Below are 57,671 nucleotides of genomic sequence, written 5' to 3' on the forward strand. Positions count from 1 at the left end.
CCGTGCTGTGGTCACGTCAGCGCAGACAACCGCAAGACCCAGGCACAGTTCCTGTGCGTGCAGTGCGGCTATGCGAACAACGCTGACGTGGTGGGCGCAATCAACGTGCTTCGCCGTGGTGAGGCACGCCTAAGCAACGAAGGGCTGGACGTAGCCCGGTTAGCCTGTGAAGTGAACGGCGCTGTAAAGCCGTCAGCAGCAGGAACCTGTTAGCCGAGCAAACGGCTAACGCCTGTAAAGGAATCCCCCTCCTGAGCGGACACCGCGAAGGTGGGGGAGGATGTCAAAAGACATTGAATACAGAGGCAAAAGAGGCTGACGAGGAATTGGTTGAGGATGACGAATTCCAGCTCGATAAGCGTCGCATCTACGAGGCTGAAAAGATGTGCGCTGGGGCTGCTGCGTATCTGTTGAAGGCTGGCAGGCCAACGATAGGAATGCGCTACGCGATGATTACCGGAAGTGTTTCCCCGGATCACTGGAGCGAGGCAGAAAGCCTTGTGATTGACCCCGCAGGCTGATGGCGACTCAGCCTGCGAGGATAGATGGCAGACATTCAACTCACTGCTGAGCGCCCTTCTCTCCACCCAGCAGCTTGCTTTCAACTTGCTGCACTACATCGTGATGCACGGTCGGAATGCCGGTGTCTTGCTGTTCGATGTGGTAGCGGTTGTAGAGCAATAGAGCAGGTTGCTCCACGCACCCCTTAGATGAGTCGCACTTCGAGGGCTGCTTTTGTCGCACGGGCTCTTTCTGTATGCACTCAATAGTAGAGAGGCGTGCATTGCATTCGAACCCGTCCAGGCGCAGATCATTAACCAGATTTCGTGTTGCCGGGCTCGGATCGGCAATCCAGCTGCTTGTGCAGCCGGCGATGAGAGCGCACAGCGCGATAGCGTAGAAGTTGCGGTGCAAGGCCATTTCTCCAAGAGCAGATTCGCTTTCACGCTAATATCTGTGCCCCCGAATTTCCACCCAAGGCAATGCAGTTGCTCCCTATCCCATGAGAAAATCGGGGCAGATCAATACATCAAGCTTTCTGAGATTACCAAGGCAGTCTCGGACAACCCAGGCGTGTTCCGACAGCTTCGTGAACTGCTTGATAGTGATCGGTCGGTGTCCGATTGCCAGTTTCGCGTTCTTCAAGCGGCAACTGGCATCTACTGAGTGAAAAATGGCGCTGGTATTATCCGCGCATGCGCGGATTGATCTGGCGGATCGATAAGTCATGCCCAATAGCTAATCCGCTATTCATGTTGCAATAGCTTTACCGGCTCACGCGCTTCTATGTGAAATCTTGCAGGGCTACCTCCTGTGGAAATCTCAGATTTCACGTAGGAGCGTGGCTATGCAGCCATTATTAGGCGCATTCAAGGCTGAATATTCATGAATTTCAAAGAGTTGCGAGCTGTCGCGCCTATTCAGCCGTCCTCGCGACTGGCTGCGCTTTATTGGGCGAAGATAGGTCGAAAACCTATCGATTTCCCGCGCATGCGCGGATATATCAGCGATGCTAATCAATCGCTTGCTCTGAAATAAAAACATAAATCAGGCATTGGCGATGACACTGCATTTGCTGTTGTGGAATGCCAGCTCCTAGAAGCAGCCTGAGAAATTTCTATGTGTGATGACAGCCCAACATATACCGAACGAGTCAGGGCTTGGCTGAAAGAGCATGAGCCTACCGCTGATCAAATTCAGGAGGCCTACACCAAAATGCTCACCTTGCTGGCCAAAAACCCGAGCCAACAAGGGCCTGACGCGGATACATGCTTGGAAACCCTGGTGAACGCCTATGGGCGGGCAGGAGGTGAAGTCGATGATCTTCTGTCTGTCGATGGACAATTGAAGGCTGAGCAGTCGCTAAGTCAACCTGAGCATTGCGCGCTCGACCCGAGCCCTCTCTATGAGGTCAGCGACGGACCAGCGGAAGCGCTCCCGGCTCCGCAGAAAATGGAGCTATTCAAGCAGCTCAAGCGGCAGTTTGGTGCCAAGGCGATGACAGCCTGATCATTCCGGCCTGCGCCCTCTCAGCTGTTCTACTGGCAGTGAGGGCGCATGCTCAGCCTCAACAAAAATATCCGCGTCGAAGAACTCCACTAGGTCTTGCAAGGCCTGCTCTTTGAGCAGTGCGGCTAACGGCGGGTTGTTCGAGCGAATTTCACGCCATGCCTTTTGTTTGAGTTCTTGCGGAAGGCTAGTCAGCCGTACCAACTTCTCCGCGCCCTCAAAGACTTTTACAGGGACTGGCCAGCTGTCCAGGCCAGACTGTGAGTTCAAATCTTCCATACCCCTCCCGTTCACTCCTGTATTTGAGGGGATATTCCTCTGGTGTGCATGCCAACTCGACGGACTTACTCGTTATGCTCAGGCCGGCGCCTTCGCCTGGAGGCGATAAAGGAGTTGGGTATGATCGCTGTAATTGCTACTCGGGAGGCCAAGTCAGCATTCCACTACACGTTGTTGTTGAATCAGTCTGGCTATCAGACCCTTGCGGTGAGAGAAACTGCCCCCCTATTGAGTTGCATCCAGCACCCCATGTCATGTCTGCTGTTGTTGGAAGACGGGTTCATGGAGAACACGTCAGCTCACGCTCTAATCAACCTCATACGCAGCATTCCAGGTCCGAAGTCATCTATCCCGATTTTGCGGGTTTGGAAGGGTCCAATCCTCGCGAACGGGAGTGAAAGCGGTGCGCTTGCAACCATAAGTGCCCCGGTCACTGGCGCGGCCATGGAGAGCGCACTGCGGAGCCTGGGGTTGAGCAGGGCAGGATAGGCACGACCACATGCAAAAAATCACCTTCACCGCTCTCGCTGCGGCTCTGCTGGGAGGCTGCGCCTCTGCGCCGCCTGAGCCGAATATTTCCTCGTATACCTACGACTCCAAAGCCCACTCTGGGACTGTTGTCGTTACCGAAAAGCACTACTCCAGCGATGCGCTCGCGTGCGAGCCGAAATGGCGAGAAGGGGAGGTGTATCAACCGACTGGTCTTCCCCCGATGGGCCGTGACACATTCAAGGTCAGCATTGAAATCGAGGCTGATCGTGAGGGCGATGAAGGGTACAACTTCAATCGCTATTCCATTGATGTGCCACAAGGCCTGGGCTCTCGCGTTTTGGCGAGAGACTTCCAGCGTCAGAAGACCTTTATGCTTGGCGCCGAGTCGAACGGTCTGGTCCAACAGGGGGAGCTTTTCGAGTTCCCCGAGGGTTTCTATCTCCGCGTCTCTCGAACCGCAGTTCAAGGGTCTGAATTTGTAGCCTGTATCGGGATTGATCACATGTACGTGCTCGACTCCGAGCTACAGTCGTCGGTCAACCCGCCCGTTTACCTCGACCGCGTTGTGATTCCGTTTGCCATGGAGCTGGAAAATCAGCCGGTTAAAGTCTCGTTCGGCAACAAAATCCAGCACAACGCCGAAATCCGAGTCCTTCCCAAATGAATGCCAGCGTGATCAAGCTCAACCAGCAACGCCTCTATATCGAGCTTCCAGCGCCCATGGTTCATGATCTGCTGGCCGATATGGTCACTCGCTACGAGAGCTTTTTCACGTTTGCTGAACCGTCATACCCAGAAGGGCAGCCGGCTCTTCTTTTCAAGGCCCTGTCGGAAGGCTTTGGACTCCCAGCCTGCGGTGAGTCTTTAGGCCTTGAGGTTATCGACCTAGCCGCCTTGAAGGTCCAATCGAAGGGGGCTCCTGATCCGCGCTGGAAAGACCTCCATGTCGGGCGGATTCTTGCCGCTGCCTTCGCAAGCACTATAAATCGAGCACAGGAGCAGTAATGCGCTTACAAGCACTTATTCTGAGCTTCGTGGCAGGTACGGCTAACGCCGCCAGCCTGGAAGTTGCCGTATCGGAGGGGGGCAACGAACCCCTGAAATTCAGCTATCCGCTGACGGATGATCGCCAGACACTCGATCTTCGAGACGCTGGCCGTTACACAGTCGCGATCAAGGACAAGGCCCGTGGCAAAGAGATTTGCCGCGAGGCTGAGTACCGCACCGGCATGGTGATGACTCTGCGCCGTGTAGAAAGCGAAGACCCCGACAGCTACAAGGTTGAGGTCGTGGGGCAGGTTTCGAACCTCAAGGGTATCGAGCGAAAGGAGCAGCTGGGATGCGGCGTGAACATGCAGCCTGTCATCGAGAATGCAGCCTTTTCTGACACATCGGTACTTGTTGCGGGTAAGCCCAAAGTGCTGGTCGTGGACGGGAAAACTACGTTGTTACTTACCGTGAAGGAGTAGTCGCATGAGCAAGTGGACCTACGCCAGGATTGATCGAAATGAACTAGGCCAAGTCCACTGTGTTTTTTGCAACAGACCCCTCCGAAGTGGACGCCTGATCGTCCTGCGTGACGATTCAGGCGTCGAGGCATTTGCTGGCCCGTCCTGCGCCAAGACTCATGTTGGTGCGCCCTCTGAGCCTGTCCTCGATCTTTCCAGAATGGCGATGCTATTGGTCGTTCGAGGTGAGGCGCCTGTGCGTGGTGGGGCCGGCAACGACCCTGACGATGAAACGCTGCGCCCAGAGCCTGCTCGCCCGCGCCCTGGCGGTAAGACCGAGCCTGATGAGGTTGCTGATTACCTTCGTCTAAGGGTTGAGCACATGCAGGGTTTCACCGGGAATGCCACCCATACGCTACGCGAATTTCACAGGCAGTTGTCTTCGGAGGCTGGCCTAGGGCGCGACGCCAGACTCTACGTTGAGCGGTTGTTGGCGAAGTCGAAGAAGTCGAACACCATCTTCTCCTACAGGAATGTGGAGCGCTGTATTGGGGCGGCCTACTGGCTGCGGGTCGCAATCGAGAACACAAAGCCGGAGCGCAGAGAGTTCCTGGAGCGATTGCTGGGCAGCCTACAAGAATACTGGCGCCTGACCTCAAAGCAGATCGAAGCTCTCAATCGCTGGGGGGAGGGCGTGCGCAAAACCATCAAGGATTACCCGATTCTCGATGTTGGCGCATTTAACGGAGTTCAGGCCCCGCGCCAAGCGCAATCTCAGAACAGCAGCAGCTGATTTTGATGCCGCCGCTCGGCGTTAGGCTTTTGGGTATAGAACTGCCGATAGCCCATGAGGTTGAACCGAGCTTCGCAGCCTTTGCAGATGATGAAGTTCTGGATATTGCCGAGGTCCGCAGGGTCAACTGGTGCGCGAGGCGCACTGATAATCACCTCTCGGCAAAGAGCTTGAACCGGCGATTTGCGAGAGCGACGAGTATCCAGGCATAAATGGACGACCCCGCTGTGGAGCGCAAAGGCAACATGGGTGTCGTTGTTCATAAGGCTGTTGGCCGGGCTTTCTGTCCACTCAATTCTAACGACCAGCACCAGGGTAGTAACCCGAACTAGCTACCTTTGCTTGCATGTTGGGTGGCGGCGTATAGGGGTGTTGCTGGATAGTGTTGGTTCGTTGTAACGACTGAGCCTATTGGCATGCAACCCATCATCCACTTCTATGACGCCCAGTACATTGGTACGCCTGCGCTTGGTCAGCTGGTAGCGTTTGACTCGCTGGTCTGTACAGAGTCCGATATTCGTCGCTACTCAACCCGTATCAGGTTGAGGCAAGACGTGTCATTCAGCCCTCAAGCGATAGAGCAACTGGACTGTTACGATCAGGACCTGGGGGCAGGGGAGACTGAATACGAATGGTCGAGAAAGGCCCAATCGTTATTCGGAAGCCCTGCCACCCTTCATGTCGGCCTAGGCAATACGTCTTCGCTCGACAACTACATACGCTTTGCTCTGTACAGGTGCCTCAGCACGCTGCCCAACACGGAACTCCCATCGGGCGCTTACTACCTAGATTTGCTGACCGTAAGTCGTGCCTTGTCTCTACTCCGGCCCGAAACTGACCCCCATAAACTGCCGGCGCAGTGGAATGATCAACGTCGCCGCAATTACGTCCTCGGCAAGTATGGGGATTTTTCGGGTGCAGAATGCGTGAAAGAGTTCGCCGGCTCATTAGCTGGCGCTAATCCGGGGATGTTCGCGCACGCTATCGCGCATTCATCCCCTGGACAGATTGCCTCGCTTTGCGGGCTTATTGACGGTCAGGTCGAAAGCCTTTCGACATTGAAGCCTGTATTCATATGCCACGAACAGCTGATGGCGCCAAACCAGTTCGGTGTATTCCTTGCTCTGGGGACTGACCCTCAGTATCGAAACATCGTGTACATGATTGACCTTCAATGCGATCTTTCCGAGCTGATCGAGGACGCTGGCGAGTCAGTAGCAAGGTTCATCAGGTCAGAGGCCGGCGAGATTCACAAGCCAGTTGTCCGTGTGAATTTCAATAGAATCCCTTTCGTAAGCCCCCTCGGAGTAGTTGATCGATCAACCGCAGCCCGATTGGGCATCGATCCGACTTTGATTAAGTCACGGGTTGCTCAGCTGCAAAACCAGCCCGAACTCTGCTTGGCTTTACTCGAAGTGTCTGGAGCATCAGGTGCAAGCTTGGTTGCGGACCCGGACTTCCAGCTTTACGGAGCAGAATACCTCGCGCCCGACAAAGCTCTCTTGAGCAATCTGCATCAGGCGTCCCCGGACGAATGGGGAAGTCTGCTGATACACGCGCATGATGCTCGTATCACTGCTCTCGGCGAGCGTCTGATCAGGCGCTGTAAGCCTGCACTATTAAGTAAGAGCGAAATGCAGGCATGGGGTGCGCATTGCGCTAGCCGGCTTCTTGGTAGAGGGGAGCCGTCCCGTTTGCAAGCCACCAAAGACTACTGCTCGAATGTGGCTGGCTGCCCAGCCAACCCACTTGGGATGCGTACTGCTGCAAAGCACTGGTTACATACGACAGGTTTGGAATGAGCCCAGCTATCACGTTTGATCCGTTTGCGACGATGCCCTTCACCGGGTACATCGATGACGCCACAGGAAGACAAGAACGCTATCTGTCGCTGGCGCACTTTGTCCACTCTGAGAGGCTGTCCGGCGTGGATGAGCGCTATCGGAAGTACCTTCTCAACCTGGATGATCCCGAGCTGTTCCGACTGGAGGTGGATGGGGTTGGCTTCACTGGTGGCGACCGACCTGATTGGGAAGCCCTCCGCCCGCGCCTTATGTATGCAGGCATCTACATGCAGGCGCTTTCCAACCGCGAACACTATGGACAGCTGATCACTAATGCGGCCCAGCTATCAATTGCGCATTGCTCATTCAGCTCAGATGCGGCCCTTGCCATGGGGCAGTTCATTGACGACTTGCAGGCCCCCCAGGACAAGCTCAAGGTCGTGTTTCTTGGTGGGTGCGTTGATCAGGATTATGTATCCAGTTGCCTGGAGGTTATCTTCGCTAAGCGCGCCCCCCAGTGCCTGCTCGCTTTGGAGGATGACGGGTGTGCGTCAGGCATTTCGACTTTTGCGCGACGCCAGGGCAGCCCGTTCTCAATGCTCAGCTCATCGCTGAGTGAGCAGGCGCTAGCAGAGAGCATCAGGCTGCGCTGTACGCATGTTTTCCACTTTGTCGGGCAGAATGATTCCGCCCTCAATAGCGGCGTGATCGCATTGCTTCGAAATTCTGGCGTAACCGTGAGCCCCATAGCGCCTAAGCCATGAAGATGCTTCTGCGGGCCGCTATCGCGCCGCTGGTGCCGCTTTCGGCGGCAATCCTAGGCGGATGTTCCTCTCCAAGCCCTCAATGGCTCATTGAGCCCGTTGGAGCCTTCTGCGCTGCTGGCATCGATCAACCGTGTTTGCAGGCTTTTGCGGCGCATGCCTATGCCGATGTTGCTAGTGACTTTGTAGTGCCATCAGCGCCGAAGGATGTGAGCCCGCCGAGCGACCCAGCACAGCCGCACGATGAAGCGGGCCAAGCGACAGTAAGCGACCAGAGTGGTCACTGGAGTTGTCCAGTTCCGAGCGTAGTGGAGAGCGCTCCTCAGCAGCCAACAGTCCCTACTGAACTGGCTGAGAAGGAGGCGACCGTTGAAGGGGAGGGCGCTTCACCCGCTGATGCAGCAACGGCACTACCCGCCGATGACGGCGCCAACGATAGTAGTGCCTTATCGCCCCAGGTTGATCAGGGGGCAATTCCGGCCCTTGAGTTTGGTTCGGCTGCCATTGCTGCAAATCTTGTTGAGCCGAAGGGATACGTTCCGAGTGATCTGGCTCTCCAGTACCGAGAGGCTGGTTCACTGCTTAACCTAGAATCCGAACCAATCTCGAAGGAGCATATCGGTAGGGTCTACGACATTCCTGATGCCGACCTTCGCGCCAAAACACTCTCGACCTTCCTGGTGCTGTACTCCAAGGGCATGTCCGATTCCCAGGTGGATGAAATTCTCAATGTGCTATACGAGTTGGATCAGAGGCGATATGAGGAAGCGCTGATTATCAAGCTTCCTGCGCTGCTGAAAAATGGCGACCTGGAGAGAGCCAAGGCGCTTCGGCACGTTCTTCTTGGTGAGGTAGGCAGGCAGGCGGATCAGTTTTCGATGCTTGCCTACGTTGCTAGCTGCTACACCATGATCGGCTTGAAGCAAGATGCTGGCGACATAGTGCGCGACGCGGTATCCGGTGGATTGAAGCTGTCAGCCGATGACAGGACCCTCATTAAGCTGGCTATGGCCGTGAGCAACGGCGGCTATCCGATGATCCAAGATTTTTATGACTTCAAAAGCGATCAGGCTCGGCTGGATGCTTACCTGATGCTCGCGGTTATTGGCAGACAGCTCAACATTCAGGGCGTTGAGAGACGCGCCCTATCTGATGCTGTCAGGTTTATCCAGAAATCCTCTGCTCGGATCGACCGCGCTTCCGCTCTTGCTGCGATCCTGGCAGCTGCTCCAGGTGCTATTCAGTAGCTAGGGTTATCCACCGATCCTCTGGATAAGTCAGAGGATAACTTTGCAGCAACGTGTAGTGGCTTGGGCTGGCGCTCTATGGTGATTTTTTGATCACTTTGCGCTGCCGATTTTTTTCGTCCCGTGGCGATGACACACGGATTTCCCTTCGAAGATGAGTTCAACAAATTCAGCTTCGTTGGGAGCAAGCCATGAATACACAAGCCCGTGTGAACCATATCCCTCAGCCGGCTGGCTTCGTGGTGCCGGATGTTCTGCCTGACTTCCCCACCACGCCACGCGCAGGTCTTCGCCTGAGTCTTGAGCAGGAACAGGCCTTTGGCTTCACCGTCTTTCAGCTCACGCTTGATCAGATTCAGGCCCTGGCCTGTGATCGCGAGGTTGTAGCCGATCTGCTTTCTGAAATGGAAGGGGCGTTCACCAAGGAGAATAAGGCAGATAAAGCCGTGGCTCTGATCAAGGTGGATGGCCAGTGGTTCCGCCAAGGCTCGATCCCCGCAGCTGAATTTTCCAAGTATTCTCGGGATCGAATCCAGCTGGTTCGCCAGTGCCTGGATGCGCTGAATTCTCTTGAGGGGAGCGAGCGCGACCTCTTTTACATGGAGGCCCTGGACTCGCTCCGCAAGGCGCTGTCTTTGCTGGTGCCCTACGATGCGATCCTGTCCAAGGCGGTGAACGCCTTCAAATCTCGATGCGGGGACCTCAGCGCTGCCTGCCGCGAACTGGCTATGTACGTGGCATCCGAAATGCACTTGAGCCGTACCACTGTCCAACGGCTCTGCGAACAGTTCTGGCTGTCGAACAAGTTGCCGGCAATATGCTTTGGCTCGAACCGCTACGTTCAGTCGATCATGCCGGCCAAGGCAAAGCGCGAATTCCGATTCGGCGTTTTGGAGCGCCAGCAGCGTATCGCCAGGGTTGCGCTAGAAACTGGTGTTCCTGTGATCGAGCTGCTGGGTAGCTGGTCCGCCTTCCATCGAATCCATCAGCGCATTGACCGCCTCTCTGGCGCGTTCGCAATGATCAATGCAGGCCTTGCTGAAAAGGTTGCGCGTGAGCATCGATTCGCAGCTGACTTCGATCAGGTGCGCTCTGCGGCCTACCAAGGACTCACTCGCGCCATCAGTCTTTATGCCCCGGAAAAGGGGATGAAGTTCTCTACCTATGCCGTCACCTGGATCAAGCAAACCATCATCCGCAGCCTCATTCAGCAGGAGCTAATTCGGCTTCCAGAAGGTAGCCACAAGATGCTTGGTCGTGTTCGTGCCGTGTACACCGACATGCCGAGCGCCAGTGACGAATACGTGTGCAAAGCAGCTGGCATCACCCCGTTCGAGCTGGACGGGCTCCGTCCTTACCTCCTGGGCAATGGGGCTATGTCTATGGACACCCTCTCTAACTCTGAGGGTGATGATGCGGGGATGCACAGCTTCATTGCCGATCAGAACAATGACTTTGTGGCAGAGCTGGAGGAAGAAAGCGAGGCAGCTTATGTCGTCGGGCTGATTCGTGCAGCTTTGAGTGAGCGGGACTTCTTCGTTCTCACTCATCGCACTGGATTGGCCGGCGCTCAAGTGATTCCCGTGGCGGAGCTTGCTCAGATGCTCGATACCTCTCCGCAGAACATCAGTCGCTTGGAGAGGAAGGCTCAGTCTACGCTGGCCCGCATCGAAGAACTCAAGGCTGTTTGGGAGCTAATGGAGTGAGCCTACGCGCACTCCAAAATAAGCTGCTCAGCGCTAGATTTCTGGGCTGGTGATGCGTCCTCGTTATCCAGAATGAGTTGGCACATTTCAATTGCCCCTACGAAATCCCCCATGCTGAAAAACTGGTTCGCAATCTCAAGGTGAGTTTTCGCCATAGGGTCGTCCGCTGCAACGGCCTCGGCAACTTCAAGCCCTGCCTGATCGATGCAGAGGGGTTGTTGAGCCCCGCTGTCAGCAGGCCCTGTGCCTTTGGCTGTCGATCTGGTTGATTGCTCTATGGCCTGCTCTTTGGACGGGGCAAGCGAGTACACCCCATCTCTAAGCGGTCCAGATGCAACCTGGGGGGCAATATTTGCTGGAGCATCCACCTCAATCGTCTTAGTGCGGTTTTTGATAGTCAGCAACCACAGACCGAAGAATGCGGCCATTCCGAGAAGCAGGCACAGCAGGCCTAGAAATTGTGTAGCCACGGGAAACCTCAGAAGTCCATACGAGCCAACTTTATCGTGATTGCTCCGAAGCCGCCGCTGAACCGTGTGCATTTCAGGGTCACTAAGGGGGGCATTCTCAGACATAGCCTTCTGAGGAAACCAAAGTGATCGATTCCTTACCCCTCACCCGACGCCGCTTCACCAAGCTGAGCGCAGCAGCTCTGGCCGCCAGCACTATGGGACTCGGTGTTGTTTCGCCACCTGCGCGGGCCATGAGCGTCAATGTCGCTCGGCTTCTCAGCATCGATCCTCTGACTCTTGAATATAAGGTTTTTAGTCCTTGCTGTTACTTTTGCCAGGACTATCTAGTTGTCTCTCATTATCAACCCGTGGTGCTGTGTGAGGTCATCAAGGGTGGGGGGGATACGGCGCTGGGTCAGTCTATTGGCGGGATTCTCTCTGCTGGAGTGGATAACAACGATTACACAAGCATGCACGTTCGCTTATGGGAACTCCCAGATTGGGCCATCAACATTGCGATGGCTGGGCAGGGCTGCAAGATGTGTGGCGTTGATGCAGCCAAAAGTACAAACACAAGCATTTTCGGCGGCTCTGGGCTCTGCTCGGCAGCAACAGACATAATCATTGGGCAGGCAACCAAGCGAATTAACGACGCCCTGCCCAGCTGCTTCCCCAAACTGCTCTATACAACCGAGAGTGATCCAGCCTGGAATACAGGCTGTAGAGACTGGCTTATGTTCCCGCCAACTGATCTTGAGTGCTCGACAATCGGCGCTTCCATTTCGAATCTGTTTGGCTTTGAGCGTTGTATCGGGACACAGTGGGGGCCACTGTACCCAAGGCAGATGGCCACACCGAGGGATAACCCGATAGTGGCTGCCGGCATCGCTGCGTATCGTGCTTTGCACATAGCGCGCAAGGCCCTCGGCTCGTCCCCATTTGACACTGCCATTGCAGTAGGCAAGCTACAACAGACCTCGCCCATGACCACTGTTGGTTGGCGCGCAGGCAGTATGTTTCTCGACGCACAGATGCTGCTCGGCCCAGTCAGTCCCAGCCATATCTACACATTTGTGTGGTGGCTGCCGGTGGTCTGCTGCAAGTCTTATGACGAGATATTCGGGTTCTGCCCGCCAGAAATCCCGTGCTCCTGATCTGCTCATATCCGCGCATGCGCGGAAAATCGAACCCCGCATAGCACGTTCAGGACCGTATAAATTCCGCGCATGCGCGGATTTTTTTTCTTGGCCTCGATGACACAAAGGCTTCTGTTGGAACGTATCAAGTCACCGTAGAGGGGAGGTGTCTATGTCCAACAGTACCCAAATCATCACTGGACCAACGCTCAGGCAGTTCGCCACGATAGTGGATGATGAGGACTTGATCGTTACTTCAAAGCTGGGGCCTAGCACCCTGAGCAGGGTGCGCTTCAAGTTAATCGACTATCCAGCTGTACCTTCTGAGCGGACTGAATTTATCCGAGGCAAGGTGCTGCAAGAGTTCCCGGTTGTAGCGAACGTCCTGGGCAGCATGCTTGAGCAGTGCATACTGGATCAGGCAAAAGCGGTTGAGAGCCTTCTGGGAGAGTAGGGAAGGCAAGGGGCGAGGCCCCTTATCAAACCACGCCGACTCCGTAGGATTTCGCAAGACGCTTGGCCAAACCAACAGCTGTATGGCTCTCGTCCACGACTCCAGCTTGTCTTGCTGAGTCTGGCATGGAGCGTGCTGCACACTCATCGGCTTCCTGCGCAAGAACCATGATGGTCTTGTGCTTGATTTCCTTTAGCGCTGCGGTGCCGTCATCGCCCAGCCCGGTGAGGATGATGACCCCCACACCTCCAGTTGAAGTCCGCCGAATTGAACGAAGCGTTGCATTGATCGACGGGCTCGGTTGGTTTGGTAGCTGAAATGGCCGTGAGGTCATCCGAATGCCCTCAATGGACATGACAGAATCTCTGGGCACTATGTATGCGTGACCGGGTTGTAACGGCGCACCGTCGCCACCAATTTCAATTGCCCACCGATCCTGGCGACTGCTAAGGACTTTCTGGAGCGAAACGGAGCCGCTGTCGCTACCAATGTGTTGAGCAATGATTAGTGAAATCGGCAGGCGAGGGAGTGCCGATAGGAAGGTGTTCAGCGCATCCGGCCCACCAGAGCTTGAGCCTATAACCCACACATCGTGGACACTTCCTGTCTCCTTCGAGTTGTTTAACTCAGAGGCGAGGTCAGGAAGGACGCGCATGATTTCGTTGATGATCTTCTTGCGCCATGCAAGGCGCTCATCATGAGCAAGCGGATAGAGCTGCTTTTCGGTCAGGATCACCTTTGGTTCGTCGCGGGTGATCATGTCCATGACGCACTCTTTCTCCATGATCGAATCGACGGAGTAGTCGATGATCATGACGTGCGCATTGCTTTGCATGAACGAACCGCCGTCAATTGCAGCTTCATCGAAGACTGTCACCTCCCCAGCAATGGGCTGGAGAAGTTCAGCAATGATGCTGGCCTGGGTTCCGTTCTTAGACGCGATACCAATTCTCATGCTGCACCCACTGCGTGAAGTTCAGGGCAAACGATGCGGATACCCTCGTTGAGCATTGCGGCGTCGTATGGCTTCGGAAGGAAGTAGTTCACGCCCAAGCTCAGAGCTTGTTCTTTCAGTTGAGCGCGAGTGGTCAGCATGATGATCGGTGTGCGGTCGAAGTTCTTGAGCGAGCGCAGCCGTTCTGTCAGATCAAGTCCATTCATGCGTGGCATTTCAACGTCCACGACGAATAGGGATGGGGCGCTGAGCGTAGGAAGCTTGTCCAGAGCGTCCTGTCCGTTATGTGCGGATGCTACTTCCCAGCCTAGGGCCTGGAAGTGGCGTGTCAGCAATTTTTGATAGCTACTGCTGTCGTCAACGATCAGCACCAGGGGACGAGCCTCACGCTTTACTCGACGGATTCGGTAGAGCTTCGCTTTGTAGCCGTCCTCGGTCATCTTGAGGTTCAGGCGGGCCAGCTCGATCACATCCAAGACAAGAGCCGGAGTGCCATCATGGACTTCTGTGCTGCCGATGATCCCTTTTACCGTGCTCAAAATGCCCTCGAACTTCGTTACGTGAATCTCGGGCATGGAGACTCCGTTCTCAACTTCAATTGCCAATCGGGTTCCGCTTTGCTCTACCAAAACTAGGCAGGTGTGGCTTGGCGCCTGAGCACTGTTGAGCTTGAGGTCAGGGACGGCCATCAGATCGGCAAGATGAACCACATCGTAGGATTTGCCTTCATGGCTGACACTTGCCTGCCCCGGTTTGGCCTTGATTGCCATAAGTTCGGTCGTCGGGAAGTCCAGCACCTGGGCCATGTTGAAAGTCGGAATAGCAAACCACTGATCACTGATCCGGCAGACGAGAGCGCGGTTCGAGCCCACGGTCAGAGGCAGCTCTAAGGAAATAGTGGTGCCTTTCCCGAGTTCAGAGGCAATGTGAAGATGCCCGCCAAGGCTCGCAATTCGCGTCCTCACAATGTCCATCCCCACGCCACGACCAGAAAGCTCGCTCACGGACTTGGCAGTGGAGAAGCCTTGTTCCGCAATCAGGTGCAAAATCTCCTGTTCGGATAGCTGATCCTCCGGCTTGACCAGCCCCAGACTCAAGGCCTTGCGGTGAATGGCCTTCGGGTCAATCCCGCGCCCGTCATCGCTAATTTCAACGATGAGAGATTTTGCTCTCCGGCTGGCTTTGACCTGAATCTTGCCAACGGGCGGCTTACCTGCCTTCACTCGGTCCGCCTCCGATTCGATTCCGTGAGCGACTGCGTTGGTTACGACATGGCGAAGTGGGTCGCGGATCGATTCAAGAAGCTGCCTGTCGATCCGGGTGTCTGTTCCAAGCACCTCCAATTCCGCTTTTTTCTGGCTCAACTGGAGGGCGCTGGCCAGCGCGCCGTTGAGGCTAGGCTTTTCGTTGTCGAACATTACAAGGCGAGATAGCAGCAGGTCGCGCTGCAAGCTGGCGATCACCTCGCCCTGATAGCTGAATGCGCTATCCAGAAGGTTGGATTGGGTGATCATGTCTTGAGCGTCTTGCAGAAGTTGCTCGATCTGGAGAATCGACTGCGTATGGCTATGGGAAAGATGGTTGAAGCGCTCCAGATACAAACGCTGGTCATCGCTGCTCGATTCGACGGCGGAATGACGAGCGCCTGGGTTCCCTATGTTGTTGAAGTGACGCAGCTGCACCGTTGTTTTGTTCATGTGCATCAGGAGTAGCGATAGCTTCTCGCGCAGCGCTACGACCGATAGCTGCGACTCGCGGTGCAGGGTGTTCTGCCGGTATGAGGATGCCTTGAGTTCATTCGACAGCTTGACCGAGTTGTCCAGGAGTTGGAGTTCGACCTTGATCTTCTCGGAGCCCTTCGCCCCTTTCCGTTTGGTGCGCGAGGCCTCCCTGTCGCTTTCATTTGCGCGATGCAAAAGGGACTGTACTTGAGGGCTTAGTTCCTTGTTGGCGGTAACAATGTCCGTGTAGTCAGGTTCGCCAGGGTAGAACTCCGCGTCGAAGACCAGCCCGTCAGAGGCCAAGGATTTTCGTGCTTGTCGATTTTCGAAGTTGCGTTGGCGCTCGCCAAAGGCCCGACCGCGCAGGCCACGGTATCCACGGCGACCCTTCGGCCTAGATTCTTCTTCATCATCTTGTGCATCGTCCCCAACAGCCGGCTCAACCTGGGCAGCGTCGGGCGCGGGGATACCTTCTGGATGCTCTGTGAGCATTTCCTGCACTTCGGCTGTTTCGTTCTCAACCGATTCAGATGGCTGGGCCTCGACGGCAGATGTGGGCGCGGCATCAACTGGGGCATCTGGTGTGATTTTGGTGGCCGGAGCTGCGGCTCCATAAGAGCCCTGGATCACAGCTGCGAGCTTGTCGCCATCCACCCTGCACATGTCACAGGCGTCACCCACCAAATCAATGAGGGCGGGGATTGTCCGGTATGCCTCGCGGTTGCGTACCGCGTCGCTCATGGTGATCAGTTCGTTTAGTACGAACGTGGTGAGGTCGGCACAGTGCTTGTCAGCCGTGATGGCCCCGGATGCCATAGAGTCGAACAGAGACTCCATGTGGTGGGTCAGGCTGCGGATCGCTGTGGCGTTGATGATTGCAGCAGCGCCCTTGAGGGTGTGCATGTTGCGGCGGATGTTCACCGTCAGCTCTTTGTCTGACATATCGGCCATCCAGGCGGTGATGTTCCGTTGTAGCTCAGGGATAACATCGTCTGCATCCGTGAGGTACAGGTCGTACATTTCCAGGTCGTAGTCTGGTGCGGCACTGATCTGCACAGCTACTGGGTTGCTGGGTTGTTCAGGGGCCGTTACTGGTGCTGGCGCTTCCTCAATCTCAATTGGAGTGGCGGCTGCGGAAACGGGCTCGGGCTCGGGCTCAGGTTCGCTCGGGGCTTCGGTGGCTATCCTGGTCCCGGTGATTGCCCCTGCGACTTCAAGCCAGCCAGGAAGCTGCGACACCCCAGCCTCCCACGGGAAGTCCTTTTGATACTGCTCGACCTCCACAAGCAGGCTCTTGAGGCTTTCGGCTTGTTCTGCCGAGAGGCAGTCATCATTTGCCTTGAGTGCATAGAAGCGGGCTTCGAGAACGTCGAACAGCGTATTGACGGCATGGCACGAAGCGGAGCCTGAGCAGCCGTGGATATTGTGGATGGCGCGGCACTCAGCTTCCGTCACAGTGAGGTCGGAGCGCTCAAGGTAGTCACGCAGTTTGGCTATCTGCTCGGAGAATTCCTCGTCAAATAGCACCTGTAGTTGCGGATCGTAACCTTCGGGGTAGGCGCGTTCCTGCTTTTCTGGAACAGCCTCTGGTTTAGCTTCGACCGGCTGATCAACCGCAGCCGGGGCGTTGCCTATGATTGCCGCGACTTCTCGAATGGCATCGATCAGGAACAGGTTTACCTTGCCCTTTGCCGAGTAGTCGTCCATGCAGCGGAGAATCGTCTCGCTGGCACGAGCCAAAGTTGATGCTGCCGACTTTGAGTCGAACGAAGGGTCATCCACTCGGCCAGGGATGATGTTTGCCAGCTCGGATGCGTTGCGGCAGAGATCAGCCAGTTTTTTCTCGCCTTTGATCATCGCCGCTGCACTGAGACGTAGGCAGGCCGCAGCATACTGAGACAGCTGGGTCCGTTTGTGATCGGCTGATTCCCGTTGCAGTTCTTCGATATACGGACGAAGCTCGAAAATCTCGCGAAGCAGGGCGTCTAGACCGTCATCCTCGGTGCTGCTCGCATCGAATTTCGCCTCCAGATCGCTATGGCTGACAATGTGGAACTCACGAACATCTTGCCCCAGCTCGCGCACGGCGCTGTTGGCTGCCTCAATGAGAGTGGCGGGAGGATGAAGGTTCGAGGTGATGTACTGGAGATACATTTCCAGGGCGACGAGAGCGCGGGCGGCGAGAGTCAGTCGTTCGGATTCATCCAGCACGCTTCCACGAACCTCATCGCTGATGACGTTGACTATTGCAGCCAGGATTTTCGCGATGGATACAGACCCAGCGAACTCATAGACGCTCGCAAGCTCCCGCAACGAGGCGAGGGCCGTGAGCAGTTTGTCGGAGCCAACGCCGCTATCAACGTGGGTAGCGATCATGTGGCTGACCTTCTTGAGTTCAGCGGTCGTTTCGGTAGCAATTCGTTCGATCACATCAGCCGTGACGTTCTCGATTTGAAGCAGATCAGCGGCTTCGTTGCGCCGCAAGTGGGTGAGCTTGGAATCCAAGAACAGGATTTGGTTCTTAACCGTCTCGATCACCTCTGGCGTGAACTCAGCTGGGCTCTTTACGCCCTTCACAGCGTCGGCCAGATAGAAGCTGACCTCGGATAGTTCCGTTTCGTTGAAAATGCCGAATATGTTTGCAATGGTGCGCATCGACTGGTCGAAGGCTTGGGTCTGTACAGCGAAGGCATCCTCGTGCTTCGCGTTGACCGCCCGGCCAAACGCAATCATGGCGGACTCAAGCCTTGGTTTTATTTCGGTCAGCACATCAGTGATGTTCTGCACGCTCTGTGTGGATAGCTGCTGTCGAAGCTGGGCAATCCGATCTTCCTCGACGTTCTCTTTCACATCGAAGTGTTTGACGACCTCCGCTGCTGTAGCAGTGATCTTGCGGCTGATCGAAAGAGCGTTCAGCAGTGAGGAAAACTTGGCGGGACTGAGCGCCTGTTTGGCTGCGCTCTCTCCCTGCGGAAGGCGCTGGGTAGCAACCATCACTACTCGAAGGGCCGTTGTCATCGCTGGTGTGATGTAGCAGCCGTCAGCAATGATCACGTCGATTATTGCCTCGCCTACCCACCAGTAGCAGCCCAGCTCAGGGTCATTCGTGACCCGTTGTAGTGCTCGCAGGTGCTCGCGCATTTCGACCCAGGCTGCCTCGCCCGACTCTTTCATCGCCTGTGTGTAAAGCAGGCAAAACTGTGCAGCAGCCTTTTTGAATACGCGCTCCCGCTCTGCGAGGTCGCAGTCGCTTTCATGTAGGGGAGGGCTCTTGTACCCGAAGCTCAGATTTACAGTCAGCGCCGAGTCATCAGTGAGTGCCGGCACGTCCCGTAACGAGCGAAGCTCATTGATGTAGTTGAGCAGCACGCCCGGTGAGTCATGGGCGCCCTCGATGACCATCCCGATATAGCCCGGCAGAACCTGCAAAGCGTTCTGGATGGCCAGCAGAGCTTTGTCTTGCAAAACGCTGTCGTTCGAGGTCAGGGCAACGCTGGCCAATGTGCGCATTTCGTTGGCGAGGGCATAACCGCCGTTGCTGCCAATCACGTCCAGGGCCGACGCAATGCCTGAAAGCAGTGCGTTCAGTTCCTCTTGGCTAGACGCAAGCTTGTCGTTTTGGTTAGCAAACCACACGGGCTCCGCGCCGGCAGGGGGAGTATTGATACGGTCGCGGACGGAAGTAATGCTGACCATGGCCTGCTTGCAGCGCTCGATGTACTTCTCAATCGGGCCGCGCACCCACGACAGATGTGCAATTTTTACAGGGTTCATGGTTTCTTCCTAAAAACAGTTGCTGGAAGGCAATTCAGGCGCTCAAAGCCATCGGCCTTCCATTGGGCTTCTTCGGCAGATGCTGTGATGAGGTATCCCCCATCAGCGAGAAGGCAAGAAAGGGTGTCCAGGATTCGCGAGCGAGTTCTGGCGCGGTAGTAGATCAGCATGTGCTGTGTGACGATGATGTTCGGTGAGGCAAAATTGATTGGTCTTTCGCCCAGGATGTTGTGCTGCTCGAAGGTCACAAAGTCCTTGAGCCAGCTAACGAAGCGCATCGTTCGCCCGCCATCAATCCTTGGGGCATACCTATCAGGGATAGACTCATTTGCCTTGTAGAGCCCGGCCATGGCCGTCTCGATGCAGGGTTCGGAAACGTCTGTCCCATGGATATGGAAGTTTGGGAATTCCTGCCTGCAAAGCTCGACCGCCATCGAGTAGGGTTCCTCTCCTGTTGAGCACCCGACTGAAAGAATGCGGGGTCGCGGAAACTCTTTTGCGAGGCTGGCGATAAGCTCAATCACGGGCGGGTTACGGTAAAACCGAGTCTCATGATTGGTGGCCAGGTGGATAATCTGCGCCCAGCAGGCCTGTGGCAGCTGTCGCCGCGTCGCACGCAGTAGCAACGACTCTGCCGTCTCGTTCAACGAGGTTGCGTAGGCATCAAGGGCACGAAAAAGCGCCGGCTGGCGATCCTGGGCAACCTCGATCTTGAAGCGCGTGAAAAGCAGGTCTACCCACGCTTGCTGGTCGTCGAGTGCAGCGATAGCTTCGGCCATTTCAGTTCCTAGACTTTGAAGTGAGACAGCGTTGAGCCCACGCGCTGAGCCTGCGCATTCAGGTTGCTGATTGCAGTAGCAGTCTGCTCGCTGGCGGAGCTGTGATCAGAGGCGTAGTGATGGATTTGCTCCATCGTGTCAGCCACCTCATCAGAGCGTTGATTCAGGTCGGCAGTCTTCCCTGCAACGCTGATGATCCCTTCAACCAGCTGGCTCGTTTGCTCACTGATCGCGTTCATTGCTTTCAGTGCATTGGAGGACATGCCGGACAGTGCCTTAATGTCTGTCTGGCTTTCCTCCAGCACATACTGGGTGTCCTTTGCTGCCACGTTGATCGCTTGCAGGTTGGTGGCGATCTGCTCAGCAGCTTCCTTGGCGCTGTTGGTCAGCTTGTTCATGGCTTCGGCGCTGATGCGGATGCGCTTGGACAGGTCATCATCGGTAATGGCGTCGGCCACAAGGTGCGCGTTGTAAGCAACTGTCGCTGCTTGGTTTGCAACGCGACGAACCACATCAACCAGCTGCTCCAGGCTCTGGATGTTTTCGGTCATGGCCTTAGCGTGGTGCATGATGTTGAGGTTTGACTGGGATAGCTTGACCACCCCTTCGTGTACCTCTTGAACCGCTGTAGAGCCGGTGTTGATCTGCGTACTTACAGCAATCGAAGATTCGCGGGTGCGGTTGATCACGCCGTCGAGTTGCTTGGTGAAGCTGTTCAGTTCATCGACGAGCTTTGCGATGTGCTGGATCGCCTGAACTTGTTCATTGCGGCTGCGCTCAGTATTCCGCGCCATGCTCAGGGTTTGTTCAGACGCAGCCGAGAGGCTGACTATCGTCTGCTGCACGTCTTTCACGATTTCCCTGAACTTGGGGAATACGGTGTTAAGCGTCGAGGCGATGTCATGAGTGGAGGCATTGCCCTCGCTGAATGCGACGGTCAGGTCCCCACTCCCTACTTCCTCCATTTCGTCGATCAGCTGGCGCAGCTCCTGGGAGCGCTCCTTTTGCGACGATTGGATCGAGTTGGCCAGCGATTGGGCTTGCCGAGTGTGTGCTCTCGATTCGCGCAGAATGAGGGTGATGCCCCCAAGGACGATAACCAGGGCTGCGCCCAGCGAACTCAGCAGGATCATCGGCGAAATGAGTCGGGACTTGTGCAGGGTTGCAATGCCGTGCTGCATTCCGTTGATTGCAGCGTCAATGTTCTCCCGCTCGGCCCAGATCGCCCGAACGTGCGGAGCGTTATCGACTGTGCCACTGGCAGCCTCAACGGACTTGATAGCTGAGCGGGTCAGGGCCTGTGCTGTTTGGTAGCTTTTCAGGAGTGGCCCGGTGAGGTTGTTGTCCCTTGGAACGGCTCTGCCGATGCTTGCCAGAGTGGCCACATATGCCTTGCTGGCCTCAAGCGCGAGATTCAGGTTGTCGCTGTTCGGGGTTGATGTGTTGGCCAGCAACTCGATTCCATCTACAACGGCGTCTTTCGCCTTCGACACCGCCTGTTTGACACGCGTATCGACCGCAGGACTGGCCTCTAGCACCGCATGCGCTTCGGTGGCCTCTGTGATCAGGCTGGCCGCTAGTTGGCTAGATTCGGCAGCCTGACGCTCAAAAGCGCTGTTGTTTCCACGGGAGGCCGCAATATGTTGGATGGCGTTCAGCACGTTGCCCCAGGCATCCTCGAAGCGACCCAGATTGGCGTCAGCTGGGCTGGGCAGGGGAGGGATGCTTGCGCTGGTGCTCCCTTGTCTCAGGGTGCTCACGGTTGCATCTACCTGTGCGGCAAGCTGCTGCAACTGGCCGATATAGCTAGCATCCGTCGATGCGCGCATCGAAAGAGTGATTGAGTTCAGGGCAGAGTTCTGGAGGGTGCTTGCTTGCGCTGAGTAGAACCGATCTGCATTCACGCCACTGGTGTATTGAAATGCACTGAATGCTGCGAGGCCTCCAGACAGCGCAATGGCTGCGATGCACGATGGGATCAGGAGATTTTTGCTCATTTAAGGCCTCTGGACAGGTAGTTCGACGGAGCGAAAGTTCGGATCACGGATGATGTTGTCGAGGTGGATTAGCGCCCACAGTTTCGATCTGGCGGACACAACGCCCACGCAGTACGGCGTCAGTTTGGCGGGGATAGCCAAGTCTTCTCGGGCCGCATCTTCCAGCTCGGCAGCGGGTATGAACGCGATGATGCCGTCCGTTTGAAGCCCATAAACGCTGGTTGATAAAGGGTCGCGAAGGATCAGGGTCGTCGGGTTATCGTCATTCGCTTCCTGCTGGGATGTGCTGTTCAGGCCCAGAAAGGTTGGCAGGTGGAAGTACGAAACGAGGTCCCGACCGATCTTTGCATTGCCGGTGAAGTAAGGCTTTGTACCGGGAATGATCAATGCGTTGGCCGGTGTAGGGGTCACGGCGTCGAGGTTCGAGGTTGCGCATAGGCAATGCGTATCGCCGAGCTTGAACGCTGCAAGGCGCTGGTCTTTGACTCCACCGTTACTCATACATGGCCTCCATTTCTTTCAGGGCGGCCTCGATGCTGTCCTTCGAGAACGGTTTGGTCAGGTAACGGTCGGCGCCGGCTATGAGCCCCTTCTGGTGGTCGAAGATGCTTGCTGCGCTAGAGAGCATTGCGATGGGCATCTTCTCGAACTTTGGGTTGGCTCGGATGATGCTCACCAGTTGCAGTCCATTCAGCTCGGGCATGTCCACATCGATAAAGCATGCGTCCGGCTCAGTGGTGTTGATCACGTCCAGGGCCTCGAATCCGTTCGATGCCACCACCAGCTCTTTGCCTAACTGTTGAACCAGCACCCTATTTGCTAGGGTCTGCATCGCTCTTGCGTCGTCTACCAAGCAGATTCGTTGAAGTCTCATTTGGGTCCAGATTCGCTGTGCCATTTACTTGCAAGTGCAGAGCGAAAGGCCACATTTCGAGTGTTGCTTCCTCTAAAGCGGGGATTTTTTTTGCGCCCGTTATCCTCCAGGCCCAATCCAAAAGGGGAGAGGGCATGTCAAGGCGCCGGGCTATTGCAAATGATCCGAAGGTGCTCGCTCGTATAGCCGAGCAGGAACGAAGGAAGGGGGGCGGTGCTGCGCAGATAGCGGAACACTCATCAACCTCCGCCACGCCTTCGATTAAACGAGGCGGAGCGGCAAAGCAGCCGTCAGCTGCTACCGTCAGGGCCAAGAAGGTTGCTCTTAACAATCAGGACTCGCGCCTCGACACACTTCACTACGACGAGGCCGCGAACACCCTCAAGCTTGTGTTCCCTGGTGCAGAACTCCTTAACCAGAACGTTGCGCTGCGTATGCACAACGCCAAAACCAGCATGCTCAAGGCTACTTGGATCAAGCGGCTTGAGGCGTTGATGATCCTCAACATGCCTGTATACGACCTTTGGAAGGTCAACCAGCAGCGCTCCTACCCCTTCATCGTTGAGGAAGTCTATGCAACAGGCGAAGGCCAGTGCCTAGATGTTGAGAGCGTGGTCGCAGCGTGCAAGCCAGTAATCGACGCCCTGGTACGTACCCGGTTCCTGCCGGACGATAGCAGCCAGTACATCGCGCAGCCCATCGCTTACACCTATCGCCAGCGAAACAACGGTTTGGTCTTGGTGCTCAGACCCGCACCTAAGCCATGGGGCTTGGTATCGGACACCACCGTTGAGCTGGCGCAGGCCATTCCGTATCTGGGTGCATAGCTTTCAGTCGGAAATAGTGCTTTAGCTATCGAGAAAGGGCGTTAGACTGCTGTGCGTAACATGTTACGCACCGTTGACACGGTTACGCGCGTGACATGCTGCACCTGTATAAGCGATCTATCAGTCGTCGCCCTTCGCGCCTCTAAGCTACTGATTTTCCTGGCATTTACTTTGACCGGGAGGCGGCTGGCAGCGGTGGTGGCAGTAAACAGTTGAAGTTTAGATTGAGGAAAGGGCTCTCATGGCTAGACCCGACCAGGAGCACGACAACGCCAAGCGGCCAGTTAGGCGCATGGCGGTTAAGGCACGCCAAGTCCAGGTACTTGCGGCCACTCGCTTCGATATTCGCTCAGTGCCGCAAGCTTTCAAGCACCTTCCTGTAGAGCTGCTAAGGCCGGGCATGTTCCAGACCCGGCGCAACTTCAAGCCGAGGGCGCTCCGAGAGCTAGCTGCCAGCCTGGAAACGGCAGGCTCAAACATTACCCCGCTTATTGTGCGCCCTCTCAAGCACGCTGAGGGCTACGAGATAATCGGGGGGGAGAGGCGCTGGCGTGCAGCCCAGCTAATAGGCATGCCGACGCTTCTCTGCTGCATCGGAAGCTTTTCTGATGAGCAGGCCATGTACTTGAGTGCAGTCGATAACATCCAGAGGGAAGGGATTAACCCTATCGAGGAAGCGGAATCCTATAACCTGCTGCTGCTCTCTGGCATGTCTCATAAGGAGGTTGCCGACGACATTGGCAAGTCCCGCACCCATGTCACGAACTATACGAGGCTGCTGAGCCTCCCCCTCGCGGTGCGAGACATGCTCGGAGACGAGCGCTTGAGCTATGCACAGGCGAGGCCGTTATGCAGTTTGTCTTCCCCCGGCCTTCAAGCAAACCTTGCAAGGGAGGCAGTACAAAAAAGATGGTCATCGAAGCGGGTTGAAGCCGAGGTGTCGAAGCTCAAGGCTCAGCGGCGCGTTGCTGTTCCTAAACCGATACATGGTGAAGATGTTGACGTTAAGCGGCTGCGTGACCTTGTGGCCGAACAGACCGGATACCCGTGCGTGATCGTCAAAACCGAGTCCGGTGGATGGCAGCTGGGTTTGCATGCTGGTTCGGCGGATGAGTTTCAAGGGATTCTCGAACGGCTCGGCGTGAACACCGATCAGCTGTAGTCGTGGATCGGGGGCTTTCTCGGCCCATTATGAAGTTAGAGATAGCTCGCCCACTTGAGATTCAAATGCGTAGCAAATTTGCCCTGACATTTCTTGCCAGCTCAATTCTTCTGAGCGGTTGTGCTTCGAGCCAGACCCCAGAGGTGGGGCTCATTCAGCCTCAGTCGCAGTACGACGACAGGATGCTCGATTCCCTTGGGAGCCAGCGTTACACCGAGCAGCAAATGCTTTACATGCGAAAGGTCGAAGCTCTTGAGCATGAGCTGGATTCACTTGAGCAGAAAAGGCGGGCTCTTGAATCTTCCATAGGAGTTAGCCAGCTTGAGGTTGGCTCAGGGAAGCTCCAGGCAAGCGACAGCGAAGCTGCTCGCATGACCGACTTCGCAGCGGCTACCCATGAGTCTCAAACCCGGCTTGCTCAGGAGTCGGCTGATAGGGCTGTCAATCAGGCTCTCATTGAGAATGACCGCGACCGAGTGCTGCTGGAGGCCGAGCTGGAGGCTAATCGCCGGCTTGTTGAGCTGGATCAGAAGTACAGCGCTTCCATTCAAGGTGCGCAGAGCGAAGCCGATAAGTCTCGCCTTCGAAGCGAACTAGAGGTCGAGAAGGTCAAGGCGGAGGCGCAAAGGAAGAAGGCTCAAGCGGAGGCCGATGCCATCCGCGGCCTCACGCGCTTGGAGCAGGACTATCAGTCCCGTATTTCGTCTGCCAAGCAAAGGGGGTTTGCGAGCACGCAGGCTGCCTCTCAAGAAACACAGGCCCAAAGAATCAAAGTTGCTTTGGCTAATGCTGATGCAAAGCGTCGCGTGAAGGATGACTTGTCCGGTGCCCAGGCTGCGCTTCTCCAGCTCAAGACTGAGAAGCAAGATGCCATTCAGCCTGTGAATGATGAGATTGCAAAACTGAATGCCCAGCTCAACGCGGCGAAGGGGCGACTCGCAGGGATTGAGGCGTCATTTAACTCCCAAATTGCAATCAAGCAATCGCACCTGGACATGCTCAACGCGCAAAGCGAGCAGCTTGCGGAGGTGGAGCAGACTCTAATCAACTCGCCTGTTGTTGGCCTCGCTGAGACGATGAGTGAATCTCCAGAGGTCCAACGTTTGGAAGCTGAGTTACAGGACGCGAAGGCCAATCTCCTGGCGCAGAAAGCAAATAGGCTTGCTGAGATTGAGCATCAATTGGGGCAAGACCTTGAGGCAATATCCGGGCGATTGAGCGCCCAGCTCAACTCGCAGCCAACAGGCGTTTCGGAGGTGACTGCTCGTATCGATAAGGCCGTTTCCGAGAATGCTATTCGTGCAGAGCTGGCTGCAAAAAAGACTCAGATCAACAACGAGGCGAGAAGCAAGCTTGCTGAGCTAACGGTCAAAACCGAGATTGCCAAAGCTTCTGTAGTCGCCCCTGTCCTTACAAATCGAGCTGTGTATTCGGGCACTTACGGAACTAGGCCAGAAGCATTCGCTGCCAAGCAAGACACTGCCGCAGTCGAACTGGTTGCAAAAGCAAAGGCCGTCAGCAAGCCCGTCAGCAAGCCCTTGCCGTCTGTTGATAATGCAGCAAAGGAAAAGCAGTCAGGCGCTGGGATTGCCCCGCTAATTGTTGCAAGCAGCTTTGAGCCCAGGAAGCCAGGTCCTCTGCTCAGCAATGTCGAAGATGGTGTCGTCGCCTCTGGGGTCATGTCTGGTGGCGACCTCAAGCCATTGGTGATAGCCCCCGCAGCGACCACTTACTCCGTTGTGTACCGATACACAGAGAAGGGGAGTGCTGACAAGTTCATGGCATACCTCCGGGCATATGGCATTACCGATTTCACGTACCAATACTCTGCCAAGCTTGGCCAGCATGTCCTTTTCATGGGCAAGTACACCGACAAAGATCAGGCAGTAAGTCGGGTGGCGTTCCTGAACAAGACAACGAATACGGCGAATGCACAGATTGTTGAGCATGACTTGTAGCCGGCCCACAGCACCCGCGCCATAAGCCGCCCTATGGGCGGTTTTTTTTTGCCGAATCGATCCGCGCATGCGCGGAAAAAACCGAAGTGAAAGCGTCCCCTTGCGTACTTCTAATCCGCATTGCGCGGAAATAATTTCAATTTTCCGCCTTTTTGAGTCGCCAATCCATTTGGCTATTGAGTCTGTGGAAGTCGCTCAACCCCTTGTAAATACTGGATTTAGTCAATTTGTAGAACGGCCTTGATCGGAATGCCGCCACGCATTGCGCGGAAAATTGCGTGAAATTGCTTGATAAAGCGCCTCAAGAGGTTAAAGTAGTGGTCGGCACTATTAGGAGATAGGCTATGACTACTCAATCCAAAACCAAGAAACCGTCGCTGGCGAAGCTTGAGGCGGTCATCAAGGCGGCGCTGGCCTCGCCTGAGCATCGTCTCAGCAAGATCATTGCAATCACCAACCAGAAGGGCGGCGTCGGCAAAACCAGCACCTCCTTCAACTTCGCTCATTACCTGAACGAGCTTGGCTACCGTGTACTCGCGGTTGATCTTGACGGGCAGGGGAACTTCACCGAGCTGTTCTTCGATCAGAGCGTGCTGACGCAGTACGTTCATACCCCCGCTCTCGCACTTTTCGAGCAGGGTGGTTGCGATAATTTTCAGCCACTGACTCACCCGAGCGGCATCGACGTATTGGCGACTCCACGCAACTGCCATGAGCTGAATGAAATCGATAGCCGCTCGATCAGTGTCGCCGAGGTGTTCTTCAACAACCTCTCGGCAATCGCGCAGCATTACGACTTCGTTCTGTGCGATACCCCGCCGGCCCCAGGTGTGCGCACCACTTCGGCATGCGCATCTGCCGACTACATCTTCGCTCCGGTGCTGGTTGATACGTTTGCTGACTCAGCGCTTGAAGGCGTCATCAGCAGCATTCAGAACATCGGCATGATGCTTGAGGCCGATCTGAGTCTTACCGGCATCTTGATTAACCAGCTGGTTCTGGACGGCACCGCTGACACGGCTCAGCAGTACAAAAACCTCGCCGCTCGTATCGGTTCGGCCCTCATCCCAACACCGATTCGCCAGACTAAGCCGTTCAGTCGTGCCCAGCGGAAGGGGATTCCTGTGTGGCACCTGCGCCAAAGCGGAAGTGAGCGCTCGACCAGCCACGAAACGCGCCAAGCGTATGGCGAAATGGCAGCTCGCATTCCTGAAATCCAGGCTGAGCGAATTGCATTTTTCAATGAAGTGAGCCGAGCAGTACGCGCCAAGATCGCGGCTGAGGCCACAGCGGTTTAAGGGGGGGGAGTATGAAGGTACGTAATTTCGGGAAGCTTGGTGACAGCTCCGCTGCTCAGCTGAATGCCGGCACCATCGGCATTCAGAAGGACAAGGTGGTTCACCTTGATCCTACGACTGAAATCCTCTACGACCCGGCAGAGAACATCCGCAACGGGAAAGTGGTGGATGACAGCATCGAAGGTCTGATCGAGCTGCGTTTGACCATGGATGGAGCTGAACAGCTCCAACCTATCCGGGTGTATCCACTGCCGCCTGAAAAGCTCGACGCGTCTAAGCCGGCGATGAAATATGGCATTGCCTATGGCCATCGCCGGACGCTTAGCTGCCGCCTGACAACTGCTGATCATCCGAGCATCGGACCGAAGCCCCGCAAGGTGGCAGCGGTGATTGACGTTGACTGGCTCAAGCGTGGCCGCTCCTATCGTCTTCGTTGCCAAATCCATGAGAACACCGCCAAGGTTGACCTCAACCCTGTTGAGCTGGGGCAGGCGCTTCGCGATTATCAGCGCGAGCTGGGCCAAGAAGAAAAACGGCACGTTTCCCAAACCGAGTTGATGCAGGTATACGGGCTCCGTGAGAAGACCGTCTACAACCTTCTCAAGGCTGCGGATTTCCACCCTGTCGCGAAGGAGGTGTGCCACAGCCACCTGCTCAGTGACCTGGATACCATGGTTACGTTCGACGTTATCTGCAAGCTGAATGAGGACTTGGCCAAGGCAATCTTTGAGAGCCTGAAAGTGCCCGGCGCTCCCAGCAACCGTACTCTGATTCGTCAGGCGCGTGTTCTCGCAGAGGATGAGTCCTACAAGTTCGATCCTGAAACTTGGGTTTGGCCGGAAAGCGTATCTGCTGTTGTTGAGCGTCAGGCCGGGCCTGTCACTACGACTACTACGACCGCCCAGGCCCCGTCGCAGCTTCCAGGTTCCCAAGGTTCTGATGCGCCGTCTTCGACTTATGGCCAGCAGCAAACAGGTGCTGCTACCCAGCAGAATTCGGGTGGCGCCGCTCAAGAGCCCCAAAGCACAGGTTCTCAGCCCGCCGCCCAGGTGAAGACAGGTGGGCCGACTGAGACTCAGGCTCCTGCTCATCCTCAGACCCAATCTGGAACTCAGCCGGTGGTCGTTACTGATGGTGTCGCTGGCGCACCGGAGCAGGGCTCTCGCGCTAATCTGGACGGTGCTGCGCCGGAGGCAAGTGCGCATGTGGCGAGCCAGCCGATCATCATGGTGGAGTTCAAGATGGGCGAGGAAGCCAAAAAGACCTTCACGGGTGAACTGCTCGTAAGTCGGAAAGCCAAGGCAACCAGTGCGGGCGTGATTGCCTACCTCAACGACGAAGGCCGTGAAGAAGTGATTGAGGTGCCGTTGAAGTACATCGGTCTGGTGTCGATCAATCACGCCTGACAAGCCGAAATACTCCGCGCATGCGCGGAGCCACAGGAGGGCATATTGCCCTCCTTTTTTTTTGCCATTTTGGGGACATTCCGGCCTTGTCTCCAGCCCGCCTAGAAGCCAATCTGTACCTGCTCCATGTGACCTTTCCGCTTTACGTCATTCGTAGAGTTTGGTCACGCCTCAGAACTTACTGCGTCCTCGCGGTTGTTCTGGGAGCTGATGCAGGTGGTGGTACTCATCGCTTGTATTGGCAACCCCGGATTGGGACTAGATAGCCTCGGCTTTCAACTTCCAATCCCGCTCTCGGTTTTGGATTTTGATGGCTTCGGCTTGATGGTTCTGATCGGGAGTTGTCACTTAGACGGCCTGAGCTTGCTTGGGTCTTATAGGTGGCAGCTGTGTCGTCCTATTTGGTTCTTGTGTGGTTCGTCCGCCTCCCAGTGGTTCGATGCAGTGGCTTTGAGTCAATTTGGTTTGGGTTCGCCCAGGTCTTATTTGGCTTATCGTCCTGTTCGATTTGACGGCTTCGGCCAGATGGTAGACCAGGATTGCAGTTTGAAGGTTTGAGTTCGCTTGAGCCTGAAATCTGCACCGTCTGTCTTTTGTCTGCGTCTCGCACGCTGGCTTGATGGATGTGCTCCGGTCGTTCGCGTTGAAAGGGGCTTGCTCCGATCCTCGTTGATGATCGAAAGATGTTTGTTGTAAACGAAATGCTCAATGTTGCGAGCACAAGGCTCCAAGCGGAAACGCTGACGATCCCATGCTTGTAACCGCCATCGGCGCCCTTGGTCGCCGATAGGCTGCTGTAGGGTCGCTTCCCAAGATTCATGAGGTGACTTGATATGAAACGTACTCTGCTGATCGTTCTAAGTGTCGCTGCTCTTGTCGGCTACAAGGCTTTCAATGATGCGCGCCACGATGTTGCAGGTGCGAACCAGTCTCGTTGTGCGGCCTACGCTGCAAATGACTTGGTATGCCCTTACAGCCAATGATGTACCCAGAAAAACCCGATCACTCGGGTTTTTCGCTTTAAGCGACATAGCCAGCAGTGAAAACTCGCAGGCAAAGCCAGGATTGATGCAAGAGCTGAAAAGCCCCGAGTCGAGCCTGGAATCCACGTCAAAGCGTGGAACGATCTTTAACAAAGCAGCACCACCAACCCATAGGGGCAGACTTCCCCTAGGGGAGCTGCCTTTTTCTTAGGAGATAGGCAGCTATGAACCGCAAACGTGAAAACTCGAAGTTTTCTGAACCTCTCTCAGTGACCGTCCAGAAACTGGTTGATCAGAACGGGGGCTGGCTGAACGTGATAGGTCGCATGACCAACACGTTTGATCATGCACTCGCAAAGGTTGGCCGGCTTACCGACTGTCCGTTCCCTTCGCGTCATGGCAAGGGGGGAGGTAAGGGCGACTTCCGATTCTCGGATTCGACTGAGAATCACAGCCACATCGGCAGGGCGATTTGCACCTGCATGCAAGATGGTGGCATGAGTGCAGTAGAGCTTTTGATGGAAGACGGGATAGGCGGAGGTGACTACACCAAATGCCTGCTCGAAATCTTCAAAGCTCTAAGTCCGGCAACGAGCGGTGAGCATGTAAGGAAGGAAGCGGCCTCGAAAGTGGTACGCCCAGCTGACAGCTCCACAGCTCTGACGCCAGAGAAAATCGCAGAGAGAAAGAGGAAGCTAGACCTCATTGCCCGAGACTTAGTGACCCTCGATCATCCAAGCGCTGCGCCTGGGCGTGCATACTTCAAGAAAAGGGGTATCCCGCTCAATGCAAACATTCAGGACGTGCGTTTCCATCCAGGCCTGGAGTATTGGGTGGACGATGAGAATGATCCTGAGAAGAAAAAGAAGGTCCTCGCTGGGGTTTTCCCGGCGATAGTGAGCGCGTTCCGTTCGGTTGATGGCCGTGTGGTGAACTTTCACCGCATATTCATTACAGCCGAGGGGGATAAGGCTCCGGTGATCAAAGTCAAAAAGATTTGCTCGCCGCTGCCTAAGTTCAGGGGCTCATCCATTACCGTCGCAAAAACTGAGGGGCGTGTTCTGCACGTTACTGAGGGCGTCGAGAAGGGGTGGGCAATTCATCTGGTGACAGGTGAATCCGTGAAAGTCGCTTACTCATGCAGCAGCTTACCCAAGCTGTATGTGGACAAAAGCGAGTACGACTCAGTAGTCATCTGGAGCGATAACGATCCGGTCAATCCGAAGCGTCGTCGGCCAGCTGGTGATGGTCAATACTTTGCTTGGGAACTCGCACGTCGCCTCTACAACGAGGGTTTCGATGTGACCTTCATGATGCCAATCAGTAACTCAGTCAGCGAGAAGGGGCCGGACTGGGAAGACTTGATAGTTAGTGAAGGAGTGTTAGACCTTGAGGGGTCTTACTTCCGAGTCCAAACGCTGAAAACCTTCGCGGTTAAAGGTGGTGTTAAAAAGCAGCATTCCCGTGCTGCTTGATCGCTTTCTGTCTGTCCTGTCGCGCTTTGCGCGGCAGGCAGGCAGCCTCCTACTTCTTCCTCGTTTAGCTCATAATGCGCTTCCACACACTGCGCGTAGATGGCATGCCTGACGTATCCCCAATCATTCGAGAACAAGAAGGTATTCGGCTCCGCGCTGCTTACAGGCGCATTAAGCTCAGGAAAAGGATTACCCAGGCTGATTTGGCCATTGCCTGTGGCTGGCAAAGTGCGAGCACGTTTAACCGCCTGCTTAGCGGGAAGATCACGCTTACTGGTGAGGTTCTGACTAAGCTGTGCGGTCTTCTAGAGGTGTTGCCCTCTGATATTTCACCACGCCTTGCTGAATCCGTGGATGCCATCGCTGAGCATCTGGTGGCTAGGCTACTGCCTGTCAGCTATGTCAATTCAGTTACTCGCGGGAGTTGGGGGGAGCCATTTCTCACCACCCAGCGGATCATTCATTTCACTTCTGACAGCAATGCCTTTGCTCTGGCATTCGAGGCAGCCGCAGCCCCTGCTGGTCTTGAAGGCTGGGTGCTGGTAGTAGAGCCTGCTGGGAAACCCATGCCCGGTGACTTTGTTGTGCTTCGCCATGGCGCCGGCAAATACTCGTATGGTCGGATCGGGCAGCCGCAGCCAGATGGTGCTTGCCCTGTAGAGGTAGTGGGGCGCGGAGTGATATTGGCTCGGCCCAAGCAGTGCATGCTGGTTGCGACCCTCGTTCGCCAGCGGGCGCTACAGGAATCCCGCGCATGCGCGGAAAATCTTAATCAGCAATTCAGTCGGTGATGCTTGCGGTAAGACGGCGGATGCGCTAAAAAAGCTATGTTCTATGTGCCAAGCTCTGCTTGCACAACCAGACTACCTTTGCGTCATCGCAGACGTTTTCTGGACCTGACCTCTCACGTCATCGTGTGATGGGAAGGAGACATTGCTAGACCATTTTGGTACGCAGCTTCTGTCTGTCGTACCGCATCGATTTAGCCAACCGTGTCCTCCGTTGAGTAGATGCGGCCAGGAGGCTAATTCATATAAAACGCGAGCCTCGCGTTTACTTCCTTGCTCCCCTTGCAAGGTAAGTCTTTGTCCTACAGTCCAAGTATCACTGCGTTCTTTGATCGCTCGGTGATTTTGGAATTCCATTTCCCACTTTGGGACTTCACGCCTTGGGCTGACCTTGTTCAGCTCCGGCTGGGTATTGTCTGCGCATTGCGTAACTACCCGGCCAACCGCGCTCCGGGTATCAAACTAATGCCCCTGTGCGCGGCAGGTGGAGAAGAAAATGGCATATCTTGAATATCAAAAGTGCTTGCTCCATGAGCAAAGGCAGGTCCAGAAGCGTCGAGAGGCGGAATTTTTGGATTCATTCCATCGTGGTTCTGCGCGTGTTGCAGCCATGATTGCGGAAGGTGCTTTGATTGATGAGGTGCTTGCACCTTTGCAATTAAATTGCTTGGAGAAGATGGAGTACGTTGCTAACAACAGTGTTTTCATCCGTGCCAAAGATGGGCATGAAGCCATCCAAGTTGTCTGGGCAGAGTCTCAGATAATTTGCGTACATCGTTTGCTCTCTAAGGAGTTTCGCAATGAATTTCAGGCCTTGTGGCTCGGAGTTTGGAGTGAGCAACTTGAGGGCCGATCAAGGAGTGCTGTAGTAGCTTCGTTCAAGCAAAAGGTCGAGTACCGTGTGCTGATGCGTCAATCCGCAGGTCCAAACAGCGAGATTCAGTTTGCTGCGAGCCCTGCTGTGACGATGCCGAGCTACATACTACGTTCCTAAAAAACCTAACCGGCGACGGTTTCCAACGTCGCCGGGGATTTCCTTGCACGTTGGTTTTTTCTAGCCGACTTAAAAGCGAGGTAAATCCAATGAACAAAAGTTCTAAATTCAAGGCTACGGCCTATAGCATCAACGTGTTCGTACTTGGTTTAACTGGTGGCTGGATAATCCCGGCTGATTTTTACAAGCCAGTGTCCTTAGTCACCGCACTCATACTGCTGGTGATGTTCCTGTCTGACTTCAAGCAGCCCTTTCCCAAGGACAAAGCGAGAGGGAAGGCCAATAAGGTCAAAACCAAGAGGAAACGTCCACCGAAAAAGAGAAAGAGAAAGAGAAGCAAGAGAAAGTAACAAGCTCGACCTTTCTACTACTTTTATTAGGTGAATAAAATGCACGACATTATCGCCAATGCTGGTGTAATACTGCTGCTCATCGTTGGAACCAGTCTCTGGTTGTATGCGAAATGGCAGGAAAAACCATCACGATAGTCGCGTAAACAATCGCCCTCGGCCATCTGGCTGGGGGCGATAACTCTGTAACACAGAGGGCTGCAAGAAAAACTCTTGGCCCTCTGGGGCTAGGTGTTTTTCTGGAGTTCTTAATTCCATGCCTAGTCCCCGCGACCTAGGCATTAAACCTATATGCACTGTTCGCGGCAGTTGCGGAGAAACATCATGACTCAAGTAAAAACTTCCAAAAAATCGATCTTCGTTCACAAAGCTTTCGGTTTTAACGATCCGATTCCAGGCTTTGAGCAAATGATCCAAATCGACGAAGTTCCGTCCCCTTACGTCCCTGCGATCAACCCTGACTACGTGTTTGAGCCAGACATGGTTGCTCGGGTGCTGCGGTCATACGCTTCATCCGAGAACATGATGTTCAACGGTGAAAAGGGCACTGGTAAGTCTTCATTCGTGCAGCAGTTCTGTGCGCGTCTGAATATCCCGCTTATGACCATCACAGGTGGTCCTGGCTTGGATGAGACTTACCTGATGGGGTCGAAGACAATTGAAAACGGCAGCGTCAAAGCTGTTGATGGAGTGTTGAGCTATTGCCTGCGTCACGGCATTGCCGTGCTGATCGATGAGATTGCAGCCATCAAGCCCAGCGTGTTGGTATCCATCAACGATGTGCTGAATGGTGATCAGGTGATCACCCTCAAACATCACGGCTTAGACCCGACCCTAAACCCTGACGACCTAGCAAAAGTCGAAGGAAACATGACCATCAAGCGGAACCCTCGGTTCCGTCTGTTCGCCACTGACAACACTGGCGGCAAGATGAGCCGTGATCCCCGCTATGCCGGCGTCCACACTCAAAACAGTGCAGTACGTTCCCGCTTCACCTGCTTCAAGATGAGCTTCATGAAGCCGGCGCTAGAGCTGAAAGCTCTGCTCGGTTCTACGAAGGGAATCCTGCCGGTGTTCGTGGGTAGGTCCATGGTCGAGTTGGCGATCCGCATCCGCGCATCGTTCGAGATCGGCGAAATGACTGATACGGTTTCTTTCCGTGAGCTTCAACGCTGGGCACGCAAGTCCCTGGTGTATGCGAAGTTCGATGCTAATCAACTTGTTGATGGCAAGCCGAAGATGATCCCCGACTGCGCGAAAGCGTTCGTTGATGCGATTTATACCGGCATGGAGGAATCGGATCAGGAAGTGTCGGCCAACTTCTACGAGTTGGTTTTCGGTACTGAACTAGACCTGCCAAATGAGTACAAGGCGACTGCGAGCAAGTTCCTGGAACAGCTCGATGCCGGCAAACTCGATTGGGACGAAGCTGCATAACTTAAACACCCTCCCCGAAAGGGGAGGGTTCTCTCCCGTGAGCTGGGATAAATCATCCAGCTCACGCTGGAAGGTTTATCCGAGCCCACAGCTCAAACCTTCCAGCCTCCGCACCTGGAAGAAACAAATCAATCCACGACGCGGCGTGTGAGAGAAAAACCATGAAGAAATTCATCAGCAACGCAAAAAGTGTTCTCAGCAAGGCAATCCTCGTAGCTTCGTGCCGCGTGGAGATTGCTCGCGCTGTTCTGGCCTACACGGTCGCGGAGTACCGCTTGAAAAAGCTGCATCCCGTGCGCCATGCCCGTAAGCGCGAAGCCATCAGCTATCAGTACAGAGCCAACCGGCTCACCTGTGATCTGGCGGTACAGAAACTGGGCAACCTTTAAATCAACCCCCACCAAGGGCAGGAAACGGCCCTTGCCGCTTCCTGTTCTACGGATTGGGAATCGCCCGTGCTGGGCTCAAATCACCCAGCAATGGGTTAGGAGTTTGATATGCGTTCTGTAAAAACTGCACCCGAAGGTTGGATTCAGTTCCTGCGCTCTCTGGCTTGCGACAACAAGTTGAAAGTCGTCGTTGGCCACGGCGTTGGCGCTGCAACTGATGGCGAGACTCTGTGGGTTCCTGCGCTACCTGAAAAACTCACACCAGATGATCTGGTGCTGTTCAAAGGAAATGCTTTCCACGAAGTCGGCCATATCCGCAAGAGCAACATCAAGTTCTTTCAGGCCTTTAGCAAGGAGCATGGCTCCTTCGCTCAGTTCCTTCTGAATGCGTTGGATGACGTGTTTATGGAGGGCGCGATGGCAACCTGGAAGAAGATGGCATCCCGGTACTTGCTGGACTCGACCATGGTTCTCATCAATCGTGGTCAATTCCGGGACGGCTCGGCGAGCTTGGGTGAGGCGGTGGCTTGCTACTGTCTCTCCTACTTGACCGCCAAGCGGTGGCCAACAGTGGGAGCTGCTGAAACCCGTATCGAGGCCAACTTGCGCAAGCATCTGGCCGAGCACGCGGACAAAGTGGTTCCTGCGCTACGCAACCTTCTTGATGCTGAGTTTCCGGCTGTGAAGTCCACTGAGGACGGAGCAGCACTTGCCCTCAAGATCATCGATCTACTGAAAATGCTCGCAGAGCAAGAGCAATCCCAGCCTAGTCCGTCTGCTGACGAAGACGAAAGCCAGGATGATGCCGAAGGCTCCAGCGCATCTGAACAAGGCCAATCTGACGATGCCGACGAATCCGAATCTGAACCGCAAGGCGATGACGAGGGCGAAGGCAAAACAGAGGAATCCGATCCGAAAGGTGAGGGTAAGGGCGACGGCGCTGCTGATGAGTCCAGCTCTGATCCGAAAGGTGAAGGGCAGGGCGAAAGCAAAGCTGGCGATTCCAAGCCTGAGCAAAACGGCGACGGTTCCGGCAATAGTGAAGGTGGCGCCGATGACTCCGAATCCGATCCGAAAGGTGAGGGGAAGGGTAAAGGCAAAGCTGAGCATGCTGGCTCTGAAAGCGACAGCGGTGATGCTGGTGAAGGCAACGGTGCTCAGGATGACAATGGCGCAAGCCAGAGTGGTTCGGGCTCCGAAGCTAACAGTGGCAAGTCGCTGCAACAGATGGTCGATGAAATGTTGAAAGAACAACTGGGCAACCAGGAGGTCTTCGACAAGGGCTCGGCAATCGAAGAACTGGCAAAGGGCATTAGCTCCGGCGCCGACGAGGACTACAAAGGTCAGCCAGTCATCGAAGGCTTGGTCTTCGATTTCGCAACAGGTGCAGGTAAGTCCGAAGGCTTTGCTGACGGGATGCCTGTGGTCGAAGCGGACAAGGTGATGGCTAACGTCATTGCCGATGTGACTGGCCGCAAGGCGAACGTGATGGGCAACCGCCTACGCGCACTGCTGGCAAACCGTGAAGAAACCGATGAGTACGACGCCCGTAATGGGCGGCTGTGCGAACGGAATCTGCATCGGTTCGCGCTGGATGACTCCCGTGTCTTTGCGAAAGCAGAGGAACGTGTTGAGGATACAGCCGCTGTCTCTATCACCGCAGACCTCTCCGGCTCGACCGCGATGGCGCGTGATGGTTCGTCAGTTGCTGAGCAAATTCGCATTGCTCTGACGCTCATCGAGAAAGTTCTGCATGAGGTGGGAACACCTCGCGAAATCCTGGGCTTTGCTCCGAATAGCGGCCAGCTCAACTGCATGGTGAAAACCTTCGGGGATAACCACCGTGTAGCGCTGGATCGTATCGCGGGTATGCACAGGCTTGTTGGCGGCGGCTGCACCCCCATTGGGGATGCCGTCCTGCAAGCAGGAGCGCGACTGATGGGTCATGAAGCACAGCGCAAGCTGCTATTCGTGATCACTGACGGTTTGCCTGATGATGTTGAGCATGCCCGAGACATGACCAAAACCGTCCTCCAGGGCGGAGTTGAGGTCATCTATCTGGTGATCGGTTCGGCCAAGGCTTGTACTTGGCTGCAATCGGCCAACATCAAGTTCGCACATGCAGAAAGCGCAGAAGGACTCATCCCCGCCCTGGTTTCCAAGGTGGCTGAGTTCCTAAAGTGATAAGTGGTAATTGATCAAGCCCCCAGTGATGGGGGCTGTTTCTCCCCAGTGGGCTGAACAAACATTCGGCTCACGCCGGATGTTTCTTGAGTTCATTGCAACTCGACACGTCCGGCTTCCGCCACCGGACGTACAAACCAATTCCCTGTGGCGGCAGGTGAGAGAAAGACCATGACTCAGACCTATGTTTCTAAAGTACGTACCGCTGTAAACGACGACCAAGTTGTTGTGTTCAACCTGATGGTTAGCTGCATGAGTGCCGAACGCCAGTTCGACCTCACCAAGCTGGGCATCGACGTGGACAAGCTGCCTAGCGCATCCCGTAAGCTCGTACAGGAGAGAATCTTTCCGAAGGAGTTTCTGAACAACTACAGCCGTCTCCGCGACCGCGCCAACGCCGTTCTGGACCGTGGCGCTGCCGTTCGGTTGGAAATGGGTGTTGTAAGCAGTCGTACCGAAGCTGTCACCAAGATCGAAGACCTCGATGCCATCAAGGCTGACTGGGCCGCTCAGATCGAAAAGGACAGCCACCGCTATGCCAGTATCTGCAACGAACGTATCGCGTTGATCGCCGCTGAGGCGTACAACGAGCAAGTTCCTGCCGAAGTGGTAAACACGCTGGTTGATGCACTCCGTAAGCGCCAACCCACCTGGGAGCACTTCGTGAGCCGCATGAACTTCGCTTACTCCCCTGTACCTATCAAGCTGGAACTGGACGAATCCAAGGCCGAATTCGACCCGATTCTGTTCAAGGCTCAGCGCGAAGGTCTGGTTGCATTGCGTGAAGGTGTGTTTGGTGCTCTGGTTCAGTATCTGAGCCGTGAGAGCAACGAAATCCTGAAAGTGTTGAATGGTAAGAAGCAGCATCACGGCGTCTACACCATCAACTACCGGACGGTAGCTCGCATCGGGGAAATCACTGAAAAGCTGCATGGTCTTGCCTTCGTTCACCAGCAAGTCGCGCCGTTGGCTTCTGTCATCGACGCTGCGCTGGCCTTCATGCCCAAAAGCGTGGAGAAGGACTTGGGATTGCAGCCGTCGCAGTTCCTCAACCTGATTGCGTGCCTTGAAGCGATTGCCGACCAGCATGAACTTCTGGCACGTCTGCGTGACAAGCAGCCGCTTGTTGAAGTGAGCAACCAACTGCCGCCAGTAATGGTGGCAAACGGGCATGCAGTATCGAACAGCATTGCACAGCAGGCTCTCGCAACCGCGAGAAACAGCCTGGGCGCGGCGCAGCAGACCCCTGTTGTTCCTAGCTCTGCTGTATCCACCGCTCAGGTGGTGGAAGAAGCTGAAATGGAAGCCTCGCAAGAGGTGGAAGTTGAAGCCGAGCCGGCTGTTCAAGAGTGCTTCATGGGCCTCGGTTTCATGGGCGCAACCCTGTTCGACTGATCTGTAAACCCTTCAACCCCGTATGGGCACACCACGCCCTACGGGGCAGTGGTGCGCCTTAAAGGAGCACTGCAATGCAATCACTTGATCTATTCGGCGATGTTGTCGAAACCAAGCAACCAACTAAGCCCAAAGCTCCAGCTGCGCCAAAGCCAAGTGCAGTGGTAAAGCTGAATCGTAGAAAGGCCTGGGGACACGGCGGATACCTCGCCACCCTGGACGACGACGATAGCTTGTCCATTGAAGGTACTGAGTCGTTTACCGAGAACGCGACAATCGAAAGGTTGGAGCAGGCTCTGTTCATGACCCCAGTAATCCGAAATGGAGAATGGGTTGAAGATGGTTCGTTCTACTCGTACCGGATCACAAAGCACGTTTGCGGGCAGCGTGAGTTCGGCAAGAGAGGTTCGATGTTGCACGACTGCACGTTGTACATGGTTCAAACCAGCGCCCAGAAAGTGTTGGAAGAAACCTATGACGACACAGGTTCGTGGTTGCCCAAATGGGCCTACTGGTTGTTCTGCTATCGCCTCCGCAAGGCTGACGAGAAAGAAGACCCGTATGAACTGCTCAAAGCCTTCACCGCAGTAATGACGCAACACGACTTCCTCGACGCATCCCGCAAGGGTGAGTCGTTGCGTCGGATCACGAAGCGTCTGCACATGCGGCAAAAACGAGCGCAGGAAAGGGCTTCGGCCTCTAACGCTGCTCAGGAAGACATTGATGACGAACTGGAACTGAAAACAGCCTGACTAGGCAAAACCCTGCCTCGCTCGGCGGCAGGGTTAGCGCCACCACCGTGTGTGCGAAAACAAGGCGACCGAGCGCCTATTGGAGATAACTGTGAAAACGCAAACCACTCAAATGAACCTCGCTGAAAAAGCGTTCGTAGCTATCTGCGGATTTGTATGGCGCTTGCTACGACTGCTCGATCCCAAACCGATCCAGCGATACTTTGCAGCGAGGATCAACGTAACGGGCCAGCCGATCAGCAAGCTTCACTCGCTGAGCATTGCTGACGCTACCGAGCATGTTTGCCGGGTCAACAATAACCGCATGAAGGAAGGCGAAGGCTTTCTGGCGAAGCGCGGGGACCTGTTGAAGGTGTACAACCCGGCAAACATGAAGTTCGTTTATCGCTATGCCCAAGGGGCTGGCGAACTGCGAATCCGTTACAACGAGCTAGGCCTCGACTACGACGCTAAGTTGGAGTTGGGTGTCCTTAACGACGATGCCGTCGAACTCCAGGTCATGAAGGCTAATACCGCTGATCGTGAGTTCTACTTGATGTACCAGGATCGTTCTGTTTCCAGCCGTCAAAGCCGTGCGCTTGGCTGGTACATGCTCCTGGGAGGCATGTTGATCACGCTGCTCACTTACGCCATTGGCGCTGTCGCGCAGCTGATCAGAACCTTCTTCTAACGTTTGGTGACTCCATAGGCTTCGGCCTGTGGGTGTCACCCCGAAGCCCATTCTTGGAAGTGAGCTTTGGGGTGACACCCACAGAAAGCGAGGCTCCGATGACACCGAATGTAATAGACGTAGATCACTACCGAAGCATCGGTGTGACGTTTCTTCCGACCTTTCAAGGCGGGGCGGTAGGTGTCATTGCACGCTATGACCTCCCCAAGCTGTTCTATCCGTCTTCATTCGGTGAAGCCCAACTCAGGCTGATCCTCGACAAGCTGAATAGCAACTTGAGAGCGACGTACCGGGGGTGCGGCTACTACGGTAGTTGCCCACCAGGGGAACACGACTCAAGCGACAGTAATGTCTATGTTCTGTTCGCTGACAAAGAGTTCTACGAAGACTATAGAAACGGTAGCGAGTCGCTAGTGCCGGCGTAAATGCCTGCTGCGACGTAAGCTGCGCGTGCGCCTGGGCACGTCGAGGGGAGTCCGGTTGGGTAAGAGCCGGGCTCCCTGGCGTTTCTGCATTGACTTCGGTTGCGGCGGCAGCAGGACAGCATTCAACCTGTATCTACTCACAGGAGGCTTGCTTTGATCCCGTTCGCTGAAATCGACCACGTTCTGATTTTCTTCTCTATTTTCCTCTGCGTAAGCCTGATGATTTACCGAACTCTGAGAGCCTGGGTGGCACTCGGAGCGTTTTTCTGTGCCTGCCTATTTATTCTGGTGGATGGGCATTATTGGTTAGGAGCTGTACTGCTGCCCGAGGGGCGCAATCCTCAAATCGCAACAGTGGGCTTGATGCTTGCTTCTGCGGCCATCCTGACCATGCTTGCCGCGCTTCGCCGCACGCGAAGTTTCGACCGGATCATCGTTGGGGTTGCGAACATCAGTGTTCTGCTCACGTCAGGGCTATTCCACTATGTTCTTGTTCAGCAAGTTCTCCCGGCCTGGGCAAAAGACGCTGCTTGGGGGAATAGCTACCTTCTGGCGCCGGCCAGTGAGAGCTTTGAGGGCGAATGTGCAGAGGCCAACCTTTCATGCTGGAATGCTGGGCATATCAAATCCGGTGCGCTGCCGGTCGCATTCAAGCAACAGGTCGAAGGTGTGTACACGTTCTACCAGTCGAACAAGCCTGACGGCGAGGTGGGATACGGATTTGGCGTATTCAACGATCTTGGCCAAGACGGAGTGGCCGTCATCCTGTTCCATATGAAGGGGGAAGATATTCGCGTCATAGCTGACCCTAAGACGGGTACGCGCATCCACTCGAAGGTACGGGACTTGTTTTATTTGCTCGACACCACGGCTCACGCGGTTTGGATTGCTGGAGCGTTATTCTTAATTGCATTCCATCGCAGACGCTTTAGCCGAAGGAGTGCCCGTGCTGATCGACTTTGAGAAAACACACCGTTCATACCTCGTCGGCTCGATGATTGAAAACGTTTGGCAGTTCAAGCCTACGAACGAGCGCGATCCAAGGTCAGGATTTTTCCCTGCCAGTCACCAAATATTCAGTAACGCGGCGTTGCAGGTTGCGCTGCATCTTTTTAACAGCATCAACGAGCGCGGGCAGTGTGTTGGCGTAAGTCACTGCCTGTATCTCAATTTCACTCGCAAGATTGATGGGGTATACAAGCTCAACAACGACAATGGGCGCGTGGCCTTTCACCTTGACCTCGGCGTCGCCAGCGATCTTTACGGATTCGTGACTGGCTCAGTCGATGATTTCACCTACCGCGTGGTTCGCTCTGGAAGACCTCCCAAGTGCATCCAGGGGATCAGCATCTGGCGTGATGGCGCAAGAGTCGCCGTCTTGCGGGTGGAAGATGGCCGCAAGGAAGCGGCCAGTATTGAGGTGGATTTGGACAGGGCGGCGCAGATCGCGGTAGCGGCGTTCTGTGTTGCCTACGGAAGGCTTCTCTATCCCTCGCTCGGCGAGGCAGCCATCATGGCTATTTTGTCTCCACCACCTAAAACCCGCGCATGCGCGGAAAAATCAGCACCCCACGATCAACTTGAGGGAGAAACCGCGTTCGCTTCGCAACAGGCTGGCTCAGCTCAAGCTCAGGATGACCCTGCAACAACACAAGCCCTGCGGCGGTTGCGCAAAGCGATATGGGCCATAGGTAATCAGAAATGGCCGGGAATGACGCTCAAAGCCCTTCAAGCTATCCAGGCACTGAACGACCCTGACCACTTACAGGCGCTTATCGATCAGGGTAATGCCGGCGACTTCGCCGCATGGGACAAGTACGCACAGTAGTTTTTAGTGCCGACCGAGCATCTGTCCGCCGAATTGCTGCCCTCTCAGAGGGCATTACCTAGGTATGGACATTATCGATATTTCCGCTTCAACCGTTCAGCAGCACAATGCCCAATTCCCCCGCGAGGTCGAGATTGTAAGGGAGGTTGATCGCATCCTCCGTATGCGTCTATTCCCTCACAAGCGGGTATGGGTGGACGTGCGATTTGACTACGGCATGGCTGAGCATTCGTCTTCGAAAGTCACGCTCATGCAAATCAGTGGTGAAGTTCATGGGATCGCCGAGGTTCGCTTTCAGGGGCTTTTCCTCTGGCAGGATTTCCAGACGTTCTTCTACGAGGTAGTGCCCCATGAGCTGGCACACGTTCTTATGGAGCTGCGCTGCGCTGAGCGCGGTGTAACCATGGACAAGGCTCATAGCGACGAATGGATTGATCTTGTCCTGGACATAAATCCAGACGCAGAGCCGGCAGCCAAAGTTAAGGGCAATTTTGACGACAGGCCCGTCAAGCTTCAAAAGGGTGGTATTGCCTGCGAATGCGACTGTGACGACCTCTCGTCCTTTGTCGTTGTGGCGAACACTCCATCAACTGTCATGAAGCTCAAGGGCGAGGATTTGTGCTGCTCAGAATGCAGCTCGGCCTATCGACGAATCCAGAAAGAACATTGGCCCGCAGAAATATTATCTGCGTTGAGTTTTTACGAAGGTGTTATGGAGCGAAAGGTCCACAACGCCCCGCTATCTAGGTAATTTCAATGTCGGCATTTGTTCCATTTGATGAAAAGATTCTAATCGGCTACTGCCCGCAAGGGGAGGTGGTTGAGTGGTGCTTTCCCTTCCTAAATAACTTCAATGGCTTGTTCATGGGTACGTCAGGTTCGGGTAAGACCTGGACGCTGAGGAACATGATCGCCCGTGTGTATCGCCGGGGTACGACCTTTCATATTGTGGATGTGAAAGGTGATTTTCAGGCTGAGAACTTCATATCGCAGGGACTTGGCCATTTAGTCTCCGAGTCCGATTTCAACTTCATCAACTTCTCGTATTTCGATGGCGGTTCGTCTCTGAACCCGATGCAGGTGCCCAGAAGCCAAGATGGCGGCGGGGTCACGATGACCATCGAGACAGTGAAGGAGTTGGCCACCAAGTTCAACCACAAGCTCGGCTCGACTCAGCTTGGCTATCTCGGCGAGGTGTTGAAGGCTGTATATGCTGACTTTGGTATCGAGCACGAAGATGAGAGCACTTGGGGCAAGAAGGCCCCGACTCTCGCTGACGTGTACGAGAAACTGACCCTGGTTTATCAGTGCATCGTCAGTGGCTTGGACTCTGGTTCTGTCGGCACGATCATGAATGAGATTGGTCGCGCAAAGCGCAAGACCCTTGCAGCTATCCGCAAGGCCAAAGATGAAGAACAAGATCAGGAGTCAATTTCGCTGCTTTGCCAAGAAGAAGCCGATGCGGCCAGTAATGTCGTGGCTGGAATAATCAAGTCGCAGCTGTCCTATGACGAACTGGGGCGGCATGGCATTGGTGAGGAATGGCAGCACTGGAATAAAACCTCTGTTTACTCACTCCGAGATACCATCGGTCAAATGGTTGATAGCCGGCTTTTTACTGGCGAAGCATCCAAGGTGCGAGAGGGTGCAATCAACGTCTACAACATGACGAACATTTCTTCTGCCCACCAGCAGATCATGATGGACATTATTGCAAGGCGAACCTTCGCGATGGCCGTCTTGAAAACCAAAATCACAGGTAATGCCGACCCCAAAAGCGCAGGCCACATTCTCGTATGCGATGAGGGCAAGCACGCCAAGGCAATATCCAAACAGCCCCTTAGCCCGGTAAACCGTATTGCTACGGAAGGCCGTGGCTTTGGCCTCGGTGTCTGGATGGGGGTACAACAGCCCGACCAGGTAACACAGGATCAGCTCAGAAACTTCGCTTTCTACTTCCTGCTCAAGACGCCTGAGTCGAGTTCGAAAGAAATGCAGCGGATGTTTAGTCTCAAGCCGAATCAGTTAAAGCAGTTGGAGTTCAGGGAAAACTGCCTGTACAGCGCCGGCCAAAAGTATGTCTGCGTCCGACAATTCAAAGAGGACTGACCCATGAAGCGAGGCTGTATAGGTCTGACGCTGACGCTGGCGCTTTCCGTGTCCGGGTGTGCGTCGCAAGTTGGTGGTGTCATCCCAAACCAAACCAAACCTCAGCGCGAGGCTCAGATCGAGCTTGCTGCCCAAGCGGTAAAGGCAGGCAACTTTGAGTATGCAGAGCGTTTGCTTGGCCCTTACATGTACCGCAGCCAGGAAGGGGAATTGCTTTTCAAGTCCCTTGGGGTTAGCTCTGACGTTGAGAAGAAGGCAGTCGATACCGTTGCCCTGATGCTCTGGGGCACTGGCCGCGATGTGTCCTTGGAGAAATTCGCAGGACGCTACATGAGCGGATATGAGCGCGATGTAATGTTGTGCAGGCTCGCTGAGCGGAACGCAATCTATGAGCGGGCATACGCCTGCTGGAACGATTTGGGTGATGTAGATCGGGCCAGAAGGGTGACTCGAACGGAGAGCGCCCTGCGGATTTTGAAAGACTAAAAAAGGAGGCTATGCCTCCTTTTCGTTATCCGCTTCTTCTTCGTCCACGTCGCTGTCGCCCTGGACTGTGTTGTCAACCGTAGCCCTCGTAATGCGTACTCGATAGGCAGCGGTCCCCCATTTCTCCTGTAGGCCTGGAACGAGCTTTTCAAGCTCTTGCTTCTGGATCATCAGCACGGCTCTGAAACGGGTGTTCCCTATGCGGCAGTCGTACAGCCCGAACTCCGATGCGAAGCTTTTGTAGCTCGTCATCAGTAGCCCCATCTGATTGAGCCGCTGGCTGACCAAGCGCGAAGCAGGGTGTGAAAACGTCCGTGTCTCATGGTCTAGCTGGAGCTTGCGGTTCAGCTCTACGGGCAGGTGCTTGCCCAGCAGCTCCAGAACTGCGGACATGGGGGTGATGACATACTCAAGAGCAGGGGTGGACCATCCGCCCGCGTGGCCGGTCTTGTTGAGGTATCCGTTGATGTTCAGTTCGCTGATGGTATCAAGCAGTGCTTTCTCGATTGATTCGAGCTGTTCGTCTGACAGGCTCTCTATGGCGGCGGTCTTTTCTTCTTTGATCGCGTAGCCGTCACTCAAGCGCAAGGCCTGTATCAGTGCCTCGGTTCGATTGCTGGCACCAATGGGGAGGTTGTCTGGGTCGTGGTAGTACCGTAGCGCAAGCACCAACGTGTTGCGCTCATCCTCGGGTAAATCCCGGAATTCTGGCTGGGTCGAAACGATGTAAGCGGCGTACTTGTTGTGGTGCGTTGCGTTTACGTTCTTGGCCCAGGAGTCACCCTGTTTTTTGTAGGCGAGCAACTTGTCCAGGTCATGAGCAATCCCGGCAACAAGTGCCAAGGGTTCCACCTTGCCGCGCTCGGTGAAATAGGCTTGGACTTTCTTTGCAACGGAAAGCGAGTGCTCGAACAAGGAGGCATCTGCGTGATGACCTCCAATGCTTGCTGGAACCCCAGCATGGGCTTTGAGCATTGAGTAGATGCTGATGTATAGGCGCTTGTGTGGGCTCAGTTCTACGCCTTCTCGTATTACCACGGAGGCCCGGTCAATCCGGTAGAAATTCTGCTCGTAAGGCGATTTATCGACCTTGCCCCCAAGCCACTCCCCCTTTGCAGGGCCTGGATACTTCGGAAGGATCACCATCAAGTCCGAGCCTTTGATTTCAGCTGCATTGAGGGTGCTCCCCTTTTTTTCAGCGCTTCTTTCGCTCCCATTCCCATGTGCAGGTTTTGGCGAAAGGTATTGAAAGCCGAAGTAGGTGGCTAGGAAAACGCCACCGAAGTACAGCATTCCCTGGAACATGATCAGCAGGAGCGCTGCGAGGGTTCCAAGGAATCCCCCTTCGGAGACGATCTGCTTGGCCCACAGTGGCTTGAGCTGATACCAGCTCGTAGTTAGTGCGCTGGTCTGCACGTCGAGGTGCTGATTCGTCTGGATCAGGTAGTAGGTGTACACCAGTAGCCCTGCCAGTGCGCAGAGCGCAGTGGCGAAAATCCCGGTGTTCTTATTTACCGTTGGTTTGTTGGCCATGGAGCCTCCCGATGTTCCTTCGGTCCATGGTGGTGAAATTTTTTTTCAGAATCCACTCAACAACCTGCCGTTTTGGGGGACTCCATCCACCCAATAGGAGACATACACCCAAGAAACCGTTCGAGGTAGTCGTGAAGAAAACTCTAGTCGGCCTTGCCGTTGCCCTCTCTGTTGCCAACGCACACGCATACAGCGATGCAGCGATGGCGAGCGCCGAAGGGCTTTCTGTCTTTGACCGCGTATACGAGGCTGGCAAGGCCCAGAGCGTTACCGGCAACGTCAAGTACCACAAGACCGAGCCAGCACCTGCTGCTGTCATCGATCTGTCGCTGGATGCTCCAGTGATTTCGGTGGAGGAAACAGAAACAGAGCGGCGCTATCGCGAGGTTCTGGCCGAGCTGGAGCAGAACCGCGCCAAGCTCGAATCTGCGCGTGCAGATGCTGAGCGCGTGGTTGAGAACGCCCAGGCAGAAGTCATTGCCAAGGCTAACGAGCGAGTCTCGATCCTCGAACAGCAGCGATCTGCTATCCACGGACAGCTCGCGCAGATCAAGGAGCAAGAGCAGCGTATCAATCAGGCTTTGGCGCTCAATGAAGCGGCCATGGCCGAGGCTGCGAAACTCAAAGATGAAGGCGCAAGTCAGGTTGCTTTCATCAAGCAGGAAAGCCAGCAAATTCTAATGATGGCCGAGAACAGTGCTGTGGCCATCGAGTCGGCAGCGAAGAAGCGCGTCCAGCTGGAGCGAATTGATCCAACCGTAGTTCTTAACGAGCCGGTCAAGGCCGAGTACCAGTCGGCCACGATGGAAGAAATCGCTCGCGGGATGATGCCGGCAGGCTGGCGTGTTGAGGTCGAGTTCAGTAATCGCCCTGAGCTGGCTGACCGCCGCTACCAGTTCATTTCCACCGACCCCCGTGACCTCGCGCTTCGGAAGCTCACCAGCTCCGTGCGTGATGCTCGCGTTCGTTTTGCCTACTTCTGGGATTTGACCGATGCCAACGGCAATCCCGCACCGATGCTTCTGATCACCGACCGAGACAAGTAAGGGACTCCCACAATGATGCCGAAACAATCACCGCTGGCCCTGGCTTTGTCTTTCGTTGCAGTCCTGAGTGGGTGCGCAAATCAGTTTGATATAGATGCTGAAACCCGCTATGGGGATTTGTCGCCGGGCAGGGAAGCCGCTATGCAGGCCGCCCGAGGCACAACCTTTGTGCGCGAGATTCGAACCGAAGACCTGGCTATGCAGCGCCCGATATTCCTGACGGCTCAGGGTATGTCGCTGCGATCTGTCCTCCAAGAAACCCTGCCGGGCTACTCCATCATCCCTAGCGGATCGGTCAACTTGAACGATCCGATCGATGTTGCCGCCCAGGGCATGACCCTCAAGGACCTCATCGACTACATCGAGGGTACGCGTGACCTCAATATCGAGTTAGACGGCAAGCGCGTAACAATTTCTGACTTCGAGACGAAACAGTGGAATCTCTCAGCGTTTGCCACGACTCGTAACATCAACAGCATGGTCACATCGAAGCAGTCTCGCGGTGCGCAGGCTGGCAATAATAGCTCCCAGACTGACAGCGATATTACTGGCTCCACCATTGGGGTGAATCTCAGCGAAGATGAGTGGCTGAGCATCATGGAGGGAGCCCGTCGCATTATCGGCGCACCTAAGCCTGATGATTCTTCCACTCAGAGTGGGCTTGGGGGCGCTGACAGTACCTCTGTTGGGCAGGGCAGCATGCCCTCCGGTGCCACTCGTATGCCGGACGGCAGCACTATGGTCGGCCTGAACTTCGGCCCATCTATGGAGCAGATTACCCGGCCTTTGAATGATGGCAGTCAAGCGTTCATTGAGGGCATTCGGTCGGTCGGCATCGTGACCGCTGGTGGCAAGCCTTCTCAGATGCGAATCCTAGATCGCTACCTCAAGAAAGCGGTTGCTGACGCGACCAAGATCGTGAACGTGTCGGTTAAGGCCTACGATGTTGTTCTGAAAGACGGCAAGCAGAAAGGCATCAACTGGGATGCGCTTAGCTTGGGCAGTATTTCGGGCAACACGTTTAATGTTGGGCTCGGTAATGCCTCTCAAATCCTAACTGGCGGCGGTTTTTGGAACATTACCGGGTCGTTCTCAGGCGACCGTGGTAATGCTGATGGCATCATCAGTCTGTTAGAAACCTTCGGACGAGTTGAACTCCAAGATCAGCCTAACCTGACTGTTCGCAATGGCGTGCCGGCTCAAATTTATGCCGGCGAGGAACTGACCTATATCTCTGACGTAGAGCAGAGCCAGGACGAAAGCGGAAACGTCACCGTAACGCCCAAGCTCGCACGGTTGAAGGTCGGCGTAACCCTGGCGGTGACAGTTCGCGTTCTGGAGGATGAGCGTCTTCTGGTTGATGTAACGCCCGTTATCGCAAACCTGAACTCGTTCGACACTATCCAAATCGGCGACTACAGCTTCGAAACCCCGCGTATCGCACTCAAAGAGTTCTCGACTCAACTGATCGTCAACTCCGGTGAGTCTATTCACCTCGGTGGTTTGATCACCGAAAAACTTGAGAACGCTCTTGAACAGCTGCCTTGGCAGAACAAGTTCACCAAGGCTGTCGTCAATCCGCTGTTCCAGAACATCAACAACCAGCTGGAGCGCCGCGAGCTGGTTCTGGTTGTCACTCCGACTGTGATCGAGGGTACTCGCTGATGGCTCGGTTCAGCCTCGGTAAACCGATAACAATCGGTGGCGAGGAAGTCGTTGTCGTTCGTGACGTTCTGGGCTCGCTGCAAGCGGATAAGGCATCGGAAACGTTTGCGATTGTGGAACCGCGAGGTGCTGATGGGCGCCCCGCGATATACGTGTCCGAGAACGATCTGACTCGCTTGCGCGACGACTATCCGGGCATGAAGGTCTACGGCCTTTGGCAGATTCTGTTTTACAACGATGCCGTTCGGATGGGGGCGCCGCTCGTAACGTTCCCGCTATCTGATTCAGGCGGTCTGTATCTGCTGATGGATGCGGTTGCGGACTTGCACTCGCCAGAGAGCATCGTTTCTTCTGGCGAGTACCTGAACGGCTACATCCCTGACAACTACGACGTTGACATAAAAACCGCCAACGTCATTCAGGTAGACCTACAGAATCTCAAGCTTCCGCCGCAGCCTGCGTATACGCGCATCGAGCAAAGCGGGAAATTGAAGGCTGAGAACAAGCGACGCTGGTTTGTTGTTGCGAGTCTTTGTGGGCTGATCATTGTCGGTGCAGCTGCCTCCAATTACGGGTTGCAGACTATCTACAAGAGCCGTATGGCCGACTATACGACCAAGAAGACTCTCATCGACGAACTTGATGGTCGAGTCAGGTCGTTAGCTGCTGAGCGGCTTATCACTCGGCCTGATGACTCTGTGATGTTGTCTCAGTTGTTCAAGTTCTTTGAGCTATATCCGCTGGCGAAGACTCCGCCCCTTACAGACGACATGAAGATTGGCTTTGCCGGGACGCATGTGCTTGTCACACCGCCCAAGGCGCCAGTCGATCCCGAAGCTGTGATTGCTGGTGCTGATTCGGAGCTTCAACCGGACCTTTCCTATTTGGTCACTTTGACGGAGCCGGACGGAACTGATGCGGCTCATTCAGATGGGGAGGGCGATCAATGAAGAAGCCATCAGTATCAGTTCTAAGCGGAATGAGCAGCGGGATGATTGCCGCCATTCTGGGAACTCTTGTGCTTTGTGTGTTTGGCACACTCAAGCTGGAGGCACGCCGAGAGCTTCCAAGCGACTACGACCGCCTTGATCGCAACATCCAGGAAGCCCAGGCGCTGATTTCTGATTACGTTGCTGCACCAGTTCTGCCCCCTCTTGAGGAATCGTGGCGCGAAGTTGCAGCTGCGCTGGAGTTGAATGGGCTCGAACTCAAGCCGGATGACGGAAGTATGGCCAACGGCTCAGTGAGCACTTACGAGGGGCCATTGAAGCACTGGGGCGGCATGGTTGATGGGGATGCAAAAACCATCCTGGCCGTGATCAAGAAGGTTCAGCAGACCGAGCCTGTCTACCTGCTCGACTACAGCATGGATGACGGCGAGTTCAAATTGTATTTGGCAGTTGTGGGTATCTGAGCATGAAGAAAGTAAGCGTATTCGCACTCGCTGTAGCGGCAACCATTTCGACCGGCGCCTTTGCTGAGGGGGCTGAGGATAGTTTGCTGTCCCGCAATCGAACTCTCCAAGAAATGGAGTTCAACAGAGACAAGCTCAAAATTCAGGCCGAAATGGCAAAGTCATTCAAGGACATGAGTGACGCCGGATTTATCGTGGATCAGCAGGGTGTCCCGAAGGGTATCGGTGACATGGAGCGCTTGGCCCTAGAGGTGCGCCGCAGAGGCGGGGCGCAGGCAAGCCAGGGATTCAATCCGTCCGATCCTTTCAATGGAGCCGATCCAGTCATTCCCATGCCTGCTGGCCAGGGGCTGTTTGGCGAGTCGGCATTCTCCGCCCCCTTGCCGGCGCCCGGTCTGCCTGCCGAGGCTGCTAAGCCCGCCGAGCCGGAACCTGAAAAGGTTGAGGTCGTAACAAAGCCTACCGAGCGAGAGAAGTCCGAGGGCAAGAAGCTACTGCGGCTGGTTGAGCTGCGCGGAAACAGTGCGTTGTTCTTCACCAATGAGGGCTTCCAGGAGGTCAAGGTGGGGGACAGCATCTATGACCAGAAACTCACCAAGCTTGGGGTGGATAACGCCACCTTGAAAGGTAAGGACGGTTCTCGCGTCGTTCGCATCGACTGGACCAAATCTGTGCGTTACGCGGACGACTGATCATGAACCCCAACACTGACAAAATCCGATTCGCGCAGGCCAAGGTCTACGAGCACCTTGTCAAACACGGCAAAGTCACGCCTCAAATTGCGGAGAGTCAGCCAGTCTCTGAGTCGATGCAATCGATCATCATTGACGCGATTCGAGTGGCCAAGGATGACGCTGCTGTTGCTGCGGCAGCGGCTGCGGCGCTGAACATGTTCAACCTGATTGTGCTGGAAGAAGGACTTCCCGTGCATTGTGCCGGCCCGCAGGATGGCTGGTTGGCATACAGTGACTACCTCTGCGTCACGAATCCGTTCGACTCGCAGATGGTGAGTAGCGCCACTGCTTGGGCTCGGCGAGAGGACATTGAAGTCCATTCTATTGCTGTCGTCTCCAATAGCTACCTCTCACAGATTCGAGCGGTACACGGTACAGACAGCAATGATCAGAGTGAGGCTGTCGATGACAAGCTGGCCTTACAGCAGGTAGAGGACCTGATCCGCCTTGCGGCTCAAATGGACGCGAGTGATGTTCACTTTGTCCCGAACCAATCGGACAAAGTGGACCTCCAGTTTCGTATCGACGGCATCCTCCGCGCTCAGAAGAAGATCGATCTTCCTCTCTACGAGACGATGGTCCGTGCCGTACTGGAGCAGCGCTGCCAAGTCCCTCTGCACAGCCTGGATCAGCAGGATGGCAAGTTCGAGCTGCAACTGGATAGCAACAAGTCGATCAACCTCCGGGTATCGACATTGCCGGTTAGTCGTCGCTCTGAAACCTCATCGAAGATGGTCATGCGTCTGCTTGGTAACAACACCAAGCTGGCCAACCTTGGTCGGTTGGGAATGTCGTCGTCCAACTACGACAAGCTGGTGCGGTTCGGGAACTACCCAAGCGGCCTGATCGTGATGACTGGCCCTACTGGTAGCGGTAAGACCACTGCGCTGTATGCCCAGCTCATTAACATGCAGAACACCAACCCCAACCGAAACTTCCACACGGTTGAGGACCCGGTTGAAATGCAGCAGCCGGGGATGAGTCACACCGAAGTCACAGACATTCTGACTTTCGCGAAGGCACTTCGCGCACTGCTTCGCCAGGACCCAGATGTGATCCTGGTTGGCGAAATGCGTGACGAAGAAACTGCCGAGCTTGGCTACAAAGCAGCAATGACTGGCCACCTCGTCTTGACCACCCTGCACACCAACAACGCTCATGAATCCATCGGTCGCTTGGAGCGAATGGGCATCGGTATCGACCTGATCGTCTCCAATACAACTGCGTTTTTGGCACAGCGCTTGGTTCGCTGCCTCTGCCCGCATTGCAAAGTCGAATACCGTTTACAGGACGATGCTGATCGACTCAAAAAGTACGGGCAGAACCCTGCATTCTCACGCGCCAAGGGTGAGACAAAGGTATTCAAGGCGAAGCTCGGCGGCTGCATCGAGTGCAATGCTACGGGCGAGAAAGGTCGGCACAGCATCATCGAAATTCTCGAAATGACCGCTGATGTTCAGGTAGCGCTTTTGAACGGGGCCAATCCTTCGATCCTCCGCCGCAAGCAGATCGCAGAAGGTTCGTTTGAAGACCTTTGGGATGACGGGCTACGCCTCATTGCGGAAGGCGTTATTGGATTCGATCAACTCGAAGCGCAGCTCAAGCCATACGAAGTGGATCGAGTTGAGGTGAATGCCCCCTTGGGTTCAGGGCAAGCTATTCCAGTTGCTGTTCGAGCCCCCGATTCTCGCCCATCGACCAGCGCTCAGCCGGACCTGACCACGCTTTAACGTTTGACCACCAGGAGAAAGACCATATGCAACAAGTAACTGTCGAGCAGGCGCAGCAGATGATCCAACCGGATCGGATGATGAAGGCCAAAAAGGGCCAGCAGGGTTTCACCCTTGTCGAGCTGGTTGTCGTACTTGCCATCCTCGCACTGATTATCGGTGTCATGTCCTCCGGCCTGTTCCAGTCCAAGGAAGATGCCAAGGTGCAGGCCGCGAAAACTCAGCTGCTCAAGGATTTCCCGAGCGCGATCACCCGGCTCGTCACCATGTCCAACAAGTGCAACAACACCACCATCACCTACGCCAAGATGGTAGAGCGCGGCGCTCCACAAGAAACCGTTTTTGGTGGCGCGTGGACTGTGGCCACTTCTGGTGGCAACACCGCGACCGTGACCTACCCGCTCGACCTGCAAGACACCGCCTTGGCCACCAGCTTGAAGGACTCGCTGGTAACTGCGCCAAACGTCAAGTCCGCAACTGGCACCGCTGCCCAAGTGGTAGTCGCCTACCGCTGCAACTAAGTTGGGTAACTGGGAATGGCTTACTTCGTAATCAAGCACATTGGTCCTGATGGCACCTTTCAGGCCAAGCCAATCGAAGCTCTGACCAGGGAGGAAGCCATTTCCAGGTCCGGCTTGCAAAGTCGGAACATCCATAGCGTTGAGGTGGATCACCTTGGCGCACTTCGGGCGGCGCTGACCGAGAAGCGCCTTCCCCTAACAGAACAAGTGCTCGCGCTTGTTACTGTTGCCTCCAAGCTCGAAGCCGGCAAAACCCCAGGTCGAGCTATCACGGAGGCCGTTGACCTTTCTAAGCTTGGCTTGGCTCAGGCAGACCTCAGCGGATGTGAGCGTCCATCGGACTATCTCAAGCTGATGCGTTTTGATGAGACAGCAATCCTCCTTGCGGATGCCGGCGACAAGGCGGGCAACCTTTCGGATTCCTTGAAGCGTGCTGCATCTGTACTGCGCGACCGCATGAAGACGAAAAAAGAGTTCGCAAAGCCGATGAAGACGGCTGCGATCAACTTCGTGGTGGGTGTGACTGCTGGAATCGGATTCCCAATCTTCGGCGGGAGCATGCTGCGAGAGTTCATCTACAAGCAGAAGTTCCCGATCACACCTACGTCGCTAAGTCATTTGCTGATGTGGCTCGAAAACTTCTACATGACCTACTGGCCAGTCATCGTGGGCTTGTTGGTCGCTGCATTCATTTTCCGAAACCAAGTTTGGGAAACCTGCCGTAGATGGCCGGTTTTCAATCTGTTCGATGACCGTCTGCGCTGTAAGAGGGGTTTGGAGTTCGTTCAAACCTATCAGCTTTTAACGGCCTCTGGATTTACGACGCCCCAGGTGTTGCGGTTCATGCTGGAGCGTTCCAAGGGTCGCCACCGCGTCTTGTATGAAGAAGCTCTGGAGCGCAACAAAGAAGGTCGCGAACTGGGATTGGTATTCGATAGCGAGGAATGGCCTCAGATCATCCAGCAGAACCTAAAGGGCTTCGAGCAGCAAAACATTGATGGCCGTGGCCGGATTCTCTCCAACCTCTCCGAAGCGCTGACGGAAATGTTCATCCAGTATTCGGAGAAGATCGCCACAAGCATGTCTCGGGGCGCGATGGCGGTTCTCATCAGCTCGATCCTACTGTTCGCACTCGGCTTCTATGTGCCGATGATGACCATGCGGATGAGCATGTGATGAGAGCGCAGCAAGCTGGTTTTACTGCAATCGAAATGGTGGTGGTCCTCGCGATCATCGCCATCATTCTGGCATTCATGCTGCCGGTGATTGCTGAGCCGATTGAGCAGGCAAAAATCAGAGGTGCAGTTTCTCAGGCGAAAGAAATCGTCGCGGCCTGCAATGTTGCGCGGGTATCTCCAGCGTCTACATCGCGTAACGCCACCACATTGGTCGTCTCCAGTACATACGGCCCTGGCTATAGCGCGTGGACCGCTGTGTCGGTCCTCAAAGGCCTTCTGTCTTCCGATTACGTGATCCCCGACGAGAACCCCTTCGGCAACCCGTACTACTTCAAGATGACAGACAAGTCCTGCACCGTCGCTGTTGAGTTGAATCGGACTGTAGATGGGTGGGAGGGCTATGACCTGGAAACAGCAGGCACCAAATCTCGAATTATCGTCGCGACACCTGCCCGCAGCACAGCTGGGCCGGCTTGGGTGCAGCATCAGAAACGGCTTTTGACTGGCGAGTCCATTCGCTGAGGGAAGTGAGGTTCAAAATGAAAATGTCCAAGGCTCGGAAGCAAGCAGGTTTCACGCTTATTGAGTTGGTTGTGGTCATGGCGGTCATGGCGCTTATCGCCGCCCTGATGACTCCGAACATGATGGAGGAACTGAACCTGCGTCGGGCCAACCTTACAGCGGAAGACACCACGGCAATACTCGACGCGGCGAGAAGTTATCGAGTGGCTACTGCATCTTGGCCGGGCGGCGTCCCCTGCTCAACCGCCATCAGCGTCCTTAAAACGGGTGGCTACCTCGGCGCCATGAGCACCGACAACCGCTACAACAACCCAATCACAACATCTTGCGATGCAAGAACTTTCAGTGTTGTCCAGTCAGCCGTTAAGGACTGGGATGGCTATCTGGTGAACAGTATTGCCGGAACGGAAATCACCGCCGCAGCGACGAACACAATCAGATCGACGATTGGTGTGCCGGGCAGCGAGCCCGCGCTGAGAAACAAACTGACGCGTGTTGATACTGGTAATCCAGAGGATAACCGCATGCGCACCACCCTCTTGATGGGCGGCCAGCAGATCAACGAAGCAGGCAACATCAACTTCTCCCAGGCAAATCCGACTTTAAGCGCCCAGTCAGGAAGCTTAACGCTGAGTGCGCAGAATGGTCAGGTGATTATCCCGGCAGGGCAGACCCTCACTGTAGATGACGTGGTGGTGCGTTCTAGAGGCAACCGCCGCCTCTCGGCTAGCCTGCCCAATTTCGTCCACATAGGTACTTATATCGTTCGAGATGGCTGGCTTGTTCAGCAGCCCACTTGCGCAGCAGGCGGAGTTCCCAAAGGGGCTCTCCGTCCAGCCGCAATGCGAGGCGGATATTCGGGTTCGTATGATCCGGCTTTCGTTGGTCGTTATGGTTTCAACTACCGGCTCACACCAGTAGGCGCCTACTGGAGCGTGACAGCTGTAGCGGAGGGGTACGCAGTTGACTACGCGAACCTCGACTCGCTTGTTGATGTTTTCTGCTACTACCCAACCTGAGATTTCGTAATGCCCTATTCGGTGGTCATAGCTAAGCCAACTAAGGAGTGCAATGCTGATTGCACTTACTGCTCTGCGCCACCAGATGGGGCGGCACGCTGGTCCCTAGATAATTTCAAGACGATCTTGAACCGCCTCCAGGGAAACCTGACGCCGCAGGTAGATTGGATTTGGCACGGCGGGGAGCCGATGCTCATGGGGCCTGAGTATTTCCGCGCATGCGCGGAATACGCCAAATCCCAAGGCGTGAATCTGAACTTTGCCATCCAGACCAATCTGCTGGGCTACAACTCAGGTCGCTGGAGGGGTGTTTTCGAAGAAGTCTTCGGCGGACGAATCTCAACCAGTTTCGACCCATACAAGAAATACAGGACCGTGAAGGGGAAGGCCGAGACATACGACCGCATGTTCTGGCGGGCGATGGATGAAGTCATTGCTGACGGCTTTCGCCCATTGGTAATTGGGGTCTATGACGAGGGCGCTGCTGATCGCGCAGCGATTATGTTTGACCGCGCCAATGCCTACGGAAATTTCGGATTCGACATTCGCTTCAATTACGCCTACCCCGCAGGTCGGGTGCGTAACGCCGGCATGCTGATTCAGCCTCAGACCTATGGGCAGATGCTCATTGACCTCTATAACCGCTGGATCAGTGAGGTCCCGAGCTTCAACATTACTCCGCTAGATCAGATGCTTTCGAAGGTTGCGGGCTTCCGAGCACTTCTTTG

At 55.1% G+C, this 57,671-nt stretch carries 56 protein-coding genes (1 of these 56 running past the window's edge); 45 read left to right on the plus strand and 11 right to left on the minus strand.

The features are described from left to right. Together PSOLE_RS14135 and PSOLE_RS14140 are read left to right on the plus strand one after the other, a co-directional pair. On the plus strand, positions 1-213 hold a 213-nt coding region (locus PSOLE_RS14135), incomplete at its 5' end, for a zinc ribbon domain-containing protein (protein ID WP_140418991.1). An 80-nt stretch (positions 214-293) separates the two neighbouring features. Next, complete coding sequence (locus tag PSOLE_RS14140; protein WP_084343985.1) at positions 294-521, plus strand: hypothetical protein; 228 nt, start codon at positions 294-296, stop codon at positions 519-521. 40 nt (positions 522-561) lie between these two features. Here the strand turns inward: PSOLE_RS14140 and PSOLE_RS14145 are convergent, their stop codons facing one another. After that, on the minus strand, positions 562-921 hold the full coding sequence (locus tag PSOLE_RS14145) for a hypothetical protein (protein ID WP_037004772.1): 360 nt from the start codon (positions 919-921) through the stop codon (positions 562-564). Between the two features lie 699 nt (positions 922-1,620). On the opposite strand from PSOLE_RS14145, the gene PSOLE_RS14150 reads away from it, so the two are divergent. After that, entirely contained in the window at positions 1,621-2,010 is a 390-nt protein-coding gene (locus PSOLE_RS14150) for a hypothetical protein (RefSeq protein ID WP_074858278.1), read from the plus strand. Here the strand turns inward: PSOLE_RS14150 and PSOLE_RS14155 are convergent, their stop codons facing one another. Next, on the minus strand, positions 2,011-2,289 hold the full coding sequence (locus PSOLE_RS14155; RefSeq protein ID WP_074858281.1) for a hypothetical protein: 279 nt from the start codon (positions 2,287-2,289) through the stop codon (positions 2,011-2,013). It lies immediately after the preceding gene. 499 nt (positions 2,290-2,788) lie between these two features. On the opposite strand from PSOLE_RS14155, the gene PSOLE_RS14165 reads away from it, so the two are divergent. The 4 genes from PSOLE_RS14165 to PSOLE_RS14180 are packed head-to-tail and all read left to right on the plus strand — an operon-like array spanning position 2,789 to position 5,022. Beyond that, entirely contained in the window at positions 2,789-3,445 is a 657-nt protein-coding gene (locus PSOLE_RS14165; RefSeq protein WP_074858284.1) for a hypothetical protein, read from the plus strand. A gap of 8 nt (positions 3,446-3,453) precedes the next feature. Further along, on the plus strand, positions 3,454-3,786 hold the full coding sequence (locus tag PSOLE_RS14170; RefSeq protein WP_037004774.1) for a hypothetical protein: 333 nt from the start codon (positions 3,454-3,456) through the stop codon (positions 3,784-3,786). Beyond that, positions 3,786-4,250, plus strand: coding sequence for a hypothetical protein (locus tag PSOLE_RS14175; RefSeq protein WP_020307515.1), 465 nt, complete (start codon positions 3,786-3,788; stop codon positions 4,248-4,250). The genes PSOLE_RS14170 and PSOLE_RS14175 overlap by 1 nt, the downstream gene beginning before the upstream one ends. Before the next feature lie 4 nt (positions 4,251-4,254). Next, positions 4,255-5,022, plus strand: a complete 768-nt coding sequence (locus PSOLE_RS14180) for a hypothetical protein (RefSeq protein ID WP_074858288.1) — start codon at positions 4,255-4,257, stop codon at positions 5,020-5,022. Here PSOLE_RS14180 and PSOLE_RS14185 read toward each other — a convergent pair. Further along, positions 5,004-5,285 (minus strand): hypothetical protein, encoded by a 282-nt coding sequence (locus tag PSOLE_RS14185; protein ID WP_074858291.1) that lies wholly within the window; start codon positions 5,283-5,285, stop codon positions 5,004-5,006. The genes PSOLE_RS14180 and PSOLE_RS14185 overlap by 19 nt on opposite strands. A gap of 153 nt (positions 5,286-5,438) precedes the next feature. Between PSOLE_RS14185 and PSOLE_RS14190 the strand changes: the two genes are divergently transcribed. The 4 genes from PSOLE_RS14190 to PSOLE_RS14205 all read left to right on the plus strand — a co-directional run bounded on the left by PSOLE_RS14190 (position 5,439) and on the right by PSOLE_RS14205 (position 10,523). Further along, on the plus strand, positions 5,439-6,824 hold the full coding sequence (locus PSOLE_RS14190) for an exodeoxyribonuclease I (RefSeq protein ID WP_020307518.1): 1,386 nt from the start codon (positions 5,439-5,441) through the stop codon (positions 6,822-6,824). After that, positions 6,821-7,570, plus strand: a complete 750-nt coding sequence (locus PSOLE_RS14195) for a hypothetical protein (RefSeq protein WP_020307520.1) — start codon at positions 6,821-6,823, stop codon at positions 7,568-7,570. Before PSOLE_RS14190 ends, PSOLE_RS14195 begins: the two co-directional genes overlap by 4 nt. Then, positions 7,567-8,817: a hypothetical protein gene (locus PSOLE_RS14200; RefSeq protein ID WP_139204952.1), complete on the plus strand. Its 1,251-nt coding sequence runs from the start codon at positions 7,567-7,569 to the stop codon at positions 8,815-8,817. The genes PSOLE_RS14195 and PSOLE_RS14200 overlap by 4 nt, the downstream gene beginning before the upstream one ends. Before the next feature lie 191 nt (positions 8,818-9,008). Beyond that, positions 9,009-10,523: a sigma factor gene (locus PSOLE_RS14205; protein ID WP_020307522.1), complete on the plus strand. Its 1,515-nt coding sequence runs from the start codon at positions 9,009-9,011 to the stop codon at positions 10,521-10,523. 2 nt (positions 10,524-10,525) lie between these two features. Here the strand turns inward: PSOLE_RS14205 and PSOLE_RS14210 are convergent, their stop codons facing one another. After that, positions 10,526-10,993: a hypothetical protein gene (locus PSOLE_RS14210; protein ID WP_020307524.1), complete on the minus strand. Its 468-nt coding sequence runs from the start codon at positions 10,991-10,993 to the stop codon at positions 10,526-10,528. 125 nt (positions 10,994-11,118) lie between these two features. On the opposite strand from PSOLE_RS14210, the gene PSOLE_RS14215 reads away from it, so the two are divergent. Together PSOLE_RS14215 and PSOLE_RS14220 are read left to right on the plus strand one after the other, a co-directional pair. Further along, a complete protein-coding gene (locus PSOLE_RS14215) occupies positions 11,119-12,129 on the plus strand; it encodes a hypothetical protein (RefSeq protein ID WP_083393735.1) in 1,011 nt (336 codons plus the stop codon). A 154-nt stretch (positions 12,130-12,283) separates the two neighbouring features. Next, on the plus strand, positions 12,284-12,565 hold the full coding sequence (locus PSOLE_RS14220; protein ID WP_020307526.1) for a hypothetical protein: 282 nt from the start codon (positions 12,284-12,286) through the stop codon (positions 12,563-12,565). A 25-nt stretch (positions 12,566-12,590) separates the two neighbouring features. On the opposite strand, the gene PSOLE_RS14225 is transcribed toward PSOLE_RS14220, so the two are convergent. From PSOLE_RS14225 to PSOLE_RS14250, 6 genes are read right to left on the minus strand one after another with little or no spacing between them, the layout of a single operon-like run. Next, complete coding sequence (locus PSOLE_RS14225; protein WP_074858299.1) at positions 12,591-13,520, minus strand: chemotaxis protein CheB; 930 nt, start codon at positions 13,518-13,520, stop codon at positions 12,591-12,593. After that, positions 13,517-19,015, minus strand: a complete 5,499-nt coding sequence (locus PSOLE_RS14230; protein WP_074858302.1) for a hybrid sensor histidine kinase/response regulator — start codon at positions 19,013-19,015, stop codon at positions 13,517-13,519. Before PSOLE_RS14230 ends, PSOLE_RS14225 begins: the two co-directional genes overlap by 4 nt. Beyond that, positions 19,012-19,794, minus strand: a complete 783-nt coding sequence (locus PSOLE_RS14235) for a CheR family methyltransferase (protein WP_020307529.1) — start codon at positions 19,792-19,794, stop codon at positions 19,012-19,014. The genes PSOLE_RS14230 and PSOLE_RS14235 overlap by 4 nt, the downstream gene beginning before the upstream one ends. Positions 19,795-19,802: 8 nt before the next feature. After that, positions 19,803-21,791 carry a methyl-accepting chemotaxis protein gene (locus PSOLE_RS14240; protein WP_020307530.1) on the minus strand — a complete coding sequence of 663 codons (1,989 nt, stop codon included), beginning with the start codon at positions 21,789-21,791 and terminating at the stop codon, positions 19,803-19,805. Then, on the minus strand, positions 21,792-22,292 hold the full coding sequence (locus PSOLE_RS14245) for a pilus-related protein (protein ID WP_020307531.1): 501 nt from the start codon (positions 22,290-22,292) through the stop codon (positions 21,792-21,794). It lies immediately after the preceding gene. Further along, positions 22,285-22,689, minus strand: a complete 405-nt coding sequence (locus PSOLE_RS14250; RefSeq protein WP_307691313.1) for a response regulator — start codon at positions 22,687-22,689, stop codon at positions 22,285-22,287. Before PSOLE_RS14250 ends, PSOLE_RS14245 begins: the two co-directional genes overlap by 8 nt. Before the next feature lie 146 nt (positions 22,690-22,835). On the opposite strand from PSOLE_RS14250, the gene PSOLE_RS14255 reads away from it, so the two are divergent. From PSOLE_RS14255 to PSOLE_RS14360, 21 genes are all read left to right on the plus strand, one after another. Next, positions 22,836-23,492: a hypothetical protein gene (locus PSOLE_RS14255; RefSeq protein ID WP_115288509.1), complete on the plus strand. Its 657-nt coding sequence runs from the start codon at positions 22,836-22,838 to the stop codon at positions 23,490-23,492. A gap of 241 nt (positions 23,493-23,733) precedes the next feature. After that, entirely contained in the window at positions 23,734-24,654 is a 921-nt protein-coding gene (locus tag PSOLE_RS14260; protein ID WP_083393736.1) for a ParB/RepB/Spo0J family partition protein, read from the plus strand. 65 nt (positions 24,655-24,719) lie between these two features. Next, the gene (locus PSOLE_RS14265) at positions 24,720-26,612 is read left to right on the plus strand and encodes a coiled-coil domain-containing protein (RefSeq protein ID WP_074858305.1); all 1,893 of its coding nucleotides are present in this window, start codon (positions 24,720-24,722) and stop codon (positions 26,610-26,612) included. A 344-nt stretch (positions 26,613-26,956) separates the two neighbouring features. Then, positions 26,957-27,910, plus strand: a complete 954-nt coding sequence (locus PSOLE_RS14270; RefSeq protein ID WP_020307536.1) for a ParA family protein — start codon at positions 26,957-26,959, stop codon at positions 27,908-27,910. Positions 27,911-27,921: 11 nt separating this feature from the next. Next, the gene (locus PSOLE_RS23765; RefSeq protein WP_139204954.1) at positions 27,922-29,316 is read left to right on the plus strand and encodes a hypothetical protein; all 1,395 of its coding nucleotides are present in this window, start codon (positions 27,922-27,924) and stop codon (positions 29,314-29,316) included. Between the two features lie 833 nt (positions 29,317-30,149). Further along, positions 30,150-30,299 (plus strand): hypothetical protein, encoded by a 150-nt coding sequence (locus tag PSOLE_RS24115; RefSeq protein WP_154070716.1) that lies wholly within the window; start codon positions 30,150-30,152, stop codon positions 30,297-30,299. 224 nt (positions 30,300-30,523) lie between these two features. Beyond that, positions 30,524-31,774: a DUF7146 domain-containing protein gene (locus PSOLE_RS14285; RefSeq protein WP_074858315.1), complete on the plus strand. Its 1,251-nt coding sequence runs from the start codon at positions 30,524-30,526 to the stop codon at positions 31,772-31,774. A 104-nt stretch (positions 31,775-31,878) separates the two neighbouring features. Further along, entirely contained in the window at positions 31,879-32,565 is a 687-nt protein-coding gene (locus PSOLE_RS14290; RefSeq protein WP_158212582.1) for a helix-turn-helix domain-containing protein, read from the plus strand. Between the two features lie 493 nt (positions 32,566-33,058). Beyond that, positions 33,059-33,556: a hypothetical protein gene (locus PSOLE_RS14295; RefSeq protein ID WP_074858322.1), complete on the plus strand. Its 498-nt coding sequence runs from the start codon at positions 33,059-33,061 to the stop codon at positions 33,554-33,556. Between the two features lie 89 nt (positions 33,557-33,645). Next, entirely contained in the window at positions 33,646-33,906 is a 261-nt protein-coding gene (locus PSOLE_RS14300; protein WP_074858325.1) for a hypothetical protein, read from the plus strand. 324 nt (positions 33,907-34,230) lie between these two features. Further along, positions 34,231-35,343, plus strand: coding sequence for an AAA family ATPase (locus PSOLE_RS14305; protein WP_020307543.1), 1,113 nt, complete (start codon positions 34,231-34,233; stop codon positions 35,341-35,343). Positions 35,344-35,504: 161 nt separating this feature from the next. Continuing rightward, a complete protein-coding gene (locus tag PSOLE_RS14310) occupies positions 35,505-35,732 on the plus strand; it encodes a hypothetical protein (RefSeq protein ID WP_020307544.1) in 228 nt (75 codons plus the stop codon). 108 nt (positions 35,733-35,840) lie between these two features. After that, positions 35,841-37,916: a hypothetical protein gene (locus PSOLE_RS14315; RefSeq protein WP_074858328.1), complete on the plus strand. Its 2,076-nt coding sequence runs from the start codon at positions 35,841-35,843 to the stop codon at positions 37,914-37,916. Between the two features lie 171 nt (positions 37,917-38,087). Next, entirely contained in the window at positions 38,088-39,311 is a 1,224-nt protein-coding gene (locus PSOLE_RS14320; RefSeq protein WP_083393737.1) for a DUF3150 domain-containing protein, read from the plus strand. A 74-nt stretch (positions 39,312-39,385) separates the two neighbouring features. Then, positions 39,386-40,063, plus strand: coding sequence for a hypothetical protein (locus PSOLE_RS14325; RefSeq protein ID WP_058151602.1), 678 nt, complete (start codon positions 39,386-39,388; stop codon positions 40,061-40,063). 91 nt (positions 40,064-40,154) lie between these two features. After that, the gene (locus PSOLE_RS14330) at positions 40,155-40,733 is read left to right on the plus strand and encodes a hypothetical protein (RefSeq protein WP_115288508.1); all 579 of its coding nucleotides are present in this window, start codon (positions 40,155-40,157) and stop codon (positions 40,731-40,733) included. 578 nt (positions 40,734-41,311) lie between these two features. Next, positions 41,312-42,121, plus strand: coding sequence for a hypothetical protein (locus tag PSOLE_RS14340; RefSeq protein ID WP_074858338.1), 810 nt, complete (start codon positions 41,312-41,314; stop codon positions 42,119-42,121). Beyond that, entirely contained in the window at positions 42,105-42,986 is an 882-nt protein-coding gene (locus tag PSOLE_RS14345) for a hypothetical protein (RefSeq protein ID WP_074858341.1), read from the plus strand. Before PSOLE_RS14340 ends, PSOLE_RS14345 begins: the two co-directional genes overlap by 17 nt. A gap of 64 nt (positions 42,987-43,050) precedes the next feature. Continuing rightward, positions 43,051-43,737, plus strand: coding sequence for a tumor necrosis factor receptor family protein (locus PSOLE_RS14350; RefSeq protein ID WP_074858343.1), 687 nt, complete (start codon positions 43,051-43,053; stop codon positions 43,735-43,737). A 5-nt stretch (positions 43,738-43,742) separates the two neighbouring features. Next, positions 43,743-45,095, plus strand: coding sequence for a type IV secretion system DNA-binding domain-containing protein (locus tag PSOLE_RS14355; protein WP_115288507.1), 1,353 nt, complete (start codon positions 43,743-43,745; stop codon positions 45,093-45,095). Between the two features lie 3 nt (positions 45,096-45,098). Then, complete coding sequence (locus PSOLE_RS14360) at positions 45,099-45,581, plus strand: hypothetical protein (protein WP_074858346.1); 483 nt, start codon at positions 45,099-45,101, stop codon at positions 45,579-45,581. Between the two features lie 9 nt (positions 45,582-45,590). On the opposite strand, the gene PSOLE_RS14365 is transcribed toward PSOLE_RS14360, so the two are convergent. Next, entirely contained in the window at positions 45,591-47,114 is a 1,524-nt protein-coding gene (locus PSOLE_RS14365) for an HD domain-containing protein (RefSeq protein ID WP_074858349.1), read from the minus strand. Positions 47,115-47,245: 131 nt separating this feature from the next. Here PSOLE_RS14365 and PSOLE_RS14370 point away from each other — a divergent pair, with 131 nt between their 5' ends. From PSOLE_RS14370 to PSOLE_RS14420, 11 genes are all read left to right on the plus strand, one after another. Further along, positions 47,246-48,160, plus strand: a complete 915-nt coding sequence (locus PSOLE_RS14370; RefSeq protein ID WP_042920487.1) for a hypothetical protein — start codon at positions 47,246-47,248, stop codon at positions 48,158-48,160. A 12-nt stretch (positions 48,161-48,172) separates the two neighbouring features. Further along, positions 48,173-49,825: a type II secretion system protein GspD gene (locus PSOLE_RS14375; RefSeq protein WP_074858354.1), complete on the plus strand. Its 1,653-nt coding sequence runs from the start codon at positions 48,173-48,175 to the stop codon at positions 49,823-49,825. Next, positions 49,825-50,775, plus strand: a complete 951-nt coding sequence (locus PSOLE_RS14380) for a hypothetical protein (protein WP_074858358.1) — start codon at positions 49,825-49,827, stop codon at positions 50,773-50,775. The genes PSOLE_RS14375 and PSOLE_RS14380 overlap by 1 nt, the downstream gene beginning before the upstream one ends. Positions 50,776-50,816: 41 nt before the next feature. After that, a complete protein-coding gene (locus PSOLE_RS14385; protein WP_020307559.1) occupies positions 50,817-51,239 on the plus strand; it encodes a hypothetical protein in 423 nt (140 codons plus the stop codon). 2 nt (positions 51,240-51,241) lie between these two features. Then, the gene (locus PSOLE_RS14390) at positions 51,242-51,931 is read left to right on the plus strand and encodes a hypothetical protein (RefSeq protein WP_045633431.1); all 690 of its coding nucleotides are present in this window, start codon (positions 51,242-51,244) and stop codon (positions 51,929-51,931) included. 2 nt (positions 51,932-51,933) lie between these two features. Then, positions 51,934-53,703, plus strand: coding sequence for a GspE/PulE family protein (locus PSOLE_RS14395; RefSeq protein ID WP_074858361.1), 1,770 nt, complete (start codon positions 51,934-51,936; stop codon positions 53,701-53,703). Between the two features lie 26 nt (positions 53,704-53,729). Then, complete coding sequence (locus tag PSOLE_RS14400; protein WP_083393738.1) at positions 53,730-54,224, plus strand: prepilin-type N-terminal cleavage/methylation domain-containing protein; 495 nt, start codon at positions 53,730-53,732, stop codon at positions 54,222-54,224. A gap of 15 nt (positions 54,225-54,239) precedes the next feature. Continuing rightward, a complete protein-coding gene (locus PSOLE_RS14405) occupies positions 54,240-55,400 on the plus strand; it encodes a type II secretion system F family protein (protein ID WP_020307563.1) in 1,161 nt (386 codons plus the stop codon). Then, positions 55,400-55,924 (plus strand): type II secretion system protein, encoded by a 525-nt coding sequence (locus PSOLE_RS14410; protein ID WP_020307564.1) that lies wholly within the window; start codon positions 55,400-55,402, stop codon positions 55,922-55,924. The genes PSOLE_RS14405 and PSOLE_RS14410 overlap by 1 nt, the downstream gene beginning before the upstream one ends. Positions 55,925-55,941: 17 nt before the next feature. Continuing rightward, positions 55,942-56,943 (plus strand): type II secretion system protein, encoded by a 1,002-nt coding sequence (locus tag PSOLE_RS14415; protein ID WP_020307566.1) that lies wholly within the window; start codon positions 55,942-55,944, stop codon positions 56,941-56,943. 126 nt (positions 56,944-57,069) lie between these two features. Continuing rightward, positions 57,070-57,671, plus strand: the 5' portion of a protein-coding gene (locus tag PSOLE_RS14420) for a radical SAM protein (RefSeq protein WP_244597304.1). The gene runs 481 nt beyond the window's last position; only the first 602 of its 1,083 coding nucleotides appear in the window; its start codon is at positions 57,070-57,072; its stop codon lies off the right edge, out of view.

This window comes from Pseudomonas oleovorans subsp. oleovorans, assembly GCF_002197815.1.
In the GTDB taxonomy this organism is placed as follows: Bacteria; Pseudomonadota; Gammaproteobacteria; order Pseudomonadales; family Pseudomonadaceae; genus Aquipseudomonas; species Aquipseudomonas oleovorans.

Coding starts and splice junctions, on each gene's coding strand:
- PSOLE_RS14220 (WP_020307526.1), top strand. CDS start 12,284: ATGTCCAACAGTACCCAAATCATCACTGGACCAACGCTCAGGCAGTTC.
- PSOLE_RS14190 (WP_020307518.1), top strand. CDS start 5,439: ATGCAACCCATCATCCACTTCTATGACGCCCAGTACATTGGTACGCCT.
- PSOLE_RS14175 (WP_020307515.1), top strand. CDS start 3,786: ATGCGCTTACAAGCACTTATTCTGAGCTTCGTGGCAGGTACGGCTAAC.
- PSOLE_RS14155 (WP_074858281.1), bottom strand. CDS start 2,289: ATGGAAGATTTGAACTCACAGTCTGGCCTGGACAGCTGGCCAGTCCCT.
- PSOLE_RS24115 (WP_154070716.1), top strand. CDS start 30,150: ATGAAACGTACTCTGCTGATCGTTCTAAGTGTCGCTGCTCTTGTCGGC.
- PSOLE_RS14315 (WP_074858328.1), top strand. CDS start 35,841: ATGCGTTCTGTAAAAACTGCACCCGAAGGTTGGATTCAGTTCCTGCGC.
- PSOLE_RS14310 (WP_020307544.1), top strand. CDS start 35,505: ATGAAGAAATTCATCAGCAACGCAAAAAGTGTTCTCAGCAAGGCAATC.
- PSOLE_RS14400 (WP_083393738.1), top strand. CDS start 53,730: ATGCAACAAGTAACTGTCGAGCAGGCGCAGCAGATGATCCAACCGGAT.
- PSOLE_RS14385 (WP_020307559.1), top strand. CDS start 50,817: ATGATTGCCGCCATTCTGGGAACTCTTGTGCTTTGTGTGTTTGGCACA.
- PSOLE_RS14235 (WP_020307529.1), bottom strand. CDS start 19,794: ATGGCCGAAGCTATCGCTGCACTCGACGACCAGCAAGCGTGGGTAGAC.
- PSOLE_RS14360 (WP_074858346.1), top strand. CDS start 45,099: ATGAAGCGAGGCTGTATAGGTCTGACGCTGACGCTGGCGCTTTCCGTG.
- PSOLE_RS14410 (WP_020307564.1), top strand. CDS start 55,400: ATGAGAGCGCAGCAAGCTGGTTTTACTGCAATCGAAATGGTGGTGGTC.
- PSOLE_RS14165 (WP_074858284.1), top strand. CDS start 2,789: ATGCAAAAAATCACCTTCACCGCTCTCGCTGCGGCTCTGCTGGGAGGC.
- PSOLE_RS14245 (WP_020307531.1), bottom strand. CDS start 22,292: ATGAGTAACGGTGGAGTCAAAGACCAGCGCCTTGCAGCGTTCAAGCTC.
- PSOLE_RS14365 (WP_074858349.1), bottom strand. CDS start 47,114: ATGGCCAACAAACCAACGGTAAATAAGAACACCGGGATTTTCGCCACT.
- PSOLE_RS14225 (WP_074858299.1), bottom strand. CDS start 13,520: ATGAGAATTGGTATCGCGTCTAAGAACGGAACCCAGGCCAGCATCATT.
- PSOLE_RS14270 (WP_020307536.1), top strand. CDS start 26,957: ATGACTACTCAATCCAAAACCAAGAAACCGTCGCTGGCGAAGCTTGAG.
- PSOLE_RS14390 (WP_045633431.1), top strand. CDS start 51,242: ATGAAGAAAGTAAGCGTATTCGCACTCGCTGTAGCGGCAACCATTTCG.
- PSOLE_RS14395 (WP_074858361.1), top strand. CDS start 51,934: ATGAACCCCAACACTGACAAAATCCGATTCGCGCAGGCCAAGGTCTAC.
- PSOLE_RS14200 (WP_139204952.1), top strand. CDS start 7,567: ATGAAGATGCTTCTGCGGGCCGCTATCGCGCCGCTGGTGCCGCTTTCG.
- PSOLE_RS14265 (WP_074858305.1), top strand. CDS start 24,720: ATGCGTAGCAAATTTGCCCTGACATTTCTTGCCAGCTCAATTCTTCTG.
- PSOLE_RS14250 (WP_307691313.1), bottom strand. CDS start 22,689: ATGGCACAGCGAATCTGGACCCAAATGAGACTTCAACGAATCTGCTTG.
- PSOLE_RS14240 (WP_020307530.1), bottom strand. CDS start 21,791: ATGAGCAAAAATCTCCTGATCCCATCGTGCATCGCAGCCATTGCGCTG.
- PSOLE_RS14355 (WP_115288507.1), top strand. CDS start 43,743: ATGTCGGCATTTGTTCCATTTGATGAAAAGATTCTAATCGGCTACTGC.
- PSOLE_RS14320 (WP_083393737.1), top strand. CDS start 38,088: ATGACTCAGACCTATGTTTCTAAAGTACGTACCGCTGTAAACGACGAC.
- PSOLE_RS23765 (WP_139204954.1), top strand. CDS start 27,922: ATGAAGGTACGTAATTTCGGGAAGCTTGGTGACAGCTCCGCTGCTCAG.
- PSOLE_RS14205 (WP_020307522.1), top strand. CDS start 9,009: ATGAATACACAAGCCCGTGTGAACCATATCCCTCAGCCGGCTGGCTTC.
- PSOLE_RS14185 (WP_074858291.1), bottom strand. CDS start 5,285: ATGAACAACGACACCCATGTTGCCTTTGCGCTCCACAGCGGGGTCGTC.
- PSOLE_RS14260 (WP_083393736.1), top strand. CDS start 23,734: ATGGCTAGACCCGACCAGGAGCACGACAACGCCAAGCGGCCAGTTAGG.
- PSOLE_RS14350 (WP_074858343.1), top strand. CDS start 43,051: ATGGACATTATCGATATTTCCGCTTCAACCGTTCAGCAGCACAATGCC.
- PSOLE_RS14150 (WP_074858278.1), top strand. CDS start 1,621: ATGTGTGATGACAGCCCAACATATACCGAACGAGTCAGGGCTTGGCTG.
- PSOLE_RS14380 (WP_074858358.1), top strand. CDS start 49,825: ATGGCTCGGTTCAGCCTCGGTAAACCGATAACAATCGGTGGCGAGGAA.
- PSOLE_RS14405 (WP_020307563.1), top strand. CDS start 54,240: ATGGCTTACTTCGTAATCAAGCACATTGGTCCTGATGGCACCTTTCAG.
- PSOLE_RS14230 (WP_074858302.1), bottom strand. CDS start 19,015: ATGAACCCTGTAAAAATTGCACATCTGTCGTGGGTGCGCGGCCCGATT.
- PSOLE_RS14295 (WP_074858322.1), top strand. CDS start 33,059: ATGGCATATCTTGAATATCAAAAGTGCTTGCTCCATGAGCAAAGGCAG.
- PSOLE_RS14375 (WP_074858354.1), top strand. CDS start 48,173: ATGATGCCGAAACAATCACCGCTGGCCCTGGCTTTGTCTTTCGTTGCA.
- PSOLE_RS14285 (WP_074858315.1), top strand. CDS start 30,524: ATGAACCGCAAACGTGAAAACTCGAAGTTTTCTGAACCTCTCTCAGTG.
- PSOLE_RS14325 (WP_058151602.1), top strand. CDS start 39,386: ATGCAATCACTTGATCTATTCGGCGATGTTGTCGAAACCAAGCAACCA.
- PSOLE_RS14145 (WP_037004772.1), bottom strand. CDS start 921: ATGGCCTTGCACCGCAACTTCTACGCTATCGCGCTGTGCGCTCTCATC.
- PSOLE_RS14415 (WP_020307566.1), top strand. CDS start 55,942: ATGAAAATGTCCAAGGCTCGGAAGCAAGCAGGTTTCACGCTTATTGAG.
- PSOLE_RS14305 (WP_020307543.1), top strand. CDS start 34,231: ATGACTCAAGTAAAAACTTCCAAAAAATCGATCTTCGTTCACAAAGCT.
- PSOLE_RS14300 (WP_074858325.1), top strand. CDS start 33,646: ATGAACAAAAGTTCTAAATTCAAGGCTACGGCCTATAGCATCAACGTG.
- PSOLE_RS14290 (WP_158212582.1), top strand. CDS start 31,879: ATGCCTGACGTATCCCCAATCATTCGAGAACAAGAAGGTATTCGGCTC.
- PSOLE_RS14180 (WP_074858288.1), top strand. CDS start 4,255: ATGAGCAAGTGGACCTACGCCAGGATTGATCGAAATGAACTAGGCCAA.
- PSOLE_RS14195 (WP_020307520.1), top strand. CDS start 6,821: ATGAGCCCAGCTATCACGTTTGATCCGTTTGCGACGATGCCCTTCACC.